Source organism: Arthrobacter sp. 05T420 (genome assembly GCF_056396305.1).
In genome coordinates, this window is the sequence record NZ_JBFTLG010000003.1 from 171,954 (window position 1) to 229,624 (window position 57,671).

A 57,671-nucleotide genomic window follows, 5' to 3' on the forward strand; every position below is an offset into this window, starting at 1 on the left:
GCTAGGCAACGTCGAATTCAAGGGCAAGGAATGGCAGGGAGTCCGCACGGCCCTCAACAAGGCCCGAAAACTGTCCGTGGAGGCCCAGTGGTCCACCTACGCCGAGCTCACGGGAACGTTGCGAACCCAGGTCCACGAAATATCCGAAGAGTGGGTCTCGGAAAAGACCTTGCCGGAGTTGGGATTCACCCTGGGCGGCATCGAGGAACTCAAGGATGAGAACGTGCTGCTGTGCCTGGCTGTGGATTCGGCGGGAAAGGTTCACGGCGTGACCAGTTGGCTCCCGGTGTTCAAGAATGGTGACGTCACAGGGCGCACGCTCGATTTCATGCGGCGAAGCCCGGACGGCTTCAAAGGCGTGATGGAATTCCTTATTGCCTCCGCGGTTCTCCACTTAAACGGCACCATGGAGGAAATTTCCCTGTCCGGGTCTCCGCTGGCGCCGGTCCGTGACGGCGAGGCGGCGAGCGGACCGTCAGACGGCGCAGCGGTCGGCCGGTTCCTGGACTGGCTGGGCGCGGCCTTGGAACCCGTTTATGGATTCCGGTCCCTGGCCGCCTTCAAGCAGCGCTTCAACCCGCGCCGCCGGACGCTGTACATGGTGTACCACGACCCCTTGGCGCTACCGGTCATCGGACGTGCGCTCACCGAGGCCTACATGCCCACCATGTCCATCCGGCACACGGCCCGGCTGCTGCGCGGAGTCATCGGCTGAGCAAATGAAACCAGCGGCGTGAATCGAGGCGACGATAGGCGTGAACGGCTACCTCCCTGACCGCAGAGCCGTGATCCGTGCTGGAATCGCCGGACTGGCTTGGGTCGCCGCAGAGGCCGCATCGAGTGAGCGTTGGCTTCGCATACCCTTAGGCCCAGCACCCGCGGCATCGGCCCCGCGGGGCACGCCCGAACCGGAGGCTGGGTTTAACACGGTCGGGGAGAACCGGCTGCCCGGCACCCCGTGGAGGGATGTCGAATCGAATTGGTCGGCCACCCGCACGCTGGAAGGGTTCCTGGGGCAGCATGCATCCACCGCGCGGCGGCGCATCGTGGACGTCTATGTCAACTCCACTCTGCGCAGTATCCGGATCAAGGCCTATCGGATCGGGCACTATGCCGGGGCGGGCCAGCGCCTGGTGTGGGCGTCCGCACCAGTGCCGGTCTGGCGGCAGCAGCCCACCACCTTTGACCGGGTGACAGGGATGGTCTCCTGCGATTGGCGCGTAACGACGTCGATCAACACGACCGGATGGCCCGAGGGGTTGTACTACCTGGTGCTGACCGGCGGTTCCGGGCGGGACCACATGATCCCGCTCGTCGTTGAGTCGACGTCCGTGGTGGGTAAGTCTGTGCTGGTTTTTAACGACTGCACCATGCAGGCGTACAACAAATGGGGCGGGTATTCGCTCTACACAGGACCGAATCATGGATCGGCTGACCGGTCCTACAAAGTCTCCTTTGACCGGCCGTATCTGAACTTCCAAGAGGTTGGGCGTCATGATGCTCCGCTGATCCGGGCCGCGGAGGCTATCGAAGATACCGAGATCAACTTCGTGTACACCACCGAGGCGAGGATCAGCGCAGACCCGGGCCTCGTGCGCGGCGCCGCAGCCGTGATTTTCTCAGCCCATTCGGAATATTGGTCGCCGGAACTCCGCCGTAACGTCGAGGGCGCCAGGGACACGGGCAGCAACATTGTCTTTTTCGGCGCGAACAACGTCTATTGGCGTACTCGGCTCGAGGCTTCCTACACAGGGGAGGACCGCGTCCTGGTCTGCTACCGCAAGGCTCGGCTGGATCCTGACCGCCTGAGCCACCCCGATGCCACGACCACGCAGTGGCGCCAGGAGCCCGACCCCGACCCGGAATCGACACTGACGGGCTCGGTTTACGGCAACCTCGACGTCACGGGAATGTTCACCGTGACAGATCCCGGGTTCTTCGCCTTCGCTGGCACCGGTGCTGCCCGGGGCGACACCTACGCAGGTCTTACTGGCGGTGAAATTGACCGGCTTTACCCGACGGCAAAGCAGCCTGCATTTGCCCACGCCAGAAACCTCCTGATCTTTGCCCATTCCCCGGCAGCCGGGGCGCATGCCTCCCACGACTGGTCAGATTCGACCTTCTATACGGCCGGGTCCGGCGCGGGTGTGCTGGACATGGGCACCCTTAACTGGCTCCAGGCCCAGACTGATGAAGCTGTCCCGGCCCGCTCCCGGACCTTCGCCTTCCAGGTCACACAGAATATTATCCGCGCAGCGGCGCGCGGGCCTCTCGGCCACCGTCCCATGGCCGTCTCGGGGTCCGCACGCAGTCTCAGCCGGTGACAGCGGCCGACGATACCAGGGGATACGCGGCTTGGCTGGCAACGCCGAGGCGGGTCATGAGCCAGTCCATGTTGTTCTCCACGCCGTATCTCCAGGCCGGCCACGCGTGCCCGCCGGGTGCATCCTGGAGTTGGACGTTGATACCTGCCTGCCTCATGCCCTGGTAGACCTGGTTTCCCTGGGGGCGGTAGAACTGATCGTCGGTGCCGACGGTGATGATGCCGGCGGTGAACGGATATTTCCGGGACTTGATGACATCGAGGGCGTTCTGCTTCTGGAACTCAGCGGCGCTGCCACCGAAGTACTGCTGCAGGAGAACCTGGTGCCCCTGCCTGATGGTCGGCTGGCTTTCGCCCGAGCTGTCGATGAAAGTGGGGTAGGCCCGGGGGTAATTCATGGCCAGCTGCATGGCGCACGTCCCGCCGTAGGAGAAACCTCCGACGGCCCACTGGCTGCTGGAGTGGGTGCCTGCCCCGAAGGTCGCTTTGACCCAGTTGGGGACGTCCTGGCTCAGGTATGTTCCGGCCTGCCCCTGCCTGGTGTTCATGCAGAGAGGCGGGTAACTGGCCCACTTCCCGCCGGCGTCGGGCATCACAACCACCGGCGCCAGGCCCTTGTGTGAGGCTGCATAGTCGTCCATGAACTGCCCGATCCGGCCGTTGCGGATCCAGTCGCTGGTCCCGCCCGGGACGCCGTGAATGAGCACCAGGACCGGAAGATTGGCCCGCGGCGTGGCGAGGTATGCCGGGGGCAGGTACACGAAGGCGGCCGAGGAGGCCTGATGGGAGATGGGCGCAGGGATGAATGCACTGACCACCATCCCCTGGTTCGGCATGCCCTCCGGCGGGGTCCAGTTCGCGAGAGTGGTGGGGGAGTCGCTCCGCTTTGTCTTTGGTACAGGGTCGCGGCCTTCCTGGCTTTTGAACTGCTCCAGGCTTTCCATTTTGACGCCGGTGTCCCCAAAGACTGAGCCCAGGGTGGGGTAGTAGTCGAAGTTCTGGTTGATCAGCGACCCCGAGGCCAGGACGACGACGAGAGCGGCAGGCACCACGGCGATGCGCGCCGGCACCGGGCGCAGATCTAGGATCTTGGGCACGACCAGGAGCAGGGCCAGGATGCCGACGCCGGCATAGGCGTAGACGCGTTTCGGCAGCGGGGAACCCCATAGGTTCCACACCTGCTCCGAAAACAGCCACACCAGGATGCACAGAAGGCCGGCGACCACTGCCGCGGCCGGAACCCAGCGGGACAGATGCCGGCGGCGCCCCCAAACGAGCCAGGCGAGGGCCGCCGCCGCCAAGACATAGAGAACCCCAGGCACGACGCCGGTGGTAATCGCGAGGTTCTGAAGGTTCATGGGCCAAGAATAAGGGAGCAAGCCGTGAATAAGCCCGGAAAAGCCCGAACGCTACCCCGGCCTCAGGCCGGGTCGGACACGTCTTCGAGCGCCTGCGCGATCTCCGGCGGGAGCGGCGCGAGGGCCGAATCCAGGATCTCCTTGAGCTGAACCGGTGTCCGGGGCCCGACCACCGCGGTTGCCACCCCCTGCTGGGACAGGAGCCAGCTCAGCGACACATCCAGGGGCGTCCGGCCGAGCCCCTTCGCCGCCATGGCGACGGCCTCCACCACGCTTGACGCCGGCCCCTCAAGATACGGTTCCACGTACGTGGCGAGCCGCTGGTTGGCGGCGCGGGAATCCCCGGGGATGTGCCCGCGGTATTTTCCGCTCAGGACTCCGCGGCCGATCGGACCCCAGGCCATCAGGCCCAGCCCCGCGTCCTCGATGGCCGGAATCAGCTCAATCTCCGCGCTGCGCTGCAGGAGCGAGTATTCGGACTGGTTGGCCACGAGGGGAAAGCCCGCTATGGCCGCGGCTTTGGCTGTCTGCCAGCCGTTGAAATTGGAGACACCGGCGTAACGCGCCCGGCCGGACCGCACGGCGTGGTCCAGCGCTGACAGGGTCTCCTCCAGCGGCACATTCGCATCCCAGGCGTGGGCGAACCAGAGATCCACGTAGTCGGTTCCCAGGCGGGCAAGGCTCGCGTCAAGCCCGGAGAGCATGCCATTGCGCGACGTGTCGACGCTGCGCCGCCCGTCCGCCGTCGTCAGTCCGGCCTTAGTGGAAATCACCACTTCGGAACGGGCCACGACGTCGCCCAGCATTCCGCCGAGCATCGCCTCGGCCTGACCGTCGGCGTACGACGCCGCAGTGTCGATCAGGGTTCCGCCGGCATCGACGAAGGACCGCACAAGGGCGGCGGCATCCTGTTCCTCGGTTTCCCGGGCCCAGGACATGGTGCCAAGGGATAGGGCGGACACGCGCAACCCACTGTTGCCGACATAACGCTGCTGCATGCCAGCAAGCTTACGGGAGTCGCCGTGCTTCATAACGTAGGGTCTATAAACGTGAACTGGATACAAGCGGCTCTGCTGGGCCTAGTACAAGGGCTGACCGAGTTCCTCCCGATTTCCTCGAGCGCCCATCTGCGGATTGTCGGCTCCTTCCTGCCGGAGGCGTCAGACCCCGGTGCGGCTTTTACGGCTATCACCCAACTGGGCACCGAGACGGCCGTGATTGTCTACTTCTGGCGCGACATCCTGCGGATCATCCGCGCGTGGTCTGGTTCGCTGAGCGGCAAAGTGTCCCGGCAGGACCCGGATGCGCGCATGGGTTGGTTGGTTATCCTGGGCAGCGTTCCGATCATCGTCCTTGGCCTGCTGTTCCAGGACCAGATCGAGTCCGTGCTCCGTAGCCTGTGGGGTGTCGCGACCATGCTGATCGTGTTCGGTATGGTCCTCGCGGTGGCAGACACCGTCGGCCGGCAGGACCGGGAACTGACGCAGCTGACCTACAAGCACGGCCTTTACTACGGACTGGCGCAGGCCCTGGCCCTCTTCCCCGGGGTGTCCCGCTCCGGCGGCACCATCAGCGCCGGACTCCTGATGGGCTACACCCGTGAGGCGGCTGCCCGCTACTCGTTCCTGCTGGCCATCCCTGCCGTGTTCGGCAGTGGCCTGTACCAGCTGTACAAAGTGGTCTCCAAGGAAGGCATCACCGGCCCCTACGGGCTCCCGGAAACGGCCCTGGCCACTGTGATCGCCTTCATTGTGGGCTATGTCATCATCGGCTGGTTCCTGAGGTACGTCTCTACCCGCGGCTACCGGCTCTTTGTCTGGTACCGGATCCTCCTGGGAATGTCCCTGTTCCTGCTGCTCGGTTTCAATGTCATCAGCGCCTAGCACTAGGCTTGGACTGTGAAATCCTGGATCTCCCGTCCCGTTGCCCAGCTCCCCGGCAGCATGCCCGCCCTGCGCCTTTTCGACACCGCCGAGGGCGGCATCGTCACCCTTGAGGCCACGGGCGAGCAGTCCATGTATGTCTGTGGCATCACCCCCTATGACGCCACGCATATGGGCCACGCGGCCAGCTATGTCGCCTTCGACCTCCTGAACCGCGCGTGGCGGGACGGCCGCCAGCAAGTCGCCTACGTCCAAAACGTGACCGACGTCGACGATCCCCTCCTGGAGCGCGCAACGGCCACCGGCGTCGACTGGCGCGAACTCGCGGCGAGCCAGATCGAGCTCTTCCAGACCGATATGGAGGCCCTGAACGTCCTCGCCCCGGATCATTACATCGGTGCCGTCGAGGCCGTCCCCCTGATCGTTCCAGCCATCGAGCGCCTCCTGCACAACGGACTCGCGTACCGCGTCCGCGGCACCGGCGGCGAGCCCGACGGCGACGTCTACTACGACGTCGAGGCGGCCGGCAAGCACTCGACCGACGCCGTCGACGCCTGGACCCTCGGGTCCATTTCCGGACTCTCCGACGCCGAAATGCTGGAACTCTTCGCCGAACGCGGCGGCGATCCCGGCCGTGCCGGGAAGCGCCAGGCCCTCGATCCGTTGCTCTGGCGGGTTGCCCGCGAGGGCGAGCCCAGTTGGCCCGGCGGCGAACTGGGGGAGGGACGGCCCGGCTGGCACATCGAATGCACCGTGATCGCCCAGGAGTACCTGCCCAAACCGTTCACCGTCCAAGGCGGCGGCTCGGACCTCATCTTCCCGCACCACGAAATGGGCGCTGGCCACGCGTACTCACTGGCCGGCGTGCCGCTGGCCCGCCACTTCGCGCACGCCGGGATGGTGGGCCTCGACGGGGAGAAGATGAGCAAGTCCAAGGGCAACCTGGTCCTGGTCTCCAAGCTCCGCGCCGACGGCGAAGAGCCGGCCGCGATCCGCCTGGCGATCCTGGCCCACCACTACCGCACGGACTGGTCCTGGACCGCCGAAGGGTTCACCGAAGCCAAAGACCGGCTTCGCACATGGCGCGAAGCCCTCACCGCGGCTCCCGACGGGTCCGCAGCGGCCCTGATCGGCCAGCTGCGGACTGAGCTCGCCAATGACCTCAACGCGCCCGGCGCGCTTGCCGCCGTGGACGCCTGGGCCAAGTCCGCCCTGAGAATCGCACTGGAAACCCCTGGGACCGCCTCGGCCACGGACGCCGCGCTGGTCAGCGACGCCGTCAACGCCCTGCTGGGCGTCGAACTCTAGCCGTCCACGCGCAGCAAAACCTGCTGCTAGGGCTTGTCCTTGCCCCGGCGCTTGAGGTAGCGCTCGAATTCGCGGGCGATCGATTCTCCGCTGGCCTCAGGGAGGTCCGCGGTGTCCTTGGCCTCTTCCAGCTGGCGGACATACGCCGCAATTTCGGGGTCCTCGGTGGCGAGCTCGTCCACGCCGCGCTCCCACGCGTCGGCCTCCTCCACCAGTTCCGTGGTGTCCAGGGGGACTTGCAGCAACTCCTCGATCCGGTGCAGCAGGGCCAGCTGCGCCTTCGGTGAAGGGGCCTGGGCGACATAATGCGGCACGGCCGCCCAGAGCGAGATCGTCGGGAGGCCGGCCAGCAATGCCACCTCGCCGAGCACGCCCACAATCCCCACCGGACCCTCGTACTGCGAGGCCTCCAGGTCCATCCGTTCACGCAGTGCGGCGTCGTCCGTGGACGTGCTGACCGGAATCGGCCGGCTGTGCGGCACGTCGGCCAGCAGGGCACCGACCAGTATGACGTAGTCAACATGCAGGGCCTCGGCGTGCACCAGCAGCTCCGCCGTGTAGGCACGCCACTTGTAGGACGGCTCGGTGCCTTGGACGAAGATGACGTCCACGTTCGACTCGGGGACGCTGGCCTTGAAGATCCGCGTAGAGGGCCACTTGATCTTCCGCTCACCGGCCGCCGTCCGCCGGATCGTGGGCCGGGTGAACTGGAAGTCGTAGTACTCGTCGGCGTCGATTGCCGCTACCTTCTTGCCGCCCCAGAGCTTGTTCAGATAGCGCAGGGCATCGCTGGCGGCCTCCCCGGCGTCGTTCCAGCCTTCAAAGGCCGCCAGCATGACGGTGATGCTCCGGCCCTCGGGGACGGGTTGCAGCAGCCGCTCCGGCTCGGAGACGGCGCCTGGTTCGGTGGGGTCTGCCTCGAAGCTGTTCATGCCATCACCCTACGTCCAAGACCCCGCCCGGCGCAGGCAATCGGGCGCTGCGCGTTCCCCATTTCCGCCCAACTTCCGCAAGGAATCCCACGGCCGGGCGGGCCGAATTCGCCGTAGGCGTAGCGCGGGCGCCCCGCCGCGGGCTTCCCCGTAGACTGGAAGGCATGCGATCCTCAGCTTCCCGGCCCCTCCTTAAAGCAGCGCTCTGGGACATGGATGGCACCATTGTCGACACCGAGCCCTACTGGATCGAAGCCGAGCGCGCCCTCGTAGAAGCCCACGGCGGACAATGGTCCCAGGCCCAGGCGTTGCAGTTGGTGGGACAGGCCCTGACGTTTTCCGCGGGCATCCTGCAGGAAGCCGGCGTGGCGATGGAACGGCGCGACATCATCGACACCCTCACTGCCCATGTGATCAGCCAGGTCCGGAACTCCGTTCCTTGGCGCCCCGGTGCCCGCGAACTGCTCGATGAGCTATACAGGGCCGGTGTTCGCTGCGCCCTTGTCACCATGTCCGAGGCCCCGCTGGCGCGGGAGATCGTTGCGAGCCTGCCGGAGCCCTACTTCGAGTTCCTCGTCACAGGGGACACCGTCACGCAAGGGAAGCCGCACCCGGAGGCCTACCTGACGGCCGTTGAGCTCCTGCAACAGCAGGACCCGGAACTTGGCCTGCACCACTGCGTGGCCTTGGAAGATTCCGTGCCGGGGGTCGCCGCCGCGGTCGCCTCCGGCGTCGTCACGGTCGCCATCCCGCACATCCTGCCCCTCCCGCACGATCCCCGCCGCGCCACCTGGGACACCCTCGAAGGCCGCACAGTTGCGGACCTGGAAGATCTCGTGGCCCTCCGGCATGAATTCCCGGACGCCACGTTCGGGCGCGCGGCGGAGCCAACCGCCCTCTCGGCCGGGAGTCTTCCCCGTGGCTGACACCGGCAGCCAGGACCAGCCCGGCAAGAGGGCGGCCAGCCGCCGGGAGGGGATCCCGCTGGGCCGCATTGCCGGCATCCCGGTCTTTCTGGCGTACTCCTGGTTCATCATCGCGGCCTTCACTGTGATCGCGTACGGCCCGGTCCTGCAGAGCAACAACCCGCGCCTCGGCGTCACCGCCTTCTTCGTCGCCTTCGCCTACGCGCTGCTGCTCCTGATTTCCGTGCTGGCACATGAACTCGCGCACGCGCTGACCGCCAAGCTGTTCCACTGGCCCACAGAGAAAATTGTCCTCAACCTCTGGGGCGGCCACACCCAGTTTGAGAGTTTCACTGCCTCACCTGGCCGCTCCGTCCTGGTAGCAATGGCAGGCCCGGCGGCGAACTTCGTCCTGGCCGGCGCAGGCTGGCTCCCGCTCGCGTACGGGGACCTGAGCGGCGTGGCCGATATCCTGGCCAACATCTTTGTGTGGGCCAACCTGCTGATCGGCATCTTCAACGTGCTTCCCGGCCTCCCGCTGGACGGCGGCCGACTGGTCGAGTCGGCCGTCTGGAAAGTAACCGGCAGCCAGGAAAAGGGCACCATCGCCGCCGGCTGGGCGGGCCGGATCATCGTGATCGGCCTGGCCCTGTGGTTCATTGTCCTGCCCCTGATCAGCGGCGCACGACCGGATATTTCCTTCACCCTCATCACCGCCCTCGTGGGCAGTTTCCTGTGGATGGGCGCATCGGCGTCGATCCAGCAGGCCCGCCTGCGGGGCCGGCTGTACCTTGTCGACGCCGCGGCCCTCGCCGAACCCGCCGTTGGACTTCCGGAAACCGCTACTGTTGCCGACTTCCAGGACCTGGCGCCGGCAGGAAGGCCCACCGTGGTGCTGTGCGACCGGGATGGCCGGCCCGTGGGCATCGTCGACGCCGCAGCCGCCGCCACCGTGCCCGCCGCCCTGGCCGCAGCGACCACCCTGACCGCGGTCTCGTACCCCCTTGGCGCCGGCGCCTATGTCCCCGAATGGTCCAAGGGCCAGGAGCTGGTCCAGTACTTGGCCCAGCTCGAAGGCAAGGAGTACGCGGTGGTGGACCGCGAGGGCGCGGTCACCGGTCTGTTGCGCCAGTCCGCCGTCCTGCGTGCCATTACAGGCAAGTACCGGAACGAACGCCAGAACCAGGGGCAGAACCGGTAGAGTTACTGGGCGGTCGTGATTTTCCGGCCCCCCACGCGCAAGGACCGGTGCCCGCCGGCATGTCCGCGGCCACACAGCTTTACAGGAGCGAGGAACATCTTCATGAGCAGCGACACCGCCGCAGACACTAACACCGCCATCACCCCCGCGGGAAACAAAACTGCCGCGACCACCCCGACCGGCGCGACCGGCGCGGCGCGCCGCCGCGGACCGTTCCGCGAGGGCGAGCGGGTCCAGCTCACGGACGAACGCGGCCGCATGAACACCATCACGCTCGAAGTCGGCGGAGCCTTCCACACCCACCGCGGGTTCCTGAACCACGACGAGATCATCGGCAAGCCCGACGGCTCCGTGGTGGTCAACAACGTCGGCCAGCAGTACCAGACCCTGCGCCCGCTGCTCTCGGACTTCGTACTCTCGATGCCGCGTGGCGCGGCCGTGGTCTACCCCAAGGACGCCGGCCAGATCGTGACCATGGCGGACATCTTCCCCGGCGCGCGCGTTGTTGAAGCCGGCGTCGGCTCGGGCGCCCTGTCCATCTCCCTGCTGCGCGCGGTGGGGGACAACGGCTACCTGCATTCCTTTGAGCGCCGCGAGGAGTTCGCGGACATCGCCCGCGGCAACGTCGAGACCATCTTCGGCGGCCCACACCCGGCCTGGAAGATCTCGCTCGGCGACTTCCAGGAGGAAGTGGTGCGCACCGAGGAGCCCGGCTCCGTGGACCGCGTGGTCCTGGACATGCTCGCCCCGTGGGAATGCCTCGACGCCGTCGCCACGGTCCTGGCACCCGGCGGAGTGTGGATCAATTATGTCGCGACTGTGACGCAGCTTTCGCGGACAGCCGAAGCCATCCGGGCAGACGGACGTTTCACCGAACCCGACGCGTGGGAATCCATGGTCCGCGGCTGGCACCTCGAGGGCCTGGCCGTACGCCCGGACCACCGCATGGTCGCGCACACCGGTTTCCTGCTGGTAACCCGCCGCCTCGCCGACGGCGTCACCGGAATTTCGGTGAAACGCCGCCCCTCCAAGACCGACTTTAACGAAGAAGACGTCAATGCCTGGACCCCGGGCGCCGTCGGCGAACGCGCGGTCTCGGACAAGAAGCTGCGGCGCGCCGCCCGGGACGCAATCGCCGGAACAAACGTCGTCGACGCCCCGGAGATAACGAACTAGGCAGCATATTTCGGATGTCTCCAGCGGCACCCGCCTTCTTAGGGCTATGGTCTTAACAGAAGAGCAGGAAGGGGCTGATGCACGATGGAGACTCCGAATACTGACCCGGGCCGCACACCGGCCGAGGACGCAGCGGATGCTGCCGCACGCACGGGCGCGGGCCGCGCCGCAGCGGGCGAGGGCGACCGGTATGCCACCAGTGAGCTGTCCGTCGCAGAGCGGCAGGTCAACATCCTCCGGGACAAGCTCCGCCACATCGACCGCCAGCTTGCCGCTGCGACCCAGAACAACTCCAAGCTGGTCAGCATGCTGGAAACGGCCAAGGCAGAGATCCTGCGGCTGAAAAACGCCCTCGACCAGGAGGGACAGCCGCCATACAGCTTCGGCACAATCCTCCAGCTCAACCCGAAGCGGCAGCCGACGGCCGGAAACAGCGGACAGGCAGCCACGGAAGAATCCGTGGATATTTTCAACGCCGGCCGCAAGATGCGCGTGGGGATCAGCCCGCTGGTCAACATCAGCCAGCTGGCCGTCGGGCAGGAGGTCCTGCTTAACGAGGCCCTGATGGTGGTCGCCGGACTCGGCTACGAACGGGCCGGCGACCTCGTCACGCTGAAGGAGATGCTGGGGCCGGACCGCGCCTTGGTAGTGGGCCGCGCCGACGAGGAGCGGGTCATCCGGCTTTCCGGCGCCCTGCTCGCCCAGCGGCTCCGGGTCGGCGACGCACTGTCGATCGATTCACGCACCGGCTACGCGCTGGAAAAGGTCCCGCGCTCCGAGGTGGAGAACCTCGTGCTCGAGGAAGTTCCGGACATCACCTACCAGGACATCGGCGGCCTGGGCCCGCAGATCGAGCAGATCCGCGACGCCGTCGAACTGCCGTTCCTGCACCCGGACCTGTACCGGGAGCACGGGCTGAAGGCGCCCAAAGGCATCCTGCTGTACGGCCCGCCCGGCTGCGGCAAGACGCTGATCGCCAAAGCCGTCGCCAACTCGCTGGCCGCGCGGGCCGCCGAGCGCGCCGGCAAGACGGACATGAAGAGCTATTTCCTGAACATCAAGGGACCAGAGCTGCTCGACAAGTACGTCGGCGAGACCGAACGGCACATCCGGCTGATCTTCGCGCGCGCCCGGGAGAAGGCGTCCGAGGGCAGCCCCGTGGTGGTGTTCTTCGACGAGATGGATTCCCTGTTCCGCACCCGCGGCACGGGCATTTCGTCCGACGTCGAAACAACTATTGTCCCGCAGCTCCTCAGCGAGATCGACGGCGTCGAACGGCTGGACAACGTGATCGTGATCGGCGCCTCCAACCGGGAGGACATGATCGATCCGGCGATCCTGCGCCCGGGCCGCCTGGACGTCAAGGTCAAGATCCAGCGGCCTGACGCCGAGGCCGCGGCCGACATCTTCAACAAATACATCACCACGGACCTGCCTTTCCACGAGACCGACCTCGCCGAGCACAGCGGCGACGTGCAGGCGACGGTGGACGCCATGGTCCAGCGGACCGTCGAGGCGATGTACTCCACGGAGAAGTCCAACGAATATCTCGAGGTGACCTACGCCAACGGCGACACCGAAATGCTCTACTTCAAGGACTTCAATTCCGGCGCCGTGGTGCAGAACGTCGTGGACCGGGCCAAGAAGTACGCCATCAAGGACCTGTTGACCATCGGGCAGAAGGGCCTGCGGATCGACCACCTGCTCCGGGCGGTCGTGGACGAATTCCGTGAACATGAGGACATGCCCAACACCACCAACCCGGACGACTGGGCCCGGATCTCCGGCAAGAAGGGCGAACGCATCACGTACATCCGCACCATCGTCCAGGGCAAGGCCGGCCAGGAGCCCGGGAAGTCCATCGAGACGATGCCGAGCACAGGGCAGTACCTATGACGGCTGTCGTCCCCGGCAAGCCCGCCGACACTTCCGGCGGCCTGCCGGTCGGCGGGGCCATGCGGGTGATGGGCTCGGAGACCGAATACGGCATCCACGCGCCCTCGGCCCCCGGAGCCAACGCCACGATGATGTCCGCCCGGGTCATTCAGGCGTACGCCCAGGTGACCCGGCAACGCGCCGCCGGCGGCGCCGAAACGCGGTGGGACTACACCGACGAAGAGCCGCTGCACGATGCCCGCGGGTGGACCCTGGAGCGCAGCAGCGCCGACCCGGAACAACTCACCGACCAGCCTCCCGTCCTCGACGCCGAGGCGATCGCCCTCGCCTACGGGCGGCAGGAACTCGAGGCCGACGGTGAGGACGAGGCCGGCACGCTGCTCATGAACATGGTGCTGGGCAACGGCGCACGGCTGTACGTGGACCACGCCCATCCGGAGTATTCCAGCCCTGAGGTGACCAACCCCCGGGCCGCCGTCACCTGGGACGCCGCCGGTGACCTGGTGGCTTTGGCCGCCGTCCGGCGCCTGGCCGCCGATCCCGACCTGCCGCCGGTCAACCTCTACAAGAACAACACGGATAACAAGTCGGTCTCCTACGGCTCGCACGAGAACTACCTGATGCCCCGCGCGGTGCCGTTCGGCGAGATCGTCCGCGGCCTCACGCCGTTTTTCGTCACCCGGCAGATCATTTGCGGTGCCGGGCGGGTGGGACTCGGACAGGACAGCGCCCGGGCCGGTTACCAGATCAGCCAGCGTGCTGACTTCTTCGAAACCGAAGTGGGCCTGGAAACCACCATCCGCCGTCCCATCATCAACACCCGGGACGAACCCCACGCCACCGCGGACAAATACCGCAGGTTGCACGTCATCATCGGCGACGCCAACCTCAGCCAAGCGTCCAACTTCCTCAAGTTCGGCACCACCGCCATGGTGTTGAGCCTGATCGAGGCAGGGCTGGCGCCCCGGATTGAAATCCACGAGCCGGTCGCTGCGCTGCAGGCCGTCAGCCACGACACCTCGCTCACCGCGCTGCTGCGCCTGGGCGACGGCCGGCGGATCACGGCCCTGGACCTGCAATGGATCTATTTGGAGGCCGCCTCGAAGCATGCGCAGGACACCGGCGTCGCGGACGCTGTGGACGGTGACGGCCACACCCATGAGGTCCTGGAACGGTGGGCGGCCACGTTGAGCGAACTCGGCAGCGACCGGGCGGCGGCCGCCTCCTCGGTGGAGTGGCTCGCCAAGCTGTCCCTGCTGGAGGGCTACCGGCAACGCGACGGCCTGGGCTGGGACAACGCGCGGCTGGGCCTCGTGGACCTGCAGTGGGCTGACATCCGCCCCGAAAAGGGGCTCTACTACCGGCTGCTGGCCCGCGACCGGATGCAGCGAATCGTGGACGACGCCGCGATCGCCCGTGCGGTGACCGAACCGCCGTCGGACACGCGGGCGTACTTCCGCGGACGGTGCGTCAGCCGGTTCGGCGCGGACCTCGCGGGGGCCAGCTGGGACTCGGTGATCTTCGATCTCCCCGGCCGCGGCAGGCTCCAGCGGGTCCCTACCCGCGAGCCGCTGCGCGGAACTGAAGCCCTGACAGGCGCCCTGTTTGCCCGGCACCGGGAGGCGGGGACGTTCCTGGCCGAACTGCTGGGGCTCAGCCCCGGTTCGTAGGAATAAAGCCCCCCGCGGGCGCCCCGAGCGTGGCACTATTGCTACAGGATGTCCCTTAGGAGAAAAGGGACGGACATGAAGGAGAAAACAATGGCAGGCCAGGAGCAGCAGCAGCCGCAGTCGCGGGACACCGAGGTTGACGAGGACGTCCCCGCCGCGCCGCCGGCCCCAGGGGACGCCCAGGCGTCAGCAGCCACCCAGGGCGTGGACGATCTCCTCGACGAGATCGACGGCGTGCTGGAGTCCAACGCCGAGGAATTCGTCCGCGCATTCGTCCAAAAGGGCGGCCAGTAGGAGCGCCGCCGGCCGCCGGATGAGGGCGGCGGGAGGGGCTACGGGCCGGAAGTGTCGTTGATCCACCACGTTGAGGGAGAGCGTTAGTGCAGGAAACAACAGCCAACCGAGTAGCAGCCAACGCGACGTCCTCATTCACCGAGCATCTGCAGCGCGAACGGCCCGACTTAATGCCCTTCGGCCAAGTGCCTTTCAACCAGTTGCCCGGCACCGGGTACGCCGCCCAGCCGGGAGCGCCGCTCCAGGTCCCGCACGGGACCACGATCGTGGCGATGACATACGCCGGGGGAGTGCTGATGGCCGGGGACCGCCGCGCCACCATGGGCAACGTGATCGCGAGCCGGCACATCGAGAAAGTCTTCCCCGCCGATCAGTACTCCGTGCTGGGCATTGCCGGAACCGCCGGGATCGCCCTGGACATCACCCGGCTGTTCCAGGTTGAACTGGAACACTACGAGAAAATCGAGGGCACGCTGCTCAGCCTGGACGGCAAGGCGAACAGGCTCGGCGCCATGGTCCGCGGCAACCTGCCAATGGCCATGCAGGGCCTCGCCGTGGTGCCCCTGTTCGCGGGATTCGACCGGCCTGCAGGCTTCGGCCGGCTCTTCTCGTACGACGTCACGGGCGGACGCTACGAGGAGCAGGAGCACCATGCCGTGGGATCCGGCTCGATGTTCGCCCGCGGCGCACTGAAAAAACTCTGGCGCCCCGGCCTCTCGGAGCAGGACGCCGTGGCGGTCGCCGTCGAGGCACTGTACGACGCCGCCGACGACGACTCGGCCACGGGCGGCCCGGACCCGGTCCGGCAACTCTGGCCGGTGGTGTACATCGTGAACCGAACGGGCGCGTTCCGGGTCCCGGACCGCGATCTCGCCGCGGTGGCCGGCCGCGTCATAGAATCCCGGGCCGTCGCCCAGCGGGAGGCCTGAGATGACGCAGCAGTTCTATGTATCCCCCGAACAACTGATGAAGGACCGTGCGGATTTCGCACGGAAGGGCATCGCCCGCGGACGCTCGGTGGTGGTGATCAGTTGCCGGGACGGGATTGCACTCGTGGCGGAGAACCCGTCCCCGTCGCTGCACAAGATCGGCGAGATCTACGACAAAATCGCGTTCGCGGCGGTCGGAAAGTACAACGAATTTGAGAGCCTGCGGCAAGCCGGGGTGCGGTACGCGGATGTCCGGGGCTATTCCTACGACCGCGAGGACGTCACGGCCCGCGGCCTCGCGAGCGTGTATGCGCAGAGCCTCGGCGCGGTGTTTACGGCCGAACAGAAGCCCTTCGAGGTGGAACTGGCCGTGGCCGAAGTCGGCCAGACCCAGGAAGCGGATCATCTGTACCGGCTGACCTTTGACGGGTCCATTGCCGATGAGCACGGCTTTATCGTAATGGGCGGCCAGGCGGACAAGGTTTCCGAGGCTGTCGCGGCGGGCTGGCAGGGTGAACTCGACTTCGCGGGCGCCATCCGGCTGGCCCTCGCCGGGCTCGTCGCAGACAAGGAAAACACCACCCTGCCCGTATCCGCACTGGAAGTAGCGGTACTGGACCGGGGATCTGAAAGCGGCCGCGGCACCCGCCGGGCGTTCCGCCGGCTCGAGGATCCGGACATCGTGGCATTGCTGGCTGAGGAGAAGTGAGATGGACAAGCGCATATTCGGCATCGAAACCGAATTCGGAATTTCCTATTCAAGTCCGGAGTCCCGGCCGCTAGCGCCTGAGGAAGTGGCCCGCTACCTCTTCCGCAAGGTGGTCAGCTGGGGACGGTCCTCCAACGTCTTCCTGACCAACGGCTCACGCCTCTACCTGGACGTCGGATCCCACCCGGAATACGCCACTGCCGAGTGCGACGACCTCGCCCAGCTGATCGCGCATGACCGCGCCGGGGAACTGATCCTCTGCGACCTCGTGGACGAAGCCCAGGAACGGCTGGCGGCGGAGGGTTTCAACGGGACCGTGTACCTGTTCAAGAACAATACGGACTCGGCCGGGAACTCCTATGGCAGCCACGAAAACTACCTCATCCCGCGCCGCGGGGAATTTTCCCGGCTCGCGGAGATCCTCATCCCGTTCCTCGTCACCCGCCAGCTGATCGCCGGCGCCGGCAAGATCCTCAAGACCCCGCACGGTGCCACCTTCGCCTTCTCCCAGCGGGCCGACCACATCTGGGAGGGAGTCTCCTCCGCCACCACCCGCTCCCGGCCCATCATCAACACCCGGGACGAGCCGCATGCCGACGCCGAGTTCTACCGGCGCCTGCACGTGATCGTGGGCGACTCCAACATGTCCGAAACGACCGCCCTGCTCAAGATCGGCACGGTGGACCTGATCCTGCGGATGATCGAGGCCGGGGTGATCATGCGCGACATGCGGATGGAGAACCCGATCCGCAGCATCCGGGAAATCTCCCACGACCTCAGCGGCCGGGCGCTGGTGCGGCTCGCCAACGGCCGGCAGCTTACGGCCCTGGAAATCCAGCGCGAGTACCTGGGCAAGGTGACGGCATTCGTCGCCGAACACGGCGCGCACAACCCGCACGTGCCGATGATCCTGGACCTCTGGGAGCGCACCCTCGACGCCATCGAAAGCGGCGACACGAGCACGATCGATACCGAAGTGGACTGGGCCATCAAGAAGAAGCTCATGGACAACTACCGGGAACGGCACGGGCTGGGCCTTGACGCGCCCCGGATTGCGCAGCTGGACCTGACTTACCATGACATTTCCCGTGGCCGCGGGCTCTTCTACCTGCTCCAAGCCCGCGGGGCGGTGCGCCGGGTAGTGGACGACACCGCGGTCAAGGATGCTGTGGACGCCCCGCCGCAGACCACGCGTGCCAAACTCCGCGGCGACTTCGTCCGGCGTGCCCAGGAGCTCGGCCGCGACTACACCGTGGACTGGGTCCATCTGAAGCTGAACGACCGCGCCCACCAGACGATCCTGTGCAAAGATCCGTTCCGGAGCGTGGACGACCGGGTGGATGCGCTGCTGGACTCGATGGGCTGATACCCAGCTTGGCACGTTATTCTGGGGTAGGGCCGCCTTGCGGTCGCTGCTTTCTTTGCCACGGGAAACCGAACGGCACTGAGTCCACCCTGCCTCGACGAAAGTTTCCAAGTGCGCCGACTACTAGCAATTCTCCTTCCCGGACTGCTGCTGCTGACCGCCTGCGGCGGCAGCGAAGCGCCCCCGGCTCCGGAACCCACCAGCCAGTCCGCGGGTGAGACCGCCAAGCTGGACTCGGTCAAACTGACCGAGAAGGGTGACAAGAAGGCCCCCGGTGTCGAGTTCACCAAACCTCTCGACGTCAAGGAACCCACTGTCAAGGTGGTCACCGAGGGCAGCGGGGAGCGGGTCAAGGCCAACCAGATTGCCAACATTTCGATCGTTGCCTTCAACGGCAAGGACGGCTCCACCCTCGAAGACACCTTCCCGAAAGATCCCGAGCCGCTGGAGCTGAACGACGAGCTCAAGACCAGCAGCCCCGTGATCTACAACGCGTTCGTGGGCGCCAAGATTGGCTCCCATATCGCCCTGGCCGTCCCCGGCCAGGCCGCCGCCGGGGGTACCGCGGCCAAGCCGACGCAACTCCTGGTCGTCAAAGTGCTCTCCGCCAAGGACGCTCCTCCGGTTCTGGACAAGCCTGCGGGCGACGCCGTCACCCCGCCGGCCGGCCTGCCGACCGTCAAGGACAACGACAAGGGCGTCCCGCAGATCTCGGTCGCCGGCGTCAAGGCGCCCACCAAGCTGATCTCCCAGGACCTCATCACCGGCAAGGGCCAGGCCCTCAAGGAGACCGACACCATCACCGTGAACTACGTCGGCGTGGCCCTGGCCACCGGCAAGGTCTTCGATTCCAGCTTTGAAAGTGGCAAGAAGGCCACCTTCCCGCTGACCGGTGTCATCAAGGGCTGGACCCAGGGCCTGACCGGCAAGACGGTCGGCTCCCGCGTCCTTTTGGTGGTCCCGAAGGCCCTCGCCTACGGTGATCAGGGCCAGGGCGACGCGAAGGGCGACCTCGTCTTCGTGGTCGACATCCTCGGCGTCAAGTAACCCAGCCCAACAACCGCAACCACCACACGTCACCTCAAAGGAGTAACCATGTCATTTGGACAGCGCGACCTCGACCGCGAGAAGCCGGAAATTGACTTCCCCCAAGGAGACGTTCCCACCGAACTGGTCATCACCGACCTGATCGAGGGGGACGGCGCCGAGGCCAAGCCAGGCGATACCGTTTCCACGCACTATGTGGGCGTCGCCTGGTCCACCGGTGAGGAATTCGACGCCTCCTGGGGCCGCGGCGCGCCGCTGGACTTCCGGGTCGGCGTCGGCCAGGTCATCCAGGGCTGGGACCAGGGCCTGCTGGGCATGAAGGTCGGCGGCCGCCGCCGTCTCGAAATCCCCTCTGAGCTTGCCTACGGAGCCCGTGGCGCCGGCGGAGCGATCGGCCCGAACGAGGCCCTGATCTTCGTCGTGGACCTCGTCGCCGTCCGCTAAGGCACAGCACGCTGCAGCATCGGCTGAGTTAGCCGGCTGATTTGGCCGGCTGAATATGCCCGCTGATTTTGCCCCTGGGGCCGAGGCGCGGTAACAATCGGAAAAGTTCTTCCGGCTGTTGCCGCGCTTTCGTCATTTTCCGGGATCGGCTTTAGTACCCTTGCGGGGTGTCCGCCTCACGTACAGAACGCCTCCTGAACCTGCTCATCGCCCTGCTCAACACCAAGTACGGCCTGCGCCGCGGTGAGCTGCGCGAAAAGGTCTACCACGACACCACGAGCAGTGACGTCGCCTTCGGCCGCATGTTCGAACGTGACAAAGGCGAGTTGCGCCAGTTTGGCTTTGACGTCGAAACCGTGACAGACACCGGCTGGGGGTCCGATGACCCGGCAACCACCCGCTACAGGATCGGCAAGGAATCGAACCGGCTGCCCGACGTCAGCCTCACCCCCGAAGAGTGCACCGTCCTCATCCTCGCGGCGCAGCTCTGGGAGCAGGCCGCCCTCGGCTCAGCCGCCGTGGACGCGGTCCGTAAGCTGCAGGCCGCCGGCGGCCTCGTCGACGCCGAACTCCCCACCGGCGTCCAGCCGCGTATCCGGCCCGCAGGCCAGGCCTTCGAAGACTTGGTGGCCGCGATGCACGCCCAGCACCCGGTCAGGTTCAGCTACCTCGCCAGCAGCACGGGCCAGGAGCAGGAACGGCTGGTGGAGCCCTGGGGCCTGGGCAGCCGCTTCGGCCAGTGGTACCTCGTGGGCCACGACCGTGGCCGGGGAGACAAGCGCTTCTTCCGGCTCTCCCGCCTGACGTCCGCCGTGACCGTGCTGGAGAAGGAAAGCTTCACGCCTCCCGCCGGGTTCAATGTCCGCGCCGAGCTGGCGGCCCTGGCCGAGCTGCCGGTGCAGCACGCCGTCGTCGACGTCGAGCAGGGACGGCTCCTGGGGCTGCGCAAACGGGCGCAAGCGGTTCCGGACTCAGGTCAGGAACCAAGAACTCTGGAACCCGGGCTGCAACGGCCCGCGGGCGGGACGGACCGGCTCACGGTGCCCTTCCGCGATGCCGAGACGCTGGGCGAGGAGCTGGCCTCCTACGGTCCCCGGGCCACCGTGATTTCACCTCCCGAGCTGGAGGGCGCCGTCCGGCGCCGCCTCACCGCCGCCGCAGCCTTCGCCGCCGGGCCCGTTCCGGATGTGGCCTTCCCGGCGGCAGGACCCGCCAGCCGCACCCGCAAACGCACCTCGGAGGACCAGCTCAAGCGGATGCTGCAGCTCGTGCCCTTCCTGGTCCATAACCAGGGACTCCACATCAGCGAGGTCGCCGCCAGGTTTGGGATCACCCGCAAGGCGCTCGAGGAGGACCTGCGCATCCTGATCTGCTCGGGCCTGCCGGAAGGCTATCCCGACGATCTGCTGGACATCCAGTGGGACGATGACCACGTTTTCATCACCCAGGCACTGGACTTGACCCGTCCCGTACGGTTCACCGTGGACGAGGCCTGCGCCCTCCTGACCGGCCTGGAGACCCTCAACGGCCTCCCTGAGCTCGCCGAAGGCGGCGCACTCGAATCGGTGACGCTCAAACTCATGGCCGCGGCGGGGGAGGAGGGGCTGAAGGCGGCCGCGCTTTCAGGACCGGAGGTGGCTCCCGGTAACGCCGCCATCCTCGAAACCGCCCGTGCGGCCATCGGGTCCGGAACGCAGCTGCGCCTGTTGTACTTCTCGCCGCAGCGGGACGCCGTGTCCGAACGCGATGTGGACCCCTTGCGGCTTTACTCGCTGGACAACACCTGGTATCTCGAGGCGTACTGCCACTCTGCCCAGGGCCTGCGCAACTTCCGGCTGGACAGGATCGAAGCGCTCGAACCCAACGGCCTGCCGGCGGCCGCCGCGGCGAAACCGGCGGAAAGCTTTCCGGTGAAACTGTTCACCCCGAACGACGACGACACGGTGGTGGTGGTGGAACTTGCGCCCCGCGGCACCGGCCTCGCTGACGACTACTACGCCGAGCGCACAGCGGCCCTGCCCGGCGGCGGCATGCTCGCCGAAATCCGGTTCGGCAGCACGGACTGGCTGCCGATGTTCGTAGCCCAGCACGGCGGGATGGTGCGGATCCTGCAGCCAGGCGCCCTCGCGGTCGCGTCGCGGGAATGGATCGCCGCGGCCCTGACGCAATACAAAGCCTTCTCCGATCGCCCGATAGACTGATCGGCATGCCTTGGTGGTCCTGGATCGTTATTTGGATAGCGCTCATCGCGTTGTCGCTGCTGTTCTTCGGCGTGCTCGGCCTGCGGCTCTACCGGCAAGCCATGACCACGCTTGAGGAATTGGGGGAAGCCGCCGAACGGTTCTCCCGCCTGCCCTCGCCTTCGAGCCCCGCAGCGGGGCCCGCAACGGCCGACGCCGACGGAGACGGTGTCACCCCGGACGGCACGGATGCAGACCCTCGGCCGGTTCCCGGCGACGCCGTTTTTGCCTCACCTGCCCGGATGCGACATGATTACCACGCATCCAAGTTCGCCCGGCAGAACGCCCGCCGGCTTCGCCGCATCCAGCGCAAGAAGGACCGCGGGCAACCCCAGGCTCTGCGCGACATCGAAACGCGTTAGACATACGATGTATTTAAACGAAAGGACCTCCCCCCATGAGGCTTGAAGGCTGGCATCTCATCATCATCATCATTCTGGCATTGGTGCTGTTCGCTGCGCCAAAGCTGCCGGGCATGGCCCGCAGCTTGGGCCAGTCGATGCGCATTTTCAAGTCGGAAGTCCGGGAAATGAAGAAGGACGGCACCACTGACGCCAAGGATGGCTCCGAGCCTGTCGAAGGCCGGGTCATCAACCACCCGCAGGCCGGCGCACCGGAAAGCCGCACGGGCGACGGAACCGACGTTCCGCCGTCGACCCGCGCCTAAGACCGCATGGCACTAACCGTGAGCCGTCGATCGAACCCCGAGGGGAGGATGGCGCTCCTCGACCACCTGAAAGAGCTGCGCAACCGGCTCTTCAAGGCGGCAATCGCCGTTGTCATTGGGACAGTGGTGGGCTTCCTCGTCTACCAGCCGTTTCTGGCTGCGCTGACCAAGCCAATCCGCGACCTGAACGAACAGCAGGGCCGGCAGGCCACCCTGAACTTTGACGGCGTCGCGAGTTCGTTCGACCTCATGATCCAGGTATCCGTGTTCCTGGGCCTGATCATTGCCAGCCCCGTCTGGCTCTACCAGCTGTGGGCCTTCATTGTCCCCGGGCTGCACAAGAAGGAACGGCGCATGGCCCTGTCCTTCGTCGCCGCGGCCGTGCCATTGTTCCTGGGCGGCGTCCTGCTGGCCTGGATGGTGCTGCCGAACGCTGTGCGGGTGCTGACCGAGTTCACGCCGTCGGGCGGCTCCAACTTCATTAGCGCCCAGGTGTACCTGACCTTCGTCCTGCGGCTGCTGCTCGCCTTCGGCGTCGCCTTCCTCCTGCCGGTGGTCCTCGTGGGGCTGAATCTGGCCGGCCTCGTCAAGGGCCAGCAGCTGTTCAAGAGCTGGCGCATCACAGTGTTCCTGGTGTGCCTCTTCGCCGCGATGGCCGCCCCCGGCGCCGACGCCACCAGCATGTTCTACCTCGCGGTCCCCATGCTGGCGCTGTTCTTCGCCGCGATCGGGCTCTGCCTGCTCAACGACCGCCGGCGCGAGCGGCGCGAGGTCAAACGCGTGGCCGAGACCGAAGCCACAGCCGACCAGGCCACCCCCAGCTCCGAGCTGGAGAACCTCTAGCCTTTCGCGCATTAGGCTGGAAGCATGTCGTCACACCCCGGGCCGGAATCGCCGTCCGAACGTTACCGCGCCAGCGTCGAGCGGGCAGCCGAAGCCAAAACCTATCTTGGCGGGTTCATCCGCTCGCTCGAATTCGAACTCGATGACTTCCAGCGCGAAGCATGCCTATCCCTGCAGGCCGGGCGGGGCGTGCTGGTGGCCGCTCCCACCGGCGCCGGGAAAACAATCGTGGGGGAATTTGCCATCTATCTGGCCCTCCAGCGCGGACTCAAGGCGTTCTACACCACGCCCATCAAAGCCCTGAGCAACCAGAAGTACGCCGAGCTCGCCGCCAAGTACGGCGCCGCCCAGGTGGGCCTGCTGACCGGCGATACGAGCATCAACGGCGACGCTCCCGTGGTGGTGATGACCACTGAGGTGCTCCGCAACATGCTCTACGCGGACTCGGACACCCTGGATGACCTCGGCTTCGTGGTCATGGACGAGGTCCACTACCTCGCTGACCGCTTCCGCGGCGCGGTGTGGGAGGAAGTCATCATCCACCTGCCCAGCGAGGTCCAGGTGGCATCGCTAAGCGCCACGGTGTCCAACGCCGAGGAGTTCGGTGCGTGGCTCGACACCGTCCGCGGGCAGACAGACGTGATCGTCTCCGAACACCGCCCGGTGCCCCTGTGGCAGCACGTCATGGTGGGCCGGAAGATCGTGGACCTGTTTGCCGGCGACACCAGTTTTGACGAGATCGCGCTGCCGGGTGAGGCAACTGCAGGTGAGGCAATTGCAGGGCAGGCAACTGCGGGCGAGGCCGCCGGCCGGGCGGCGGCAGGCCGGACCGGAGCAGGCAAGGCAGTTGCCGCCGGAGCCCCCGTGGCCGTCACCGCAGAACTGTCCGGTCGGCCCGGCTTCGAGGTCAATCCGGAACTGCTTTCCATGGCGCGCGCCGAGAGCCAGATGAATTTCCGTGGCCGCTTCGGCCATGGCGGCCGGAGCCAGCGCCGCAACCAACGCAGTCAGCGGGACGAGCCGCAAAGCGCCCAGCGCAGCCCGGTGCGGAAGGCCAGCCGGCCGCAGGTTATCGCCAGCCTGGACCGGCAGGACCTCCTGCCGGCCATCACGTTCATCTTCTCGCGGGCCGGCTGCGATGCCGCCGTGGCCCAGTGCGTGGCGGCCGGCCTCTGGCTGACCACCGAGCGCGAACAACAGATCATCGCCCAGCGCGTCGACGAGGCCGCCCAGGACATCCCCTCCGACGACCTCGATGTGCTCGGCTTCTGGAGCTGGCGGGACGGCCTGCTGCGCGGACTCGCCGCGCATCACGCCGGCATGCTGCCGACCTTCAAAGAGGTCGTGGAAAAGCTGTTCGTCGACGGACTGGTCAAGGCCGTCTTCGCCACCGAAACGCTCGCCCTCGGCGTCAATATGCCGGCCCGCTGCGTCGTTCTGGAAAAGCTGGACAAGTTCAACGGCGAAGCGCATGTCAACATCACGGCGGGGGAGTACACCCAGCTGACGGGCCGCGCCGGACGCCGTGGCATCGACGTCGAGGGCCACGCCGTGGTCCTGTGGCAACCCGGCACGGATCCCGCGGCCGTCGCGGGCCTGGCCTCACGGCGGACCTACCCGCTGAACTCCAGTTTCCGCCCCACGTACAACATGTCGATCAACCTCCTGGCGCAATTCGGCCGGCCCCGCGCCCGGGAGATCCTCGAATCGTCCTTTGCCCAGTTCCAGGCAGACCGTTCCGTGGTTGGGCTGGCCAGGCAAGTCAGGAGCCGGGAGGAATCCATCGCCGGGTTCAGCAAGGCCATGACCTGCCATCTGGGGGATTTCACCGAATACGCGCGGTTGCGGCGGGCCTTGGGCGATGCCGAGGCCACCGCCTCCAGGGGCAGTTCCCGGGCGAAAAAGTCCCTCACGGAGGACTCCCTGAGCCGGCTGCTGCCAGGCGACGTGGTGGATGTCCCCGCCGGCAAGTCACCCGGGCTGGCGGTGGTGCTCAGCTCCGACCACGAATCCCGGGAGCCCCGGCCCGCAGTCATGACGCTGGACAACCAGCTCCGCCGGATCGGACTGCACGACGTCGAAGGTCCGCTGTCGCCGATCACGCGGATCAGGATTCCCAAGTCCTTCAACGCCAAGGTCCCCAAGTCCCGCCGCGATCTGGCGTCCTCGGTGCGCAACGCCATCCGCGAGCACCGGCCGCCCGCGCCCCCGCGCCGCGACGAAGACTTTGGCCGGGCCTCCGCTGCGCCCAACCAGGAGAAACGGATCAACGACTTGCGCCGCGAGCTCCGCGCCCACCCGTGCCACGGCTGCAGCGAACGCGAGGACCATGCCCGCTGGTCCGAACGTTGGTGGAAGCTCCGCCAGGAAACGGACGGCCTCATCCGGCAGATTCAAGGCCGGACCAACACCATCGCCAAGACCTTCGACCGCGTATGCGGCGTCCTGACCGGTTACGGCTACCTGGAGACCTCGGACACCGGCGTGCTGTCCATTAGCCCGGACGGGCAACGCCTGCGGCGGATCTACGGCGAAAAGGACCTGCTGATTTCGCAGTCCCTGCGGATGGGGGCGTTCAGCGACCTCGACGCCGCCGAGATCGCCGCCCTGGCCAGCGTGCTGGTCTACCAGGCCAAACGCGAGGACCGCGGCCTGCGGCCCAAGATGCCGAGTGTGTCCCTGGAGTCCGCGGTGGACATCGTGGTCCGCGAATGGTCCGCACTGGAGGACGTGGAGGAGGCCAACAAGCTGCCGCTCACCGGCGAGCCTGAACTCGGCCTCGTCTGGCCGATCTTCAAATGGGCCAAGGGCCGGCACCTCCAAGAGGTGCTGAGCGGCACCGACCTGGCTGCGGGCGACTTTGTCCGCTGGGTCAAACAGGTGATTGACCTCCTGGACCAGCTGGCCGACATCCCGAACCTCGACCCCCGGATTGCGCGGCTGTGCGAGCAGGCCATCAAACTCATCAAACGCGGCGTCGTCGCCTATTCCTCCGTGGCGTAGGGCTGCGGGCCGTGCGCCCGCCTCCCCTTGCCCCCACACGCTGGCCCGCTCGCTTGCCCGCTACTGAGACTTCCACGACCTTTGAACCCGCCGGCGCTGGGCCGGCCACCAGCTACAAGGAGTTCCCGTCCCATGACCGATTCGCCAGCCACCCCCGCCTCCCGCAAAGTCACGCTGTACCGCAACGGCTCCGTCTACACTGCGGCCGATCCCTTTGCCACCGCGATGCTGGTCGACGGCGACACTGTCGCCTGGGTCGGTTCCGAGCAGGCCGCCACTTCCATCGCGGACTCCTCCATGGAAGTGATCGACCTGCAGGGCGCGCTCCTGGCCCCCGGCTTCGTCGACTCCCACATCCACGTGACGGAAACCGGAATCGCGCTGGAGGGGCTCCAGCTGGCCGGCGTGCGCTCGGCCACTGAACTGCTCGACGCCGTAGCGGCCTCTCCTGCCAACGGCACCGTCCTGGGCCACGGCTGGGACGAAAGTACCTGGGTCGATCCCACCCTGCCCAGCCGGGACGAAATCGAACGCGCGGCCGGCGGCCGCCAGGTCTATCTGTCCCGCGTAGACGTCCACTCGGCCCTGGTTTCAAGCTCCCTGGCGGCGTCGGCCGGAGTGGACGGGCTCGATGGCGACGCCGGCGGCAGCCAGGTCAAACGCGGGGCACACACCGCGGCCCGCCGCACGGCCCGCCAGCTGCCGGCCGACGCCCTGCGCACCTACCAGCGGCGAGCCCTCGCTGAGGCGGCCGCCAACGGCTACGTGGCCCTCGCCGAGATGGCCGCCCCCCACATCGGGAGTGTCGAGGACCTGCAGCTCGCGGCGGCCTGGAATGACGGCCGGGACGCTGTCCCGGAGATCCTGCCGTACTGGGGCGAACTGGCCACATCGCAGGAGCATGGCCAGTCCATCCTTGAGGGCCTGGGCGTGTCCGTCCTCGGCCTGGCCGGGGACCTGAACATTGACGGCTCGATCGGTTCACGGACCGCCTCCCTCCGTGAGGACTACGCCGACGCGCCGGGGGAGCGCGGGAATCTGTACCTCTCCGTGGCCGAGGCAGCCGCCCACCTTGCGGCGTGCTCGCTCCTGGGGATCCAGGCAGGCTTTCACGTGATCGGCGACGCCGGCCTGGACGCGGCCCTCGATGCTCTCGACCTCGCCGCGGCCGAGGTGGGGGAGCAGCGCGTCCGCGCCGCGGGCCACCGATTCGAGCATGTTGAACTAGCGGATGCAGCAGCCATCAGCCGGCTGGCGCGCTATTCGGTCACCGTCAGCGCGCAGCCGGTCTTCGACGCCCTGTGGGGTGGCGGGGACAGCCTGTACCAGCAGCGGCTTGGTTCCCGCCGGCTGGGAATGAACCCCTTTGCACGCTTCTACGCGGCCGGTGTGCCGATCTGCTTCGGCAGCGACAGCCCGGTGACGCCGCTCCGTCCGTGGTCCAGCGTGCGGGCGTGCCTGCAGCACACCAACCCTGCGGAACAGATTTCCGCCCGGGCGGCGTTCCTTGGCCACACGCGGGCCGGCTGGCGGGCCGCCCGCTACCCCAACCCCATGGCCGGGCAGCTGGTGCCGGGGGCCCCGGCCAGCTTCGCGGTCTGGGAGGTCGACGAACTCATGGTCCAGGTTGCCGACGGCCGGGTGCAGTCCTGGAGCACCGATCCGCGTGCCCGCACACCACTTCTGCCGGCGCTGGACACGGGGAGCGATCCGGCCTGCCTGCTGACGGTACGGGACGGCCAGGAACTCTATGCCAGCGGCGCCCTCGGCGCATAACTTTCGGCGCGTAACTTTCGGCGCCTGAACCCTCGGCGCCCTGAACCTTGGCGCCTCAGGCTGGGTTCGTCATCCGCCCGGCGAAGCCGAAACATTCGCGGCGGCAACCATGCCCTGAACTGGAGCGATGCACATAACGGCAGGTCACCGCTCGGTTGACAGATCGGTCCGCCCCCGTAGCATTGAGGGGCAACGGAGGCTTGCGCTCGGCGCAGGCTCCGGCAGTCCCCGGTCCATCCCAGGTTCCCGCACCCGCGGGAGCTTCCTGGTCATGACCACGGGCACCCCCAGGGGGCGGGTCCACTTTGCAGCAGAAAACGGTTCCGGCGTCGCAATTCGAGGCCTGCCGGAACTGGCCCGTAGCGGGTGGACCTGCCCGGGGGGTCATTCGGCCCCTTCAGGCGCGCGTAACTCCCTATAATGGGAAGTTGCGCCTGAATATCCAGAACGACTGACGTTCGGCGCCCCGACCGCTCCCTTCAAGGAAAGGCCTCGCTGTGCGTGTCCTCACCATCATCCCGACCTATAACGAGCTGGAATCGTTGCCCAAGACCCTCGGTCGCCTGCGGACAGCCGTGCCCGCGTCCGACGTGCTGGTTGTCGACGACAACAGCCCCGACGGTACGGGGCAGCTGGCGGACCGTCTGGCCGCCGAAGACGGCCAGGTCCACGTCCTGCACCGCGCCGGAAAGGCGGGCCTCGGCGCGGCGTACATCGCCGGTTTCAAGTGGGGCCTCGACGCCGGCTACGACATCCTCGTGGAGATGGACGCCGACGGCTCGCACCAGCCCGAGCAGCTGCCCCAGCTCCTCGAGGCCGTGGAACAGGGCGCGGACCTCGCCATGGGCTCACGCTGGGTTCCTGGCGGCCGTGTGGTCAACTGGCCGATCTACCGCCAGGCCATCAGCCGGGTCGGCAGCACCTATGCCCGGATCATGCTGGGCGTGAAGATCAAGGACGTTACCGGCGGCTTCCGCGCCTTCCGCCGGACCACGCTCGAGAAGTTGAACCTGGATACCGTGGACTCGGTCGGCTACGGCTTCCAAGTGGATCTGGCCTGGCGCGTGGCCAAGCTCGGCCTGACGATCGTGGAACGTCCCATCACCTTCGTTGAGCGGGAGCTCGGCGCTTCGAAGATGAGCGGCAACATCGTCGTCGAAGCCATGATCAACGTCACCAAATGGGGGCTCACGGCCCGCTGGAACAAGCTCCGGGGCAAGCAGGACACCAGGCAGGCCGCCTAGCAGCGCGGACGGCTCCCGTCCCCGGATGGCAATCCGGACCAAAAAGGGCCGGGCCCGCATCAACAGAAATGATGCAGGCCCGGCCCTTGCCGTAGCCGGTGTTCTTTGGGCTAGGCCGAGCGGCGTTCGCCGCGGCGTTCGCGCAGGATCGTGAGGCGGTCTTCGAGGATCTGCTCAAGCTCGGGAAGCGAGCGGCGCTCCAGCAACATGTCCCAGTGCGTGCGCACTGCCTTTTCGTTGCTGTTGACCGGGCGTTCGCCGTCCACCAGCAAGGCCTCCTTGCCCGTCTTCGACACCCAGACCGGAGGAATTTCGGCTTCCGAGGAGAACGTCACGAACACCTGTTCGCCGTCCTCGCAACGGTATTCAACCCGCTGGCGCGGAGCCGGTTCGACGCCGGATTCGGTCTCCATGCTCTGTGCGCCAAGGCGCATACCCCGCAGGCTGCGATCGCTCATCTTTTCTCCCTCTATTCGGTTCGCAAGGTCCAGCCCTGCGTTGTCCGGGGGCCGTCAGGCGCCGGACATCTGGTTCCACCGCGCTGTACCGTGCCTGGCCCGTAGAGCCCGGCCAGAAGACAGTCAGCAGTGGACAAAAACTGTTTGGAACACTATTGGATTCAACGCTGTGCGGAGCGTTTTTGTTCCGGACGGCTGAACCGACCGGACAAATAACCAAGTATACGGGAGTGGTGCCTGCGAGGTAAAGCGAGTGGTCCCGCGGGTGGGACTGCGTAGGCTGTACCCGTCTGGCCCGGCTTAAGCTGGCCGGCCCCCGCAGCCGGGCCGAGACGGCCAGGCTGCGGGGGCCAGCAGGGACCACTCGGGCCGTGCAGTTACGCGGGCGGCGTCCACATGAACCGGGGCGGGCGCAGGCTCAGGGCAGGTGCCCTTGGCCGTCCGCACCGACGGGCGCTGACGGCGGAGCAACGTCCGACGTCGGGGACACCTGCTCTTGGACCGCGTTGGCACCCAGTACGTTGCCGATCCCCTTGAGGGCCTCGCCAATTTCGCTGGGAATGATCCACAGCTTGTTCGAGCTTCCCTCGGCAATCTTCGGGAGGGTCTGGAGGTACTGGTAGGCGAGCAGTTTCTGATCCGGGTTGCCCTTGTGGATCGCGTCGAAGACCTTCTGGATGGCCTGAGCCTCGCCGTCGGCCCGCAGGATCGCGGCCTTGGCGTCGCCTTCGGCCTTCAGGATGGAGGACTGACGCTGGCCCTCGGCAGTCAGGATTGCGGACTGCTTGGTGCCTTCGGCCGTCAGAATTGCAGCGCGGCGGTCACGTTCGGCCCGCATCTGCTTTTCCATCGAATCCTGGATCGAGTGGGGCGGATCGATCGCCTTGAGCTCCACCCGGGAGACCCGGATGCCCCAGCGACCGGTGGCCTCGTCCAGGACTCCGCGGAGCTGGCCGTTGATCTGGTCGCGCGACGTCAGCGCTTCCTCAAGGTTGAGGCCGCCCACCACGTTGCGCAGGGTGGTGGTGGTGAGCTGTTCCACGGCCTGGATGTAGTTGGCGATCTCGTAGGTGGCGGCCCGTGCGTCAGTGACTTGGAAGTAGACGACGGTGTCGATCGAAACCACGAGGTTGTCTTCAGTAATGACGGGCTGCGGCGGGAAGGAAACCACCTGCTCGCGCAGGTCGAGCAACGGCAGCAACCGGTCCACAAACGGGATCAGCAGGGTAAGTCCGGGGTTCAGCGTGCGTTGGTATTTGCCCAGCCGTTCAACAACGCCGGCCCGGGCCTGTGGAATGATCCGAACCGACCGGACCAGCACAATAATTACGAACGCAATTAGTACCAGCAGCACAATTGCGACTGCGATATCCATACATCACCTATTCCCCAGTTGTTTGGTTTGTTCTCGCTCAGGCAGTTCAGCGGGCTGCCGGACAGCTGTGGCCGCAGAACTGCTTGCGGTTATTGGATTGCCGATTCCGGCTGCGGGGCCACGATCGCTGTGGCACCGTCGATGGCACTGACAACAGCCTGCTGCCCGGGCACCAGCACTCCCGATTGGGACCGTGCACTCCAGACGTCCCCGCCAATCTTGACGAGGCCCCCACTTTCGTTCACTGCCTCCATGACGACGGCGGACTCGCCGATGAGGCGTTCGATGTTCGTGCGCTGATCCGCAGGGCCCCGGTGCAGATGTTTCAAGGCCACCGGCCGGACGAAGCCGATCATGAGCAGGGATACCACGCAGAAGGCGATGATCTGCAGCCACGGATCTGCGCCGGCGAAGTCCGCCACGAGCCCGGCGAGGGCGCCGCCGCCGAGCATGATGAAGAACAGGTCCAGAGTGATCATCTCGACCACGGCAAACAGGAGAAAGAGCGTGAGCCACAGGGCCCACCAATTCTCGATCAACCATTCAGACATCTATTCCCCCTTGAGTTCCGGGAGCTGCGGGCACAGTTCCCCAGTAACTGTCTTTCCATCCTATGCGGAAGGGCAATAGCTGGAACAGGGAGTTGGGAATTGATGGACAAAGTGGCCAAGTCGTTATTCACGGGTCGGCTCCTGCCCCGGTTTCCCCGCCCCAATTCGCCTCAGGCAGCTGTTCGGGGTGTCCTGAATGCGTGCCCAGACGCGGCGCCGCGGCGTCGCGCCAGGATTGGTCAGGGGGTGGGCTCAAAAACGCTGATCCGGAAACGGGCCGAGACAGCGGTGCGCGCCGGAAGCGCGGCCGCGAGGGCTGCGAGTGCGGCACGGTCCAGGTGGTGGCCGGCGGGTCCCATGTAGGCGAGGTTGGCGACGTCGCGCGGACTCAGGGTCAATGCCAGGTCCAGATCCCGTGTTTCGACGGGCGCGAAATGCTGGCCCAGGGATGCCGCGAGCCGTTCATCCTTGGCCGGTTCGATCCCCAGCATCCCGGTGAGGCCGGCAACCTCCTCCAGGTGCCCGGGCCGTGGCGTGACAACAACCAGGCGGCCGCCTGGGCGGAGCACCCTGGTGAACTCGGGTGCGTTGCGCGGGGCAAAGACCACGGTGACGACGTCGACGGCGTTCTCCGCGACCGGCAAAGGCTGCCACACGTCACCGACCACGTTCAAGGCTTCCGGGTTCATCCTGGCGGCGCGGCGCAGTGCGAACTTGGAAATGTCCAGGCCGATTGCCGCGGCCCAAACGCTGTCCGCCGGAACACTCTCCGCCGGCGGCTCGCCCGGCAATGCAAAATCCGATGCTGCACCATCGTGGGCGGCCAGGTCCCGGACGACACGATCCAGCACGGCCCTGAGGTAGTGGCCCGTTCCCGTTCCGGCGTCCAGCACCACGCCCCGGCGGCCCGGGGTGGCCACTAGCGCCGGCGCTGCCAGCTCGGCAATGGCATCGGCCAGCGGCTGGTAGTGCCCCGCCGACAGGAAATCGAAGCGGGCCGCCACCATGTCCGCACTGTCGGCTTCAAAAACAGTCCCCTTGCCGACCAGGAAGTTGAAGTATCCCTGCTTGGCAGCATCAAAGCTGTGGCCAGCGCCGCACACCAGGGTGCGGGCACCGCCGGCACCGAACCGCAGAGCGTCCCGGCACACCGGGCACAGGAGGGGAAATTCGGTGGCGGGAGGCATGGTTTCATCCTAAGCGCGGATCCCCGGCCCTCCTCGCGGACAGGGCATGCTGGAGGCGGCACGGAACGCGGCACGCTGGGGCAATTGGCGGCAGGGGCGCCGCGTGGGGAATGGGAAGCCGACAGGGAACGCGGCGCACCCACAGGACGTGAGGTATTTCACAGCTCGCGCACCACGGGCTAGGCTCGCAATCGTGAAATCTGAACATCTACCGCTGCTCAATTCCGTCTCAGCCCCCACCGTGCACCCTGACGGGTCCCGCGCCGTGGTGTCCGTGATCCGCCCGGACTTCGATGCCGACGCCTACGTGGGCCAACTGTGGACCGTGCCCTTGGACCCTGAGCAGAAGAATCCAAACTCGGACAACCCAAACCCCACCAACCCGGACCACCGGCCGCGCCGGCTAACCCGCGGCTTCCGCGACACCGCACCCGACTTTTCACCAGATGGCCGGGCCCTCGCGTTCCTGCGTGCGGCCGCCGGCGGTAAGCCGCAGCTTCACGTGGTGGAAGCCGCCGGCGGCGAACCCCAACTGCTAACGGCCGCCCCACTGGGGGTCAGCTCCTTTGCCTGGTCACCGGATTCCCGCAGCATTGTCTTCGGTGCCAGGACTCCTGACGAGGGCCGGTACGGCAGCATCGACGGCGTGGGCGCAGGCAGCGAGGACGCCCGGCTGATCACCGATTTCCAGTACCGGATGAACGGGCTTGGCTACACGGCCGACAAGCCCCTGCAGCTATTCCTCATCGAGGTGCCGCAGCTTGACGCCGAACCGAAGGTGGCCCCGGCCGGACGCGCCCTCAAGGCCCTCGGCGCCGCGGCCGACCCCGCAGAGACCCGCGCCAGCCTGCTGCCGGACGCCAAGCAACTCACCACCGGGGCAGCAGACCACAACGACGCCAGCTTCAGCGCCGACGGCGGTACCATTTACTTCACCGCGGCCTTGCACGAGGACCGGGACACCGACCTGGTCAGCAGCATCTACGCCGTTCCCGCCGCCGGAGGGCAACCGCAGGCCGTCACTCCGGGCAATACCGGACGGCAGACCATCAGTGCCGTACGCCAGTCCGCGGACGGGGAATGGCTGTTCTTCCTCGCCCAGGACTTGGGCGCGTCCGGCCGGGACTTCGTGGCCAGGAACACCGCCCTGTATGCCACGCCTTCCGCCGGCGGAGACGCGACAGCGCTCAGCGACGCCGAGACCCTGGACCTCTCCGGCGGGAGCCGGATCGAGCTGCGCGGCGCCGCGAGCGCCCTGGTGCTGAACAATGCTCGGGGAACCGTGGAACTGCACGAATTCGACGCGACGGGAGCCCACACCGTCGTCCTGGAAGGGAACCGGGTGGTGACCGGGGCCGCGGTTGGCGGGGGGACGGTCGTGGTGAGTTTCAGCGATTTGACCACGGCAGGGGACTTGGCCGTGGTCGATGGCGGGCAGGTCCGCCGCTTGACGGACTTCTCCGCGCCGCTTCGGAGCGTTGCGGGCATCAGCGAGCCGCAGGAACTGACGTTGCCCTCGGTCGACGGGTACCCGGTCCATGGCTGGCTCGTGAAGCCGGCAGGGCCAGGGCCGCACCCGGTGCTACTGAACATCCACGGTGGCCCTTTTGCCCAGTTCGGCGTGGCCTTGTTCGACGAAGCCCAGGTCTATGCAGGGGCCGGGTATGCCGTGCTCATGTGCAATCCGCGGGGCTCGGCCGGCTACGGCCAGGACCACGGACGGTCCATCAAGGAGCGGATGGGAACCGTGGACATGCAGGACGTCCTCGCCTTCCTGGACGGGGCCGTGGAGAAGTTTGAGGACCTGGACGGCGCCAATGTCGGCATCATGGGCGGATCGTACGGCGGCTACCTGACAGCGTGGACCATCAGCCACGATCACCGTTTCCGGGCGGCCATCGTCGAGCGCGGTTTCCTGGATCCCGTGAGCTTCACGGGTTCTTCTGATATCGGCTGGTTCTTCGGCGGGGAATACACCGGCCCTTCGGCGGAGCAAATGGCGTCGCAGAGTCCCATGGCCCGCGTGGAGAACGTGCGGACGCCGTCGCTGGTGATCCACAGCGAGGAGGACCTCCGGTGCCCCGTGGAGCAGGGGCAGCGGTACTTCACTGCCCTTAAGCAGCAGGGCGTCGAGACCGGATTCCTGGTCTTTCCTGGCGAGAACCACGAGCTGTCCCGGTCCGGTACTCCGCACCACCGGAAGCAGCGGTTCGATGAAATCCTGAAGTGGTGGGGCCGCTATCTGCCATCCGCCGGGAATCCGGCACCGCAGCCGTAATCCTCCGCAGGGTCCGGCAGGAACCCGAGTTCCTGCCGGGCGCGGTTGATGTCCGGCTGGGCCCAGCGGGCGGAGTATTCGGCATTATTGCTGAGGGAGCGCAGCTCGGCCCGGTCAAGAAACAGGACTCCGTGCAGGTGGTCGGTTTCATGCTGGACAATCCGGGCCTGCCAGCCGGTGAAGGTCCGCGCCAGGGGCGTGCCGTCCGGGGCCGTGAAGTCGAGCTGGACGGATTCCGGCCGCATCACGGCTGCCTGCAGGCCGCCAATGGAGAGGCAGCCTTCGTAGAACGCCACGGACTTCTCGCCCAGGGGCCGATAGCTCGGGTTCAGCATGGCAAAGAACGGCAGCGGCTCCCTCCCGCGGACGGCAGCGACGTCGGGATCGACCGCGAACTGATCCTCCAGTACGGCAAGCTGCAACGGAATCCCCAGCTGCGGTGCCGCCAGGCCGACGCCCGGGGCCTTGTGCATCACGCTGCGCATAAGGTCGATGAGGTGGCCCAGTTCGGCGTCACTCAACTGACCGTCGAACGGTGCCGCCACGTGCCGGAGCACCGGATGCCCTGCCTGGACAATCGGGGGCAAGATACCCACGCCCAGGAGCTCCTGGACGGCCTCGCTAATCCGGGCGGCGCTGTAGTCGGTGGGCCTGGCGTCAAAGGACATGCCCCCAGACTACTGGCGGCCGCACGCCTTCGTCACAAAGTCGTAGATCCGGCCGCGAAGTCGGCTGCCGGCGTCGATCTTCAGGACGCCCTCCCGGTCCGCCACCCTGACCCGCAGCGGCAGGAGCGTGCCCACCTTGTCTTCGGCCACGGCGTGGGGATCGCAGCGGGCGGGCCGGATGCCAAGGCGCACTTCCGCCGGCGGGCCGCCGGCCCGAAGCGTCAGCGAATGCGGCCATGGCGCTTGCGGGGCCTCCGCCAGGAGTGTGGTTTCCTCCACCCGGTCAAGCACCAGCTCACCGGCGCTTCCAGCTCCTGAACCGCTGGCGGCGCGCGGTTGGATCAGCAGGCGCACGACGCCGGTCCGCCCGTCCGCGGCGACCTCAAGGTCCGGAGCCAGTGCGACGGCGGCCACGGCGGAGGCGGCCCGGGTCAGGCACATCTCGGAATTGTTCCGCGCCAGGACGCCGAACGGATCCGTGGCGGGTGCGGTGGCGTCGGCTGGAGGCGGCACGCTTGCCTGTTGCGCAGTTCCTTGTTGCGCAGTTCCTTGTTGCACAGTTCCTTGTTGCGCAGGCCCGTTGCGCCCGGCGCCCTGCGGCACGGCCAGCCGGAGGGCGACAAATGCGGAGCCCGCGGCGGCGCCGGATGCAGTTCCCGGTCCACTTGGACCAGGGGGATTGGGGCCGCACTCCGGTGCGGGCAGCGGCGCCGGCAGGCTCTTCGTCTGTCCCGGCGGAAGCTCTATCCCGCCGGTGCGCGCCGGCCACGTGATCGGCGCCGCAAACAGCGGGCTGGTCAGTTCCGCACCGAGGACGGTCAGGGGAGCGCCGGTGGTGTTGGTGAGCTGGATTTCGATGATTTGTTTGCTGTAGTTGTCGCGGAACTGGCTGATTTCCGCGGTCACAGGGCCGGTGGGGACCGGTGACGTCGCCGTCGCGGTCGTAGAGGTTGCGGTGCTGCCGGTCCCGCCGACCGTGCCGGCACTGCAGGACGCCGCAACGCCCAGCACGGCAGCGGCAGCCGCAACCCGCAGCAGGATGCGGCGCCGGCGCGTCACAAGAAGGCCGTCCATGCGCACAGTCTAATCCGGGGCTTCGTCCACCCTTACTGCATAGTGAAGCGGCGGGCGATCAGTGCGTTCACGGCCGGAACTGCGGCGACGCCTCCGATGGCCCGGTTCCGCGCCGTCAAAAGGCCCTCCTGGAGGGGCCGGCCCAGGGCCATGTTGATTTCGGCCTGGCGTGTGGCCCTCGCCGCCGCCCGCAGCCGGGTCCGTTCAAAGGTTCGTAGGTCGCCTTCTACCCCCTGGCCGCGCATGGCAGCCGACACGATAGGGGCCAGGGCCGCTGCGTCCAGCCAGCCCAGGTTCATGCCCTGCCCGCCGATGGGGCTGACTTCATGGGCCGCATCGCCGATCATCACTACGCGTCCGGTCACCATCCGGCGGGCCAGGCGTGTGCGGACGCCGAAGCGGCTGAGCATGCTGTTGGTCCCGGCGTCGATGTCGAGTCCCGTCCGCTCGCGCACGCAGTGCATGAGCCACTGTGCGTCGCCGCCCTGGCCGCCCGCAGTTATGTCGCCGGCAGTCATGTCGCCATCCATGAGGCTTCCAGCAGTGAGGTCGCCGGCGCCCAGCCGGACCACCCAGCGGCGGCGCTGACCGGGCAAGGGGAAAGACTCCACGATGCCCGCCCCGGCCAGGAAAAGCGCGGCGTCCGGGCCGAACCCGGTGTTGTCCGCGAAGTCCCCCATGAGGTAGCTGTCCGGGTAATCCTTCCCGCGCAAGGCGACGCCCCGCAGCGCCCGCACAGTGGAGCGCACGCCGTCGGCGGCAATGACCAGCGGCGCCGTATAGCGCAGGGGGCCGCTCCCGGATTCGGCTTCCACGGTGACCCGGGCGCCGTCGTCGGACAGCCGGGTGAGCCGGACGCCGCGGTGCAGGGCACCGTCGTCGAGCTCATGGACGCGCCGTTCCAGCAGCGCCTCCGTACGGCCCTGGGGCAAGGAGAGGATGAAGGGAAAACGGTCCGAGACGCCGGCAAAGGACATCTGGGCGAGGCATTTCCCGCCCGCCAGCGCCACTCCGCGGCGGATCGGGACGCCTTCGGCAACCAGCGCCCCGGCAACTCCGGTTCCGGCAAGCGCGGACAGCGCCGGCGGATGGATGCCGATGGCCCGCGAATGCGGTTCCGGTGCGCTCCGCTGTTCCAGGATCTGCACCTCCATGCCGTCCTGCAGCAGCAGGGCGGCCATGAACAGTCCCACCGGGCCGGCGCCGACGATCAGCACGTCAGCCACGGGCAGCGGGCCTCTCCGGATAGTCGCCGTCGGGAGTATCCAGCAGCAACAGGTTCCGAAACGGGACGTGGCGGGCAACTGTCCAGCCGGCGGGAGCGGCGGCGGCCAGTTCCGCGGCGGTATAGCTTCGCCGGATCGAGGTCAGCCCGTCCTGCCGGATGTAGGAGCCAGTGAGCACCCAGGAGCCGGCAAAGAAGAGCGCGTACGCGGCGGGGCTCCGGCGGATGTCGTTGTGGACCGCGGTGCCACGGGACAGCATGGCCGACTCGGCAAGGAACGCTCCCAGCCCGTCGAGGTGGTGCAGCACATGGTTGGACACCACGACGTCGTACCGGTGGCCCTCTTCGAGCAGCTCGGCAGAGCTCACTTGGCGAAACGTCACGTCCGCCGCCGCGTGGCGGGAATGGGCGAACAGGATTGCCCGCGGATCCGGGTCAATGGCGGTGACCTCAAGCCGCAGTCCGTCCCGGGCGGCCCATCGGGCAAGCAGCACCGAGAGGTCGCCCCCGCCGCACCCGATGTCCAGCAGGGAGGTGGGGGAGTCCGCGGACAGCCGCGGCCGGATCCGCGTCCGATAGATGCCCCGCCAACCGGCCACCACACGGCTGACGAGTGCGAACTGGGCATAGGTGCGCTCCAGGCGGCCCGGATCGCAGCCGGGCAGGTCCATTTCCTCGACGGCGTCTGACGCGCGGTCCCGCAGGAGGGCCGCCCGGAGGCGTTCCCTGCCCTGCTTCGCGCTCAACGGTTTCAGCGTGGCCGCTTTCAGACCCGCACCGCCACTGGGTCCGCCGGTTCCGCCGCGGAATCCTGCCGCGCGGCCGCCGCGGGCGGCGGGGCGGCCAGCCTGGTGAAGAGCGCCGTTTCCACGGTCAGGCCCGGGCCGAAGGCCATCGAGCAGATCCGTTCCGCGCCGGGGCCATCAGAGCCTCCTGGGCTGGTCCCGGCGTCGTCCGCGGCCACGTCACTGGCGGGCAGTTCCAGGATGTGTTTGAGAACGAACAGGACGGTGGCGCTGCTCATGTTCCCGAAGTTCCGGAGGGTTTCGCGGGCGGGGACCAGCTGTTCGTCGCTGAGGTCCAGCCGGGACTGGACCTTGTCCAGGATGCTCCGGCCGCCCGGGTGGATGCCCCAGTGCTGGATGTCGCGGTAGCGGAGTCCCTGCAGCGAGCTGTCGCGGGACAGGAGGGGTTCGAGGGCGCCGATGATGTGGTCGTCGATGATGTGCGGGACATAGTTGCCCAGCACCATCTCGAAGCCTTCGTCGCCGATGTTCCAGGCCATCGAGTCCTCCCCGACGGGCGTCAGAACGGTTTCGAAGTGGTCCAGCCGCAAAAGGGGAGGTTCGTTCGGAATGTCCCGCGCGGTGATGATGGCCGCAGCGGCGCCGTCGGCGAACAAGGCCGATCCCATGATGGTGTCCGGATCATTGGAGGTCCGGACGTGGAGGGAGCAGAGTTCGGCACAGACCACGAGCACCGTGGCATCAGGGTCCGCCTCGCAAAAGGACTTCGCGGCCCGCAGTGCCGGGAAGGCGGCGTAGCAGCCCATGAAACCGAGGTGGTACCGCTGGACGGCCGGGTCCAGGCCGAGGGCCCGGACAATCTTGTAATCCGGGCCCGGATTGAAGAAACCGGTACACGAGACGGTTATCAGATGGGTGATGTCCGGCGCCCCGATTCCGGGACAGGCATCCAGGGCTTTTTGGGCGGCCTCAATGAAGAGTTTGGTCGCTTCTGTGGCGAATATGCCGTTGCGGACCTTGGTGCTGGGGCTGAGCACCAAGCCGGTTGCCGGGTCGAAGAACTGGGGGTCTTCCGCCCGGCTGTCCGTGGTGAGCTCCTCGACTGCCGTGTGCCGGGTGTCGATGGCTGCTGAATCAAAGCACGTGTTGACCAGCCGGGATCCGAGCCGCGTGAGGCCCGGCTGTGCGGCGAACACGGCCCTGGCCTCGGGCTGGACCAGGATGGTTGGCGGGACTGCAGTTTCTAAGGACCTCAGGTAGACCGTCATGGTTCATTCTCAGTGAGCCCGCCGCCAAAGACAATGGACGGACCCGGGATTTGGCACGGCGGCCCGACTGGACAACTTCGGCGCGAAGTAGCACGATCTCACATGTGACCAGCAAACCCGACCGGGCGCAGCACTTGCGTGACCTCGCCCTGCTGCGCCGCGTCCGTGACCGGATGGACCGGGAGTATGCGCAACCGCTCGACGTCGAGGCCCTCGCCCGCGGTGTGCACCTGTCGGCTGGACACCTCAGCCGCGAGTTCCGCCTCGCGTACGGCGAGTCGCCGTACAGCTACCTGATGACGCGGCGCATCGAGCGCGCGATGGCGTTGCTGCGCCGCGGCGATCTCAGCGTCACCGAAGTCTGCTTCACAGTCGGATGCTCGTCCCTGGGCACCTTCAGCACCCGCTTCACCGAGCTGGTCGGCGTACCGCCCAGCGTCTACCGGCGCGAGGCTGCCCGTACGACCGCGGGGATGCCGTCCTGCGTAGCGAAACAGGTGACCAGACCGGTCAGGAATCGAGAAGTGCCGGCCCCGGCACCGCAGTTAGCATAAATTCCATGGACATCAATATTCACGCGAGTTTCCTCCCACACAACGATCCCGACGCCGCCGTCGCCTTCTATCGCGACACGCTCGGCTTCGAGGTCCGCAACGACGTCGGCTACGGCGGGATGCGGTGGATCACGGTCGGCCCGCCTGACCAGCCGGGCACGTCGATCGTCCTGGAGCCGCCTGCCGCCGACCCCGGTGTCACCGACGACGAGCGCCGCACCATCGACGAGATGATGGCCAAGGGCACCTATGCCCGCATCCTCCTCGCCAGCAAGGACGTCGACGCCACCTTTGAGCGACTGCAGGCCAGCGGTGCCGAGGTGGTCCAGGAGCCGACAGAGCAGCCCTACGGAGTCCGCGACTGTGCCTTCCGCGACCCCGCGGGCAACCTGATCCGCATCCAGCAGCCGCTCTGAACTGTCCCGCGGGCGCAGGACAGGCGGATGCAGGGCCCGGAGGCCGAGCCGGAAGCTGATTAGATAGAGCAAAGCGACGCTGAGGGAGCCCGCGCAGGCGGCCCCGCAAACAGATGGAGGCACCATGGGCATGGCCACGAGGGCGGACTCGCAGTCGGCTGCGGAGCATGTTGCGGACACCCACGATTTGATCCGTGTGCAAGGCGCACGCGAGAACAACCTCAAGGACGTCAGCATCGAGATCCCGAAGCGCCGGCTGACGGTGTTCACCGGCGTCTCCGGCTCAGGCAAGAGCTCCCTGGTGTTCGCGACCATCGCCGCGGAGTCGCAGCGGATGATCAACGAGACCTATAGCGCCTTCGTGCAGGGCTTCATGCCGTCGCTGGCGCGGCCGGAGGTGGACCACCTCGAGGGGTTGACGACGGCGATCATCGTCGACCAGGAGCGGATGGGCGCCAACCCCCGCTCCACCGTCGGCACCGTCACCGACGCCAACGCAATGCTGCGCATCCTTTTCAGCCGGCTGGGGTCCCCGCATGTGGGGCCTCCGACGGCGTTCTCCTTCAACGTCCCGACCCGGAAGGCGAGCGGGGTGATGAGCACCGAGGAGGGCGGCCGGGTGGAGAAGAGTGTGGTGCACGATGCCGTCTACCTGGGCGGCATGTGTCCGCGCTGCGAGGGCATGGGCTCGGTCTCCGACTTCGACCTCACCGCGCTCTACGACGACTCCAAGTCGCTCGGCGGCGGCGCCCTGACGATCCCCGGCTACAGCATGGACGGCTGGTACGGCCGCATCTTCAGCGGTGCCGGCTTCGACATGGACAAGCCGATCGCGAAGTTCAGCAAAAGGGAAATGCACGACCTCCTCTACAAGGAACCGACCAAGATCAAGGTCGAGGGAATCAACCTGACTTATGAGGGACTGATCCCCAAGATCCAGAAATCGATGCTCTCCAAGGACGTCGAGGCGATGCAGCCGCACGTCCGCGCTTTCGTGGAGCGCGCCATCACGTTTCAGGCCTGCCCGGAGTGCGAGGGCACGCGGCTCAGCCGGGAGGCCAGGTCCTCGAAGATCCAGGGCAAGAACATCGCCGACCTCTGCGTCATGCAGATCAGCGACCTGGCCGTGTGGGTCCGCGAACTCAACGAACCTTCGGTCGAGCCGCTCCTGAAAGGTTTGCGGCATCTGCTCGACTCGTTCGCCGAAATCGGGCTGGGTTACCTTTCCCTGGACCGGCCGGCGGGCACGCTGTCCGGGGGAGAGGCCCAGCGCACCAAGATGATCCGGCACCTGGGCTCGTCCCTGACAGACATCACCTACGTCTTTGACGAGCCGACGATCGGCCTGCACCCGCACGACATCGAGCGGATGAACCAGCTGCTGCTGCAGCTGCGCGACAAGGGCAACACCGTGCTCGTCGTCGAGCACAAGCCGGAGACCATCGCGATTGCCGACCACATCGTTGACCTCGGTCCCGGCGCAGGCACCGCGGGCGGCAGCGTCTGCTTCGAGGGAAGCGTGGAGGGGCTCCGGGGGAGCGACACCATCACCGGCCGCCACCTCGACGACCGGGCCGCGGTGAAGGAATCGGTACGCCCGTCCTCGGGCGCACTGGAGGTTCGTGGCGCGTCCACGAACAATCTTCAGGGCGTGGATGTCGACATCCCGCTCGGCGTGCTGTGCGTGGTCACCGGCGTCGCCGGCTCCGGGAAGAGTTCGCTGATCCACGGTTCGGTGGACGGCCGCGACGGTGTGGTGGTGATCGACCAGGGTGCCATCAAGGGATCGCGCCGCAGCAACCCCGCGACGTACACGGGCCTGCTCGAGCCGATCCGCAAGGCGTTCGCGAAGGCCAACGGCGTGAAGCCGGCGCTGTTCAGCTCAAACTCGGAAGGCGCCTGCCCCACCTGCAACGGGGCCGGAGTGATCTTCACCGAACTCGGTGTCATGGCCACTGTCGAGTCCACCTGCGAGGACTGCGAGGGCAAGCGATTCCAGGCCTCGGTGCTGGAGTACAAGCTGGGCGGCCGCAACATCGCCGAGGTGCTGGCGATGTCGATGTCCGAGGCCCAGGGGTTCTTTGCGGAGGGGGAAGCCCGCACTCCGGCGGCCCACAAGATCCTCGACCGGCTCGTGGACGTCGGTCTCGGGTACCTCACCCTCGGCCAGCCGCTCACCACGCTGTCCGGTGGTGAGCGGCAGCGCGTCAAGCTCGCCACCCAGATGGCAGAGAAGGGCGACGTCTACGTCCTCGACGAGCCCACCACCGGCCTGCACCTCGCCGACGTCCGGAACCTGCTGGGCCTCCTGGACCGGCTCGTCGACTCCGGCAAGTCGGTGATCGTCATCGAGCACCACCAGGCGGTCATGGCACACGCCGACTGGATCATCGACCTCGGCCCCGGCGCCGGCCACGCCGGCGGCAGGCTCGTCTTCGAGGGCACGCCCGCCGACCTCGTGGCCGCCCGCTCCACGCTCACCGGCCAGCACCTCGCGGCTTACGTCGGCGCCTCCTAAACCGCTCCGGGCCCGGCGGATTCCACCAGCGGGTCCGCCTGGTCTGCGGCCGCCTTGCGCGTGGTGAACGGCAGCACCAGCCGGGAGCGGTGGGCGGCGTCGCGGTAGATCTTGTGCGTGACGGGACGGCCCACCGGCAGGTGGAAGGCATCCGGGGGCAGCAGCGAGTTATGCTCGTCGGCCAGCGGCTCGCCGTTCGACAGTTCCACGCTCAGGGTGTGACCGGGTTTGAAAGTGTTCGCGAACGGGTAGAGGCGCAACACGTACTCCTCGATCGTGCCGGGTTCCACCGGAACCGATCGGGTGTGCGGGTGTACCGGGCTGCCTTCGGCGCTCCGCTTGTCGAGCTCGCGGTGCGAGGCCTTGAGGTAGCCGCTGGTGATGAGCTGGCGCTTGCCATTGGGAGCGTAGTCCCACAGGCGCAGGATGAAGTTGGTGTCCGGTTGGTCGATCTCGGCGAAGATGTGCGCCGCGCCGGTTCCGATCAGTTCGGTGTCCTCCTCGAAGGGCGGGGTGGACCAGTTGATGATTTCCACCTTGTCGGTCACCGTCAGCGGGGCCTGGTAGAAGCCGTCCGGGGCGGCGAACTCGGCACCCATGAGCTCGGGTTCGGTGGACAGCTTGTGACGCGGGCGCAGATAGAGCGCCTTGTATTCCACGTCCTTGGGCGGCCATGCCTCGGCGGTCACGAGCTCGCGGGAGCCCTCCACGAAGACGCTCACGGCCGGCTCGTCCATGACGCCGTTGTCGATGCCCTTGATCCAGTAGTCGTACCACCGGAACATCTTGTCGTGCTCTTCGATGAAGGGACGCGACTGCATTGGTGGGTAGGGGCCGATGTCCAGCTTCTTCGGGCCCTTGAGCTTGTTGAACAGCTCGATTGTGCCATCCATGGTCCATCCGCGGCCCTGGTCGATCTGCAGCCACACCGGGATGTCGATGTTCGGGGCCAGCGTGATGGGGTTGCGCTCCTCGTACCAGTCCCCGTCGAGCTCGTTCATCACGATGTCGAACCAGGCTTCGTGGTTCTTCGGGTAGTTCAGGACATGGACCAGGTTCGGCCACGCGGCGACGTCTGGATCCTCCAGGCGCTTGGCGACGAGCCGCTTGAGTTCCTCGGGGGAGTATTTATCGATCATGCGCGACTTGACGTTGTCGGTGAAGGCCCAGCCGGAGTCGCCGCCGCGGCCCTCGCGGGCTGCCCGCGGCATGAACCACATAACGCCGCCGTGGTAGGTGGTCTCGTAGAAGTCGTAGTGCCCGCCGGAGACGAAGATCGCCTTCAGGTGCGGCGGGCGCTCGGCCGCGGCCAGCACCTGCATGGACCCGAAGTAGGAGATGCCGACCATGCCGACGTTGCCGTCGCACCAGGGCTGGCCGGCGACCCACTCGATGAAGTCGTACGCGTCCTGGCCAAGTGAGACACCGCCGGCGTTGTAATTGCCGATGTGCTCGCCGCCGGAGTGCCCGGACCCGCGCAGGTCGCCGATGACGTGGGCGTAGTCCTCTTTGACGATGCGGGCGATGTCGCCGGCCTCAATGCAGCCGTCCCACATCGGGCTGGGCCGCCGCTGCGGCGGGGTGGTCAATGCCAGGGCCTGCAGTTCCTTGCCGTAGGGGCTCAGGGCCACGAGTGCGGGCCGCGGCTTGTCCTCGGCGCCGTGGTAGACGTCCGCGGCGAGTTCGATGCCGTCCCGCATGGGGACCCGGAGGTCCTTGCGAACGGCAATCTTCTCTCCGCCGGTATTCAGCAGCTGGAAGTCATCCAAGGGTGTTGATCTCCTCATCTTCGGGCATGTGGTCGAATGTGGTGCGGTAGCCGTTGAGCGTTGTGAAGAACGGGGACGGCTCCAAGGCGGGGTCGCCCGCGTAGCCAAGTTCCTCGGCTACGCGGGCGAAGGGCGAGTACGGTGAATCTGATTCCTGCAGCCCGGCAGCCAAGCAGTCGTGGGCCGCCGTATTGACGCGGGCTTCGATCTCCAGGCTCCCCGTCAGCGCTTCCTTGGCCTGACCGGCGTCGAGCTCCACGCCGTAGGGCGTGCCGTCCGCGCGGCGGTACGGGTGGCCCAGGTAGAGGTGCCGCGGTTGGATCTGGTCGCGCAGGTACTGCAGGCTTGCGCGGTAGCCGGCCGGGTCCACGAATCCTGGGAAGCCGTTGGCCGCACCGTGGACCTGCACGGCATCGCCTACGAAGACGTCGTTTTGCCCGTTGATGACGTACGCCACGGATCCGCGGGTGTGGCCCGGAATCGAGTGCGCGGTGACGGTGACGTCGCCGCCGAGGGAGATGGTCTCGCCGCCCCGCACCAGCAGCGTAGGCTCCATCTCGCCCGAGATGACGGCTTTTGTGGCCTCGGCCAGCTTCGCCTCGCCGTCGGGGTCATCCAGGTACTGGGCGCGTCCGGCAAGGTATTCGTCCACGTGCGCCCGGCGGGAGCGCAACATCGGGGCGTCGGCCTCATGGATGACCACCTGCGCGCGCCGTCCGGTGAGCTCCCACAAGGCGTAAGCGCCGCCGATGTGGTCGATATGTCCATGGGTCAGCAGGATCCAGCGGACGTCCTCGATCCTGCGGCCCATCGCCTCCAGTGCCGGCACCATGCCTTCGGCGGGAGAGGACGCGATTCCCGTGTCGACGATCGCGGGTTCCGGAGCGTCGATGAAGAAGCTGTAGAGACCGAACCTCCCCCACGGGGAGAGAAGCGGGTGAACGGCGACAGACTCAGTCATTGCGCTGTGCTCCCTTTGAGCCCTGTGCTCCCGTGAAGCCCAGTGTTTCCGCCCAGGAACGCAGCGGTCTCTTCGAACGGCCCGTAGAACTCCGGAATCCAGGAGAAGTACTGGACGAAGCCGTGGTTGGCCCCCTCGTAGCGGCTGACTGACGCGTCGACGCCGGCCTCCCTGAGGCGCAGGCCGTAGAGCTCGCCCTCGTCCCGCAGGGGGTCGTGCTCGGCGGTGATGACCAGGGCCGGCGGCAGGCCGGCGAGGTCCTGGCGCTTGATGGGGGAGACGAGCGGATCCGTCGGGTCCGCCCCGCTCTGGAAGTAGAAGGAATTGAACGGCAACAAACCCGCCGTCTCCAGTCCGTACCCTTCGGCGTTCTCCCGCAGCGACGCGTAGCGGTCGACGTCGAAGTCCAGGTCCAGTGATGGGTAGAACAGGATCTGGTGCGTGATCGCAGAGAACCCGTCATCGTGGGCCCTCGCGGTGACGGCGGCAACGAAGTTGCCGCCCGAGCTGTCTCCTGCGACAGCGAGGTTCTTTCCGTCCCAGCCCAGGTTGCCGCCCTGCTCGGCGGCCCAGCGGACCACGCCGTAGCAGTCGTCAAGGCCGGCCGGGAACGATGCCTCGGGTGCCAGCCGGTACCCGACCGCGATGACCTTATGGCCAGTTTGCTTGGCCAAGGATCGCGCGACGTGGTCGTGCGTGTCCAGGCTGCCCAGGAAGAACGCGCCGCCGTGGAAATACACCAGCAGGCCGTAAGCGTCGGCGTCGGCCGGCGTGTAGATGCGCACGGGCACCTCGCCCAATGGCGTCACTGCCGTGGCATCCTGGACAGAGTGCAGCGGGAGGCGCACTTCCGGCGGGGCAACCTGGGCGGCCTCGCCTGCACGCATGGCTGCGGGGTTCAGGGGAGAACCATCGGGTGCCGGCAAAGTTGCGAGGATTTTGGCAATTTCAGGGTGGATGGTCATGGGGTCAGCCTTTCGCCTGTGCTGGCGGGTTGACGCCGCCGGCCTTCTGGGAGATAGCCTGCTGGGCCGTGGGCTTCTGACCAGGGAAAACGTCGTCGACCTCCTCCTCGGACCACCCTTGCCGCGAGATGCGCTGCAGTTCGTCCGTCACGGGCTTGCGGGTCGCCTGAAACAGGGCCAGAGCCTCCTTGACCGAGCCCGCCTGGGCCAGGGCGTCGGCCAGGGCTCCCGCGTCCTCAATAGCAGAGTTCGCGCCCTGTCCCTGGTGGTGCAGCATCGAGTGGGCCGCGTCTCCCATGAGGACCACGGAGTCCGTGTGCCATGTAGCGACGGGGTCGATGTCGTAGACCGCACGGATGTTCACCGTGTCCATGTCGAGGCCGCGGGCGATGCTCACCAGCCGCTCGTCGAAGCCGTCCACGGTGGCCAGGAGGTCCTCCTTGGTTACCTCGGGTGCCCACGTGCCGTCCGGGTTCAGGGCGGTGATGTCGAAGGAGACCTGGTTGCGGTGGCGCAGCGGCAGCAGGTAGACCTTGGTGCCCTTTCCGATGTACATCCGGAGGTTGTCGTCGACCACGAGGCCGTGGGCGTCGTCGGCGGAAATCACTGCACGGTAGGCATGTTCGCCCGAGAACACCGGGCCCTTGTCGCTGAAGACCTGCTCGCGCACCACGGACTTGATGCCGTCGGCACCGACCACCAGGTCGGCCTCGACCGTCGTGCCGTTGGTGAAGGTCAGGACGGAGCGGCCACCCTTGTCGTCGATGGTTTCCAGCTTGTGGCCGAGATGCACCATGCCCTCGGGGAGAACGCTGAGGAGAGCCTCGATGAAGTCGCCGCGGTGGATGAGGTAGGTCTGGGTCTGCTCGCCGAACTCCGGCCAGGTGTCCTTCATGATCGGAACACTTTCGGCGGTGAGGATTTCGAAGTAGTCGCTCGGCGAACTGACCTTCGCGATCGCGTCGAAGATGCCCCACTGGCTGAACCGGTCCATAGTGGCCGGACGCAGGCCGATGCCGGCGCCGACCTCCCGCATCTGGGACGCCTGCTCGTACACGTTGACGTTCGCGCCGAGCAGGCTCAAGGCCTTGGCCGCCGCTGCGCCGCCGTACCCCGCGCCGACGATGGCGATGTTGAGGTTCCTGATTTCCGAAGCCTTCATGGTTTCATCTCTTTCTTGACTGTTCTTGGCCCGGACCGTTTCTGGGGGACGGGCAGGTTGTGGTGGCCTGTCCGCAGGTCAGCCGTGCAGCGACAGGAACTCGGCCGGGTTGTCCTCGAGCAGGAGTTTGAGGGTGGCGTCGTCGATGCCAGCCGCGCGCATGTCCGGGATCATGTCCTCGAAGATGTAGTTGATGGTGTGGCCCTTAACGCCCGGCCAGCCCAGGGGGCTGCAGTTCGCGTCGGCCGAGACGAGGAGCTTGTCCGCGTAGCCCTTGTTCACGAGGTTGACGAAGTGCTCCATGCGTTCGGCGCGCTTGCGGCCCCAGAACGGCGGATCCGGCAGTTCGAGGTCGTAGCCGAAGGTGTCGAACCCGATGCGGCCGCCTTGTTCGTAGATCCAGTCGTGCGGGGTGATCGGAGCGTTCAGTCCGTCGTCGGCGTGGCCGAACAGCACGCGGTCCAGCGGGAGGCCCTCTTCGTTGAAGATATTCACTGCGGGTTCGGGGTCGATGGCCAGGTGGGTCAGGACCGGGGCGCCGGTGACGACGGCGGCGCGGGCCGCGGCCCGGTAGATGCGTTTGTCCAGGTCCGTCATACGTCCGCCGCGGCTCACCCCGACCTTGATGACGCCGGCTTTGGCGCCCGTGTTGCCGATGCCGACGGTGATCTCGTGGATGAACACCTTCGCGAGGTACTCCACGGTTGCGCGGGAGAAGTGCGGCAGGGCCGTGTCGCCGCCGACGAAGCCGGTGCAGGCGACGATGTGTACGCCCGTCTTCTGGGACAGGGACTTGTAGTAGTCGACGTCGCGGCCGTTGCAGATGCCCGTGGCGTCCACGAAGGTACCGCCGCCGTATTCGCGGAATTTCCGCAGCTTCGGCACGGTCTCCTCGTAGGCCTGTTCCGGCGACTTCCACCACCTGGTGTCCAGTTCGGACCCGGGCATTCCGTAGCCGATGTGTTCGTGGACCGCCACGATTTCCAGTTCTTCGGCAGGGATGGTTCCCAGCACTGTGTTGACCTTGGTCATTTCGTTCACCTCAGGGGTTCGAAAGATTGTTGTGTGTGGGCGGACGCGTGCTTAGCGCACGGTCAGCAGGTTGCGCGGGTTGTCCACGAGGATGCGCAGAGAGTCTTCATCGCTCAGGCCCCTGGCCTTGAGAAACGGCACAAACGTGGTCAGGACGTGGCTGTAAGGCAGGTTGTACTCCGGCTGGCCCTTGGCCACGCCGATCGAGTTGCCCGACAGGATGATCTTGTCGGCATGGCCGGCCTTGACGAGCTCGAGCACCAGTTCGGCGCGGTCGTGGTCGGTGAGGTAGTCCGCGTGGTCGTTCAGGCCCACGTGGTCGATCCCGACGAAGGCTCCGCGGCACGCCACTTCGACGGCGGAGCCGGCGGCATCCTTGCGGTCCAGGTCGCCGACGAGCACCCGGTCGGCCTCGAGCTGCTCGTCCAGAACAATGTCCAGATCGTGCAGGGCATCCTCGCCGAAGCGCATGGAGACAGGGACGCCGGTGTTCTTGGCGGCGCGGGCGGAGCCGCGGAACAGGCTTTCCTCGGTCGGGGTCATGCCGGCGCGGTCGGCGATGGTGGCGACGATCCCAGCGGCGGCGCGGCGCTCCACCCGGGGAACCACCATCCCCTCAGTGACTTCCTTGCCGAAGAGATCGCCGAACTTTTCGGCCGGCCAGGGGATGGGCGGGTTGGTCTGCGGCGTCAAGAAGTATCCGCCGAGTTCTTCCTCCGGACCCAGACCCGTGGAGGCAACGATGTGGACACCTGTGGAGCGGGAGAGCGCCTCGTAGAGCTTGAGGTCGCGCCCGTGGAACATGCCTGTGCTGTCGACGATCGTCTGGCCGCCGTGCGCGCGGAAGTCCGCAAGCTTCGCGGCCAGGGCCTCGAAGATCTCCGCCCGGTCCATGGAGATGTCCGGGGCGTACTGGGCACCTGGGAGCACCGACAACAAGGCTTCATGGACCGCGACAACCCCTAGTTCGGAAGCAGGGACCGGGCCCAGGACCGTATTGACGGTTTGCCCGGCCGGGGCGTGGACTGTGTCGCCGGTCTCGGCGGGTGTGGGGTGACTCACGTGGGTTCTCCCTTGAAGTTCGGGTTCTGAGTGCAGGGGCGCCGCGGAGCCCGGCCATGCCGTCGCTGCGTTGCGGTGTAGCCAGCATCACATATTTCTTTACATAGTGTCAAAGAAATAGTCAGAGTGATGTTTTTTAAGTGTTCATGAAGTCAACGTGGCGTAAAGACACTTGACAGTGTGTAAACCTTGATATCAAACTGTGGGGAACGCCACATCTACCTCCGGCCTACCTGCTCTTGCCCGGAAGGGCACCAGTACTGGCGCGTCACCGGAGAGTCCACCGGAAACAAAGGAGTTTCATCGATGAGTCAAACCAACACTGCGCAGACGAGCACAGCGTCGAACCGCGGCTCTGTGCGAGCCACCTTCGTTGCCGCGTACAGCGCGGTCACACTGGCCCAAATCACCAATGCACTGCCAGGGGCCCTCAGCGGCACCTTCGCCGCGGAATTCCAAACCTCGGGCGCGGGCCTGACATGGATCGCGGGCATGTTCCTGATGGGCATCGTGGTGTTCGAGCTCAGCTGGGGGCTCCTCGGCGACCTGTTCGGCCGCAAGAAGCTGCTCTACGCCGGCGCGGCGCTAAGCGTCGTCGGCTCCGTCCTGGCTGCGCTGGCGCCGACGACCGAGATGATGATCTTCGCGCAGGCGGTCGGCGGCATCGCGGCGGGCATCCTGTTCCCCATCTCGCTGTCCATGATCGCGGCGATCACGCCGGACCACCGAGCACGGGCGAAGGTCATCGCCACGTGGGCAGGGTTCCTGTCCCTCGGCGCGGTGATCTCCCCAGTGCTCGCCGGTTTCACAGCGCAGTTCTTCACCGTGCCGGGTGTTGCTCCGGGCGCACCGAACGCGTTCAGCGGCTGGCGGGCGGCCTACCTGGTCGCGGCCGCCATTGCCGTGCTCGTTCTCATCGTCGCGCTCCGGGCGAAGGACTCGGCGTCGGCGGAGGGGCGCAAGCTGGACCTGCCCGGCCAGATTACGCTCGCGCTGGGCCTGATCGCCGTCCTCTACGCCACCGTGACAGCGGTGGATGCCGGGTTCGGCAGCGCTCAGGTGATTGCAAGCTACGTCGTGGGCGGAATCCTCCTGGTCGCCTTCGTCGTCATCGAATCACGCACAGCGCAGCCGCTGATCCACCTGTCGCTGTTCAAGAACAGTGCCTATTCGATCACCGGCATAGTGGCTGTCACGGGCATGTTCGCCTTCCTCGCGATCTGCTTCAGCACGAGCGTCGCCGTCAGCGGGCTCGCCCTTGCCGAGACCTGGAAGGTCGGGGTGCTCTTCGTCTTCATCCAGGGTCCCGCATTCGCCTTCATCCCGGTTGTGGGATGGCTCATTCACCACGTGGCCCCGCGCTGGGTCCTCACCGCGGGCTTCGCACTCATGGCCGTCTCCGGGTTCTGGCTCTCGACATTCGCCCTCGGCACTCCGGAGGCCTTCGGCGGCACCCCGTGGACGGCCTTTATCCCGCCGCTTCTCGTGCTGGGCATCGGATTCGCCCTCACCGTCGGCTCCGTCACCGCCGTTGCCATCAACACCGTCCCGCCCCAGCAGATCGGCATGGCTTCGGCCACGACGAACCTCCTTCGCGACCTCGGCTTCGCCCTCGGCCCCGTGGTCGGCTCAGCCATCGCCTTCGGCATCGGTGCGACGGCCTTCGCCGGTCCCCTTGCCGGGATCCTCGGCGGGGCGGGATTGCCCGCCGAGGCCGTCAGCGGGCTGGCGAACGTGCCGCCACTGGGCTTCCTCGCCGGCTGGGACGGCGTCATCGCCCAGTTCACCGGTCAGGCAGTGGCCGGCGGCGCACCCGCCCCTGCCGTCGACGGCATGGTCCAAGCCCTCAACGCCGCACAGCCGCAGATCCAGGGCGTGGCAGGGACCTCGCTGGGCCAGGGGTTCCAGGCTGTGTACCTCACCGCGGGAATCGCGGCGATCTTCTCCGCCATTCTCACCCTCTTCATCTCCGCACGGTCCTCGGCGCCCACCTCCGATGCCATCGCGGAGACCACCGAAGCAAACGCCGAGGCCACCGTCTAAGACTGACGGCCGGACCCGACCGGCCTGGCCAACCCCCTACCCCCACAAGGAGAACACAGTGACTGTACCCATCGAATCAGACATCGACATCTGGGATGACGACATCCTTGTCGATCCTTACGCCACCTATGCCGCGCTCCGTGAGCAGGCCGCAGTGGTCCACCTGCCCAAGAACCACCTGTACGTCTTGACGCGCTACGATGCCATCCGCGACGCCCTCGGTAATCCGGAAACCTTCTCGTCCACCAGCATCGGGTTCAACCCCATGGTGAACGAGGCGCTGCAGGGCACCTCGCTGGCCTCTGACCCGCCCGTTCACACCCAGCTCCGCGCCACCCTGTCCCAGAACCTCACGCCCCGAGCACTCCGCGGCCTGAAAGTGGTCATCGACGAAAAGGCTGACAAGCTCGTCGCCGAACTCGCCACCAGTGACAGCTTCGAGGCCGTCGATTCGCTGGCCCGCGCCTTCCCGATCGAAATCGTTGCCGACCTCATCGGCTTCAGCGGCCACGTCAGGGACAACATGCTGCGCTGGGGCCAAGCCGCGATGCAGGTCCTTGGCCCGCTGAACCGGCGCACCCAGGAGAACTTCCCGATTGCCGGCGAGCTGTACGGCTGGTGCTCGTCGGTCACCGCCGAGGACCTCACGCCCGGCTCCATCGGACGCGGCATCTTTGACGCCGAGACGCGGGGGGAGATTCCCCAGGGAGCTGCCGGGCACATCATCCACCAGTATCTGGGGGCGGGTGTCGACACGACCATCGCCTCCATCGGGAACATCATCGCCCTGTTCGGCCATCACCCCGAGCAGTTCAAGCTGGTCCGGGAGAACCCGGAACTCGTCCCCGCAGCTTTCGCCGAGGTGCTGCGCTTTTGGGCACCGATCCACGTCTGGGGCCGCAAAGCAACGCGTGATGTGCAAATCGACGGCGTCACCATTCCTGCAGGCGCACAGGTGGGCATCCTCTTTGGCGCCGGCAACCGTGACCCGCGGCACTACGAGAACCCCGACACCTTTGATGTGCTCCGCAACCCGGTGGACCACCTCGCCTTCGGCTATGGACCGCACGGCTGCGCCGGCCAGGGTCTGGCAAAGCTTGAAGCGCATGCGATCATCGAGGCGCTGGCCCGCCGGGTGGAATCCTTGACCATCTCCGACGAGGTCCGGCTGCCGAGCAACATGACCCGGAGCTTCGAGAAGCTCCAGGTCACCAAGGTGGTGGCAGCATGAGAATCGAGCTGGACCGGCCGCGCTGTGAGGGACACGGCCTGTGCGAGGAAGCCGCGCCCAAGCTGATGCATCTGGATGACGACGGCGAACTGGTCATCGATGTGCCCGAGGTGGACGGGGCCGCCCTTGATGCCGCGAAGGCGGCGGTCAGGATCTGCCCGGTCGCCGCGCTCCGACTGGCGGCATGACGATGCGCAGGATCGTGGTGGTCGGCAACGGCATCGCCGGCCTCACAGCTTGCGACTCGCTCCGAACGAAGGGCTTCGACGGTGAGCTGACGGTTGTGGGCGCCGAACGCCACCATCCCTACAGCCGTCCCGCCCTGTCCAAGGCGCTGCTACATGGCGACGATGCCCTCCGAGCGCACGAGCTCCCCGAGCCGACGCACGACGCAACGGAGCTGCTCGGCGTCAGCGCCACGGGTCTTGACGTCGACCGGCGAGTGGTCCGCCTGGACGGGGGCGGTGAGCTGCCGTATGACGGCCTCGTCATCGCCTCCGGTTCCAGGGCGAAGCGTCTCACCCCCGGGCAAGGAGCAGCAGGACCGCAACAGGACGGTTTCCTCCGGGAATTCACCCTGCGCACCATCGAGGATGCGATCCTGCTCAAGGAGCGCGTGGCGTCCCGGCCCGCGGTCATCGTGGTCGGCGGGGGACCGCTCGGCATGGAGGTCGCGTCCGGGTGCCTGCACGTGGGCTGCGACGTCACGCTCGTCTCCGACGTCACACCACTGTCGCGTCAGCTTGGTGCCCACCTGGCCGACCTCTTCACTTCCGCCGCCATCCGGCGCGGACTGCGGGTGGTCAGCGGCGGGAAGGCCCGTCTGCCTGATCACGGTACCGGGGCCAAAGTTGTCCTGGCCGACGGCACCGAACTCGAGGCGGATCTCGTGGTCACCGCCGTCGGCGATGAGCCGAACATTGACTGGCTGACCGGCTCAGACCTGCTCACCAATGGGTCGCTGCGCGTCGATTCGCGCGGCAGGATCCGGCCGGACATCGTGGCGGCCGGCGACGTGGCGTTCTTCCCGACCCGACGCGGCGTGCAGCGGATTCCCCTGTGGACGAGCGCCATCGACCAGGCCAGGGTCGCGGCCATCGGCCTGCTTGAGGGCGATGCCGCACCCGAGTTCAACTTCCAGCCCTATTTCTGGACAGAAGGCTTCGGGCTGTCGCTCAAATCGGTCGGCTTCACGCCGGTGGTGGGTGCCCCCGACTATTGCGAGCCGGGCGGGGAGAACGGGTCAGCGCTCCTGCGCTGGGACAACCCGGACGGTTCCGGGACCGCCGCCGCGGTCAACTACCGGATCCCAATCCCCAAACTCCGCCGGCTGGCCGACGCCGGTCCGGCCGCGCTGCGTCCGAACGCGCCCGCCCGGGTTTGACGCCACGCCACCGCTAGGATTGATCTATGTCGTCGTTGCGAGAAGCCCAGAAGAAACTCACCCGCGACATGATTGTGGAGCGCGCGCTTGAGCTCTTTACCGAGAAGGGCTATGCCCCGACCACCATCGACGAAATCGCCGCGGCGGCCGGCACCACCAGGGCCACCTTCTACGCCTACTACCCCTCACGGGTTGACCTGATGAGGGACTTCATGGCTCGGGTCAACGCGGTGCTGGATCGTGCCGACGCGCCGGGGAGCGGCTCCACCGCGCCGGACCTCGTGGACGTGGTGCGCGCGGGCGAGCTGCCGGGCATCCTGGCCTGGCTGGAGTCACGGGCGGCGCTCTGGCCGGTCTTCCGTCCCTACCTCGACGTGCTCGACGAGGCCGCCGCCGTCGACCGTGAGGTGCGCGCCATGGTCGACGGATGGCATGAGGAGGTCATTTCCGACCTGGTCCGCGGGATGACGCTGGCCGGGCGCTTCTCGGAGGAGACCCACCACATCCGCGGAACCCTCGCCTTCACCTCACTGGACTACGTAGCCACGCTCTGGACACGCCGCAAGTTTGAACCAAACCGCGAACACGCCCTCGAGGTGCTTGCCGACAACTGGTACCACCTGCTGTGCGCTGAAGGCTAAGCCGGCCGTCACGTAACGGGGAAGCCTATGCTTATGCCGGGCGCAGCCGAGGCCTCCGACCCACCCGGCCATCACGGATTCAGTACAGGAAGATCGGCAGCCAGTCGCGGTTGTGGGCGTGGACCAGCGCGAGGAACAGCACGAAGTCGAAGATCAGGTGCACGGTCACGACGTAGGTGAGGGACTTCGTCAGCTTGAAGGTGTAGCCCTGCAGCAACGCGAACGGAAACGTCAGAAGCGGCCCCCACGCCTGGTAGCCGATCTCCCAAAGAAAGGACGAGAAGATCACGGCTTGAAGGATGTTGGCCAGCCAGTCTGGAAAATGCCGCCGCAGCAGCGCGAACGCGATGCAGATGAAGAACAGCTCGTCCCAGATACCAACGGCGTTCACTCCGAGAAAGAGCCGCCAGAAGGTCGATGGGTCAGATGGGTTCGGCCAGTTTTGGTACACGCCAGTGCTGATCAGGTAGACGGGCAGGATGAAGTATCCGAGCAGGACCACGCCAATCAGGTACAACCTCGCGATCAACGGCCACTTACGGCCGGTGTTCACCGGAAAATTGATGATCTTTTCGCGGTAGACGAACCGCGACACGAGCCACGGAACCAGCACGGCCAGGGCGAGGGCACTGCCCATGAGGATCATGTGTTGGATGCTCAGGTCAGCGTTCAGTGCCACCATGCTGATGATGACCATTCCCGCCGCGATCAGCGCGAGGTGCCGCGTCAACTCACGGTCGATGAAAGCCGCTGTGGCCAGGCCCAGGGCGAGGCCGCCGTAGCCAATCGGGTCATTCCCGACGCCGAATAGCGCCACTCCGGACAGCGAGACCAGCACCGCCGGCAGCAGCTTCCAACTGAGCGCGGTACGTTGGCTTTCCGTCGAGACCGATGTCACCCCACAAGCATGCCAGTGCCCTCCCTGGCGCGAAACGGTCTAATGGCAGTCACCCTTGGGGCGCGAGCGGAGCTAAGGTGGAGATTCACAAGATTCACAAGATACACAAGGATTCACAGGAGCTGGCGTGGAGAACCCTTTTCGACCGACCGCGGGAGCAACTCCACCTGACCTCATCGGCCGCGGGGGAGTTCTGGATGAATTCGCCTATGGACTGCGCATCGGGTCAGGAGCGCCCGGCCTGCTGACCATTTTCACCGGAGCCCGGGGCATTGGCAAGACCGTGATGCTCGGTGCCGCTGAAGATCTGGCGCTCCGCAACGGCTGGGCGGTCATCTCCGAAACGGCCACCACCGGCTTTGTCGGGCGAATCGGGGAATCCATGCGCCGGCTGACGGACGACCTTGGAGACGGGCCCACTGGGCGGCGGATCACGGCAGTGTCCTTGGCAGGGTTCTCCGTCACCACCCAGCTCGGTCCTGAAGAACAGGTGGACTGGCGTGCCCGTGGGGTGACCCTCCTGCGGCTCCTGGCCGCTAAGGGCACGGGGCTGATCATCACGGTCGACGAGATCCACGCCGCCGACAGGCCGGACCTCTCACGCCTCGCCGCCGACGTCCAGCACTTCATCCGCGAGGGCCTCCCCATCGGACTCGTCTTTGCCGGCCTTCCCGCCGCCGTATCTGATCTGCTCAACGAGGGCGTGGCCACCTTCCTTCGACGGGCAGACCGCATCGATCTCCACGCCGCATCAATCGCCGAAGTCGAACGCTCCTTCTCCGAGACCTTCGCCAGTGCCGGCATTGGGTTGTCCCCGCACCTGGCCAAGGCTGCTGCCGAGGCCACCGGAGGCTACCCCTTCCTCATCCAGCTCGTCGGCTATCACCTTTGGCAGGAAGCCGAAAAGGCGGGCTACAGTCTCGACGCCGCCGCCGTTGACCGCGCAGTGACCGCGGCCCGGCGGCGCAACGAACGCATGGTCATCGAGGCC

At 66.8% G+C, this 57,671-nt stretch carries 51 protein-coding genes (2 of these 51 cut by a window edge); 32 read left to right on the forward strand and 19 right to left on the reverse strand.

Annotated elements, in window-relative coordinates:
- Positions 1-715, forward strand: partial view of a bifunctional lysylphosphatidylglycerol flippase/synthetase MprF gene (locus tag AC1DEM_RS04775; protein WP_476883366.1) — the final stretch only. Its footprint begins 1,595 nt before the window's first position; only the last 715 of its 2,310 coding nucleotides appear in the window; its start codon lies off the left edge, out of view; it ends in the stop codon at positions 713-715.
- A 331-nt stretch (positions 716-1,046) separates the two neighbouring features.
- The gene (locus tag AC1DEM_RS04780; RefSeq protein WP_476883367.1) at positions 1,047-2,324 is read left to right on the forward strand and encodes a N,N-dimethylformamidase beta subunit family domain-containing protein; all 1,278 of its coding nucleotides are present in this window, start codon (positions 1,047-1,049) and stop codon (positions 2,322-2,324) included.
- Here AC1DEM_RS04780 and AC1DEM_RS04785 read toward each other — a convergent pair.
- Positions 2,314-3,681 (reverse strand): alpha/beta hydrolase, encoded by a 1,368-nt coding sequence (locus AC1DEM_RS04785; protein ID WP_476883368.1) that lies wholly within the window; start codon positions 3,679-3,681, stop codon positions 2,314-2,316. The genes AC1DEM_RS04780 and AC1DEM_RS04785 overlap by 11 nt on opposite strands.
- Positions 3,682-3,743: 62 nt before the next feature.
- Positions 3,744-4,679, reverse strand: a complete 936-nt coding sequence (locus tag AC1DEM_RS04790; protein ID WP_277526973.1) for an aldo/keto reductase — start codon at positions 4,677-4,679, stop codon at positions 3,744-3,746.
- 51 nt (positions 4,680-4,730) lie between these two features.
- Here AC1DEM_RS04790 and AC1DEM_RS04795 point away from each other — a divergent pair, with 51 nt between their 5' ends.
- Positions 4,731-5,564 carry an undecaprenyl-diphosphate phosphatase gene (locus tag AC1DEM_RS04795; RefSeq protein WP_476883369.1) on the forward strand — a complete coding sequence of 278 codons (834 nt, stop codon included), beginning with the start codon at positions 4,731-4,733 and terminating at the stop codon, positions 5,562-5,564.
- A 15-nt stretch (positions 5,565-5,579) separates the two neighbouring features.
- Positions 5,580-6,872, forward strand: a complete 1,293-nt coding sequence (gene mshC, locus AC1DEM_RS04800) for a cysteine--1-D-myo-inosityl 2-amino-2-deoxy-alpha-D-glucopyranoside ligase (RefSeq protein WP_476883370.1) — start codon at positions 5,580-5,582, stop codon at positions 6,870-6,872.
- A 26-nt stretch (positions 6,873-6,898) separates the two neighbouring features.
- Here the strand turns inward: mshC and AC1DEM_RS04805 are convergent, their stop codons facing one another.
- Positions 6,899-7,804, reverse strand: coding sequence for a PAC2 family protein (locus AC1DEM_RS04805; protein ID WP_476883371.1), 906 nt, complete (start codon positions 7,802-7,804; stop codon positions 6,899-6,901).
- A 164-nt stretch (positions 7,805-7,968) separates the two neighbouring features.
- Here AC1DEM_RS04805 and AC1DEM_RS04810 point away from each other — a divergent pair, with 164 nt between their 5' ends.
- The 18 genes from AC1DEM_RS04810 (at position 7,969) to AC1DEM_RS04895 (ending at position 29,214) form a co-directional block, all read left to right on the forward strand.
- Positions 7,969-8,730 (forward strand): HAD family hydrolase, encoded by a 762-nt coding sequence (locus AC1DEM_RS04810; RefSeq protein WP_476883372.1) that lies wholly within the window; start codon positions 7,969-7,971, stop codon positions 8,728-8,730.
- The gene (locus AC1DEM_RS04815) at positions 8,723-9,910 is read left to right on the forward strand and encodes a site-2 protease family protein (protein ID WP_476883373.1); all 1,188 of its coding nucleotides are present in this window, start codon (positions 8,723-8,725) and stop codon (positions 9,908-9,910) included. Before AC1DEM_RS04810 ends, AC1DEM_RS04815 begins: the two co-directional genes overlap by 8 nt.
- A 102-nt stretch (positions 9,911-10,012) precedes the next feature.
- On the forward strand, positions 10,013-11,086 hold the full coding sequence (locus AC1DEM_RS04820; RefSeq protein WP_476883374.1) for a tRNA (adenine-N1)-methyltransferase: 1,074 nt from the start codon (positions 10,013-10,015) through the stop codon (positions 11,084-11,086).
- 84 nt (positions 11,087-11,170) lie between these two features.
- Positions 11,171-12,982 carry a proteasome ATPase gene (gene arc, locus AC1DEM_RS04825; protein WP_476883375.1) on the forward strand — a complete coding sequence of 604 codons (1,812 nt, stop codon included), beginning with the start codon at positions 11,171-11,173 and terminating at the stop codon, positions 12,980-12,982.
- Positions 12,979-14,652, forward strand: a complete 1,674-nt coding sequence (dop, locus tag AC1DEM_RS04830) for a depupylase/deamidase Dop (RefSeq protein ID WP_476883376.1) — start codon at positions 12,979-12,981, stop codon at positions 14,650-14,652. Before arc ends, dop begins: the two co-directional genes overlap by 4 nt.
- Before the next feature lie 90 nt (positions 14,653-14,742).
- A complete protein-coding gene (locus tag AC1DEM_RS04835) occupies positions 14,743-14,946 on the forward strand; it encodes a ubiquitin-like protein Pup (RefSeq protein WP_090581157.1) in 204 nt (67 codons plus the stop codon).
- Positions 14,947-15,032: 86 nt separating this feature from the next.
- Positions 15,033-15,875: a proteasome subunit beta gene (prcB, locus tag AC1DEM_RS04840; protein WP_476883377.1), complete on the forward strand. Its 843-nt coding sequence runs from the start codon at positions 15,033-15,035 to the stop codon at positions 15,873-15,875.
- Position 15,876: 1 nt separating this feature from the next.
- Positions 15,877-16,584 carry a proteasome subunit alpha gene (gene prcA, locus AC1DEM_RS04845; RefSeq protein ID WP_476883378.1) on the forward strand — a complete coding sequence of 236 codons (708 nt, stop codon included), beginning with the start codon at positions 15,877-15,879 and terminating at the stop codon, positions 16,582-16,584.
- A gap of 1 nt (position 16,585) precedes the next feature.
- Entirely contained in the window at positions 16,586-17,950 is a 1,365-nt protein-coding gene (gene pafA, locus AC1DEM_RS04850; RefSeq protein ID WP_277526983.1) for a Pup--protein ligase, read from the forward strand.
- Positions 17,951-18,061: 111 nt separating this feature from the next.
- Positions 18,062-18,997, forward strand: coding sequence for an FKBP-type peptidyl-prolyl cis-trans isomerase (locus tag AC1DEM_RS04855; RefSeq protein WP_476883379.1), 936 nt, complete (start codon positions 18,062-18,064; stop codon positions 18,995-18,997).
- 48 nt (positions 18,998-19,045) lie between these two features.
- Positions 19,046-19,441 carry an FKBP-type peptidyl-prolyl cis-trans isomerase gene (locus tag AC1DEM_RS04860; RefSeq protein ID WP_476883380.1) on the forward strand — a complete coding sequence of 132 codons (396 nt, stop codon included), beginning with the start codon at positions 19,046-19,048 and terminating at the stop codon, positions 19,439-19,441.
- A 167-nt stretch (positions 19,442-19,608) separates the two neighbouring features.
- Complete coding sequence (locus AC1DEM_RS04865; protein ID WP_476883381.1) at positions 19,609-21,642, forward strand: helix-turn-helix transcriptional regulator; 2,034 nt, start codon at positions 19,609-19,611, stop codon at positions 21,640-21,642.
- A 5-nt stretch (positions 21,643-21,647) separates the two neighbouring features.
- A complete protein-coding gene (locus AC1DEM_RS04870) occupies positions 21,648-22,043 on the forward strand; it encodes a hypothetical protein (protein WP_476883382.1) in 396 nt (131 codons plus the stop codon).
- Positions 22,044-22,078: 35 nt separating this feature from the next.
- On the forward strand, positions 22,079-22,348 hold the full coding sequence (gene tatA, locus AC1DEM_RS04875; protein ID WP_476883383.1) for a Sec-independent protein translocase subunit TatA: 270 nt from the start codon (positions 22,079-22,081) through the stop codon (positions 22,346-22,348).
- Between the two features lie 48 nt (positions 22,349-22,396).
- Entirely contained in the window at positions 22,397-23,191 is a 795-nt protein-coding gene (gene tatC, locus AC1DEM_RS04880; protein ID WP_476883437.1) for a twin-arginine translocase subunit TatC, read from the forward strand.
- A gap of 24 nt (positions 23,192-23,215) precedes the next feature.
- Complete coding sequence (locus AC1DEM_RS04885) at positions 23,216-26,194, forward strand: DEAD/DEAH box helicase (protein ID WP_476883384.1); 2,979 nt, start codon at positions 23,216-23,218, stop codon at positions 26,192-26,194.
- 132 nt (positions 26,195-26,326) lie between these two features.
- A complete protein-coding gene (locus AC1DEM_RS04890) occupies positions 26,327-27,970 on the forward strand; it encodes an amidohydrolase (RefSeq protein ID WP_476883385.1) in 1,644 nt (547 codons plus the stop codon).
- A gap of 497 nt (positions 27,971-28,467) precedes the next feature.
- Entirely contained in the window at positions 28,468-29,214 is a 747-nt protein-coding gene (locus AC1DEM_RS04895) for a polyprenol monophosphomannose synthase (RefSeq protein ID WP_476883386.1), read from the forward strand.
- Positions 29,215-29,324: 110 nt separating this feature from the next.
- On the opposite strand, the gene AC1DEM_RS04900 is transcribed toward AC1DEM_RS04895, so the two are convergent.
- The 4 genes from AC1DEM_RS04900 to AC1DEM_RS04915 form a co-directional block, all read right to left on the reverse strand.
- Positions 29,325-29,672, reverse strand: coding sequence for an RNA polymerase-binding protein RbpA (locus tag AC1DEM_RS04900; RefSeq protein WP_026266329.1), 348 nt, complete (start codon positions 29,670-29,672; stop codon positions 29,325-29,327).
- A gap of 418 nt (positions 29,673-30,090) precedes the next feature.
- Positions 30,091-31,047: an SPFH domain-containing protein gene (locus tag AC1DEM_RS04905; RefSeq protein WP_476883387.1), complete on the reverse strand. Its 957-nt coding sequence runs from the start codon at positions 31,045-31,047 to the stop codon at positions 30,091-30,093.
- Between the two features lie 89 nt (positions 31,048-31,136).
- The gene (locus tag AC1DEM_RS04910; RefSeq protein WP_377986340.1) at positions 31,137-31,598 is read right to left on the reverse strand and encodes an NfeD family protein; all 462 of its coding nucleotides are present in this window, start codon (positions 31,596-31,598) and stop codon (positions 31,137-31,139) included.
- 239 nt (positions 31,599-31,837) lie between these two features.
- On the reverse strand, positions 31,838-32,785 hold the full coding sequence (locus AC1DEM_RS04915) for a putative RNA methyltransferase (RefSeq protein WP_476883388.1): 948 nt from the start codon (positions 32,783-32,785) through the stop codon (positions 31,838-31,840).
- A 193-nt stretch (positions 32,786-32,978) separates the two neighbouring features.
- Here AC1DEM_RS04915 and AC1DEM_RS04920 point away from each other — a divergent pair, with 193 nt between their 5' ends.
- Complete coding sequence (locus tag AC1DEM_RS04920) at positions 32,979-35,063, forward strand: S9 family peptidase (protein WP_476883389.1); 2,085 nt, start codon at positions 32,979-32,981, stop codon at positions 35,061-35,063.
- Here the strand turns inward: AC1DEM_RS04920 and AC1DEM_RS04925 are convergent.
- From AC1DEM_RS04925 to AC1DEM_RS04945, 5 genes are read right to left on the reverse strand one after another with little or no spacing between them, the layout of a single operon-like run.
- Entirely contained in the window at positions 35,024-35,731 is a 708-nt protein-coding gene (locus AC1DEM_RS04925) for a peptide deformylase (RefSeq protein ID WP_476883390.1), read from the reverse strand. The genes AC1DEM_RS04920 and AC1DEM_RS04925 overlap by 40 nt on opposite strands.
- Before the next feature lie 9 nt (positions 35,732-35,740).
- A complete protein-coding gene (locus tag AC1DEM_RS04930; protein WP_476883391.1) occupies positions 35,741-36,805 on the reverse strand; it encodes a hypothetical protein in 1,065 nt (354 codons plus the stop codon).
- A gap of 32 nt (positions 36,806-36,837) precedes the next feature.
- Positions 36,838-38,031 carry an FAD-dependent oxidoreductase gene (locus AC1DEM_RS04935; protein ID WP_476883392.1) on the reverse strand — a complete coding sequence of 398 codons (1,194 nt, stop codon included), beginning with the start codon at positions 38,029-38,031 and terminating at the stop codon, positions 36,838-36,840.
- Positions 38,024-38,776, reverse strand: a complete 753-nt coding sequence (locus tag AC1DEM_RS04940) for a class I SAM-dependent methyltransferase (RefSeq protein ID WP_476883393.1) — start codon at positions 38,774-38,776, stop codon at positions 38,024-38,026. The genes AC1DEM_RS04935 and AC1DEM_RS04940 overlap by 8 nt, the downstream gene beginning before the upstream one ends.
- Positions 38,777-38,796: 20 nt before the next feature.
- The gene (locus tag AC1DEM_RS04945) at positions 38,797-40,044 is read right to left on the reverse strand and encodes a type III polyketide synthase (RefSeq protein WP_476883394.1); all 1,248 of its coding nucleotides are present in this window, start codon (positions 40,042-40,044) and stop codon (positions 38,797-38,799) included.
- A 104-nt stretch (positions 40,045-40,148) separates the two neighbouring features.
- Here AC1DEM_RS04945 and AC1DEM_RS04950 point away from each other — a divergent pair, with 104 nt between their 5' ends.
- From AC1DEM_RS04950 to AC1DEM_RS04960, 3 genes are all read left to right on the forward strand, one after another.
- Complete coding sequence (locus tag AC1DEM_RS04950) at positions 40,149-40,598, forward strand: helix-turn-helix transcriptional regulator (protein WP_476883395.1); 450 nt, start codon at positions 40,149-40,151, stop codon at positions 40,596-40,598.
- 5 nt (positions 40,599-40,603) lie between these two features.
- Positions 40,604-41,014 (forward strand): VOC family protein, encoded by a 411-nt coding sequence (locus tag AC1DEM_RS04955; RefSeq protein ID WP_476883396.1) that lies wholly within the window; start codon positions 40,604-40,606, stop codon positions 41,012-41,014.
- A gap of 124 nt (positions 41,015-41,138) precedes the next feature.
- The gene (locus AC1DEM_RS04960; protein WP_476883397.1) at positions 41,139-43,532 is read left to right on the forward strand and encodes an ATP-binding cassette domain-containing protein; all 2,394 of its coding nucleotides are present in this window, start codon (positions 41,139-41,141) and stop codon (positions 43,530-43,532) included.
- Here the strand turns inward: AC1DEM_RS04960 and AC1DEM_RS04965 are convergent.
- The 6 genes from AC1DEM_RS04965 to AC1DEM_RS04990 form a co-directional block, all read right to left on the reverse strand.
- A complete protein-coding gene (locus tag AC1DEM_RS04965; RefSeq protein ID WP_476883398.1) occupies positions 43,529-45,301 on the reverse strand; it encodes a CocE/NonD family hydrolase in 1,773 nt (590 codons plus the stop codon). The genes AC1DEM_RS04960 and AC1DEM_RS04965 overlap by 4 nt on opposite strands.
- Positions 45,294-46,262, reverse strand: coding sequence for an MBL fold metallo-hydrolase (locus AC1DEM_RS04970; protein ID WP_476883399.1), 969 nt, complete (start codon positions 46,260-46,262; stop codon positions 45,294-45,296). Before AC1DEM_RS04970 ends, AC1DEM_RS04965 begins: the two co-directional genes overlap by 8 nt.
- Positions 46,259-47,227 carry an alpha/beta hydrolase gene (locus tag AC1DEM_RS04975; protein WP_476883400.1) on the reverse strand — a complete coding sequence of 323 codons (969 nt, stop codon included), beginning with the start codon at positions 47,225-47,227 and terminating at the stop codon, positions 46,259-46,261. The genes AC1DEM_RS04970 and AC1DEM_RS04975 overlap by 4 nt, the downstream gene beginning before the upstream one ends.
- Before the next feature lie 4 nt (positions 47,228-47,231).
- Entirely contained in the window at positions 47,232-48,389 is a 1,158-nt protein-coding gene (locus tag AC1DEM_RS04980) for an FAD-dependent monooxygenase (protein WP_476883401.1), read from the reverse strand.
- Positions 48,390-48,467: 78 nt separating this feature from the next.
- Entirely contained in the window at positions 48,468-49,421 is a 954-nt protein-coding gene (locus tag AC1DEM_RS04985) for a phosphotriesterase family protein (RefSeq protein ID WP_476883402.1), read from the reverse strand.
- A 51-nt stretch (positions 49,422-49,472) separates the two neighbouring features.
- On the reverse strand, positions 49,473-50,483 hold the full coding sequence (locus tag AC1DEM_RS04990; RefSeq protein ID WP_476883403.1) for a phosphotriesterase family protein: 1,011 nt from the start codon (positions 50,481-50,483) through the stop codon (positions 49,473-49,475).
- A gap of 306 nt (positions 50,484-50,789) precedes the next feature.
- Between AC1DEM_RS04990 and AC1DEM_RS04995 the strand changes: the two genes are divergently transcribed.
- Genes AC1DEM_RS04995 through AC1DEM_RS05015 form a run of 5 tightly spaced genes read left to right on the forward strand, consistent with a single transcriptional unit; the run spans position 50,790 to position 55,782 of the window.
- A complete protein-coding gene (locus AC1DEM_RS04995) occupies positions 50,790-52,526 on the forward strand; it encodes an MFS transporter (RefSeq protein ID WP_476883404.1) in 1,737 nt (578 codons plus the stop codon).
- Positions 52,527-52,584: 58 nt separating this feature from the next.
- Positions 52,585-53,757 carry a cytochrome P450 gene (locus tag AC1DEM_RS05000; protein ID WP_476883405.1) on the forward strand — a complete coding sequence of 391 codons (1,173 nt, stop codon included), beginning with the start codon at positions 52,585-52,587 and terminating at the stop codon, positions 53,755-53,757.
- Positions 53,754-53,945: a ferredoxin gene (locus AC1DEM_RS05005; protein WP_476883406.1), complete on the forward strand. Its 192-nt coding sequence runs from the start codon at positions 53,754-53,756 to the stop codon at positions 53,943-53,945. The genes AC1DEM_RS05000 and AC1DEM_RS05005 overlap by 4 nt, the downstream gene beginning before the upstream one ends.
- Positions 53,942-55,141 (forward strand): NAD(P)/FAD-dependent oxidoreductase, encoded by a 1,200-nt coding sequence (locus tag AC1DEM_RS05010; RefSeq protein ID WP_476883407.1) that lies wholly within the window; start codon positions 53,942-53,944, stop codon positions 55,139-55,141. Before AC1DEM_RS05005 ends, AC1DEM_RS05010 begins: the two co-directional genes overlap by 4 nt.
- A 26-nt stretch (positions 55,142-55,167) precedes the next feature.
- A complete protein-coding gene (locus AC1DEM_RS05015) occupies positions 55,168-55,782 on the forward strand; it encodes a TetR/AcrR family transcriptional regulator (protein WP_476883408.1) in 615 nt (204 codons plus the stop codon).
- Between the two features lie 79 nt (positions 55,783-55,861).
- Here the strand turns inward: AC1DEM_RS05015 and AC1DEM_RS05020 are convergent, their stop codons facing one another.
- Complete coding sequence (locus AC1DEM_RS05020; protein WP_476883409.1) at positions 55,862-56,680, reverse strand: CPBP family intramembrane glutamic endopeptidase; 819 nt, start codon at positions 56,678-56,680, stop codon at positions 55,862-55,864.
- Positions 56,681-56,807: 127 nt separating this feature from the next.
- On the opposite strand from AC1DEM_RS05020, the gene AC1DEM_RS05025 reads away from it, so the two are divergent.
- Positions 56,808-57,671 carry the 5' portion of an AAA family ATPase gene (locus tag AC1DEM_RS05025; protein ID WP_476883410.1) on the forward strand. It continues 237 nt past the right edge of the window, so 864 of the gene's 1,101 nt are visible here — the first part of the coding sequence; it begins with the start codon at positions 56,808-56,810; the stop codon falls past the right edge of the window.

Bases quoted from the DNA above. Each gene is read 5' to 3' on its own strand.
- tatC (WP_476883437.1), top strand. From the start codon at position 22,397: ATGGCGCTCCTCGACCACCTGAAAGAGCTGCGCAACCGGCTCTTCAAG.
- AC1DEM_RS04805 (WP_476883371.1), bottom strand. From the start codon at position 7,804: ATGAACAGCTTCGAGGCAGACCCCACCGAACCAGGCGCCGTCTCCGAG.
- AC1DEM_RS05010 (WP_476883407.1), top strand. From the start codon at position 53,942: ATGACGATGCGCAGGATCGTGGTGGTCGGCAACGGCATCGCCGGCCTC.
- dop (WP_476883376.1), top strand. From the start codon at position 12,979: ATGACGGCTGTCGTCCCCGGCAAGCCCGCCGACACTTCCGGCGGCCTG.
- AC1DEM_RS04955 (WP_476883396.1), top strand. From the start codon at position 40,604: ATGGACATCAATATTCACGCGAGTTTCCTCCCACACAACGATCCCGAC.
- AC1DEM_RS04900 (WP_026266329.1), bottom strand. From the start codon at position 29,672: ATGAGCGATCGCAGCCTGCGGGGTATGCGCCTTGGCGCACAGAGCATG.
- pafA (WP_277526983.1), top strand. From the start codon at position 16,586: ATGGACAAGCGCATATTCGGCATCGAAACCGAATTCGGAATTTCCTAT.
- AC1DEM_RS04910 (WP_377986340.1), bottom strand. From the start codon at position 31,598: ATGTCTGAATGGTTGATCGAGAATTGGTGGGCCCTGTGGCTCACGCTC.
- AC1DEM_RS04885 (WP_476883384.1), top strand. From the start codon at position 23,216: ATGTCGTCACACCCCGGGCCGGAATCGCCGTCCGAACGTTACCGCGCC.
- AC1DEM_RS04960 (WP_476883397.1), top strand. From the start codon at position 41,139: ATGGGCATGGCCACGAGGGCGGACTCGCAGTCGGCTGCGGAGCATGTT.
- AC1DEM_RS04980 (WP_476883401.1), bottom strand. From the start codon at position 48,389: ATGAAGGCTTCGGAAATCAGGAACCTCAACATCGCCATCGTCGGCGCG.
- AC1DEM_RS04790 (WP_277526973.1), bottom strand. From the start codon at position 4,679: ATGCAGCAGCGTTATGTCGGCAACAGTGGGTTGCGCGTGTCCGCCCTA.
- prcA (WP_476883378.1), top strand. From the start codon at position 15,877: ATGACGCAGCAGTTCTATGTATCCCCCGAACAACTGATGAAGGACCGT.
- AC1DEM_RS04870 (WP_476883382.1), top strand. From the start codon at position 21,648: ATGCCTTGGTGGTCCTGGATCGTTATTTGGATAGCGCTCATCGCGTTG.
- tatA (WP_476883383.1), top strand. From the start codon at position 22,079: ATGAGGCTTGAAGGCTGGCATCTCATCATCATCATCATTCTGGCATTG.
- AC1DEM_RS04925 (WP_476883390.1), bottom strand. From the start codon at position 35,731: ATGTCCTTTGACGCCAGGCCCACCGACTACAGCGCCGCCCGGATTAGC.
- AC1DEM_RS04970 (WP_476883399.1), bottom strand. From the start codon at position 46,262: ATGACTGAGTCTGTCGCCGTTCACCCGCTTCTCTCCCCGTGGGGGAGG.
- AC1DEM_RS04785 (WP_476883368.1), bottom strand. From the start codon at position 3,681: ATGAACCTTCAGAACCTCGCGATTACCACCGGCGTCGTGCCTGGGGTT.
- AC1DEM_RS05005 (WP_476883406.1), top strand. From the start codon at position 53,754: ATGAGAATCGAGCTGGACCGGCCGCGCTGTGAGGGACACGGCCTGTGC.
- AC1DEM_RS04930 (WP_476883391.1), bottom strand. From the start codon at position 36,805: ATGGACGGCCTTCTTGTGACGCGCCGGCGCCGCATCCTGCTGCGGGTT.
- AC1DEM_RS04985 (WP_476883402.1), bottom strand. From the start codon at position 49,421: ATGACCAAGGTCAACACAGTGCTGGGAACCATCCCTGCCGAAGAACTG.
- AC1DEM_RS04890 (WP_476883385.1), top strand. From the start codon at position 26,327: ATGACCGATTCGCCAGCCACCCCCGCCTCCCGCAAAGTCACGCTGTAC.
- AC1DEM_RS04810 (WP_476883372.1), top strand. From the start codon at position 7,969: ATGCGATCCTCAGCTTCCCGGCCCCTCCTTAAAGCAGCGCTCTGGGAC.
- AC1DEM_RS04995 (WP_476883404.1), top strand. From the start codon at position 50,790: ATGAGTCAAACCAACACTGCGCAGACGAGCACAGCGTCGAACCGCGGC.
- AC1DEM_RS04915 (WP_476883388.1), bottom strand. From the start codon at position 32,785: ATGCCTCCCGCCACCGAATTTCCCCTCCTGTGCCCGGTGTGCCGGGAC.
- AC1DEM_RS04975 (WP_476883400.1), bottom strand. From the start codon at position 47,227: ATGACCATCCACCCTGAAATTGCCAAAATCCTCGCAACTTTGCCGGCA.
- arc (WP_476883375.1), top strand. From the start codon at position 11,171: ATGGAGACTCCGAATACTGACCCGGGCCGCACACCGGCCGAGGACGCA.
- AC1DEM_RS05015 (WP_476883408.1), top strand. From the start codon at position 55,168: ATGTCGTCGTTGCGAGAAGCCCAGAAGAAACTCACCCGCGACATGATT.
- AC1DEM_RS04820 (WP_476883374.1), top strand. From the start codon at position 10,013: ATGAGCAGCGACACCGCCGCAGACACTAACACCGCCATCACCCCCGCG.
- AC1DEM_RS04860 (WP_476883380.1), top strand. From the start codon at position 19,046: ATGTCATTTGGACAGCGCGACCTCGACCGCGAGAAGCCGGAAATTGAC.
- AC1DEM_RS04905 (WP_476883387.1), bottom strand. From the start codon at position 31,047: ATGGATATCGCAGTCGCAATTGTGCTGCTGGTACTAATTGCGTTCGTA.
- AC1DEM_RS04835 (WP_090581157.1), top strand. From the start codon at position 14,743: ATGGCAGGCCAGGAGCAGCAGCAGCCGCAGTCGCGGGACACCGAGGTT.
- AC1DEM_RS04945 (WP_476883394.1), bottom strand. From the start codon at position 40,044: ATGACGGTCTACCTGAGGTCCTTAGAAACTGCAGTCCCGCCAACCATC.